The following is a 56,809-nucleotide window of genomic DNA, read 5'->3' as shown; positions in this document are numbered from 1 at the left end:
TATAACTTCAGCCTCGCCGATAACCTCCATCAAGTTGTGGTCTCCCTCGGTCACAAGCTTAAGAAGGCCCAGTGCGAGGTGGATATCCAGTGTGATCCCAAGCTGTCGATCTTCTCTTTCCCCGGCAGCCTCACACAGATCTATTCAAACCTCATTCTCAACTCCATTAACCATGGCTTTGACAATTGGGACAAACCGAAGAAGATCACCATCAAGGTAGAGCAGCAGGGAGAGGAGCTGTTCATCGACTACAGCGATAACGGCCGTGGCATCCCGCCCGACATATTGCCACGCATCTTCGATCCCTTTGTCACCTCCAAGCGCGGTCAGGGTGGTAGCGGGCTCGGAACCCACATCATCTACAATCTGGTGGTACAACTGCTGAAAGGCCGCATCAGCTGCACCAGCGAACCGGAACAGGGCGCTCAGTTCCATATTCGCCTGCCGATCCAACATAACTGAGTGCTGGCTCTTGTGAGCCAGCCGCTTTATCCCCATCATGCTGTGATTGCATTCTTAATGAGCGGAGAACCTCGCAATGGCACAGCATTTTGACTATATCGCCATCGGCGGCGGCAGCGGCGGTATCGCCTCGGCCAACCGGGCTGCCATGTATGGTAAGAAAGTTGCCCTGATTGAAGCCAAGGAGCTGGGCGGTACCTGCGTCAACGTCGGTTGCGTACCGAAAAAAGCCATGTGGTATGCAGGCCAGATCGCCGATGCCCTGAAATATGGTGCCGACTACGGCTTTGACACTACCCTCAACCACTTCAACTGGGCCAAGCTGGTCGAGTCCCGCCAGGCCTACATTGGCCGCATTCATCAGTCCTATCAAAACGTGCTGGGCAAGAACCAGATTACGGTGATCAAGGGCTTCGCCCGCTTCGTCAGCAGCAACACCATCGAGGTTAATGGCGAGCACTACACGGCCGATCATATCCTGATCGCCACCGGTGGCCGCCCGGAAATTCCGGCTATCCCGGGTGCCGAGCTGGGTATCGACTCCGACGGTTTCTTCGACCTGCAAAGCCAGCCCAAGCGGGTGGCCGTGGTCGGCGCAGGCTATATCGCGGTCGAGATCGCCGGGGTGATGCAGGCGCTGGGCTCAGAGACTCATCTGGTAGTGCGCAAGCACGCGCCGCTGCGCAACTTCGACCCCATGATCCACGAGACTCTGGTGGAGATCATGGCGCAGGAAGGACCCAAGTTGCACACCCACGCCATTCCCAAAGCCGTCATCAAAAACGCCGATGAGAGCCTGACCCTGCAACTGGAAGATGGTCGTCACCTCACCGTCGACTGCCTGATCTGGGCCATCGGCCGCGTGCCCGCCACCGACAACCTCAATCTGGCTGCCGCAGGCATCGCGCTGGACGAGAAGGGCTTTATCCCGACCGACAAGTTCCAGAACACCACCGTCGCCAACATCTATGCGGTGGGTGACAACACAGGCCGCATCCAGCTCACCCCGGTGGCCGTTGCTGCGGGCCGTCGCCTCTCCGAGCGGCTGTTCAACAATAAGCCGAACGAGCACCTCAACTATGATCTGGTGCCAACCGTGGTATTCAGCCACCCGCCCATCGGCACCATAGGCCTGACCGAACCGGAAGCTATCGCCGAATACGGCGAAGATCAGGTCAAGGTCTACCGCAGCCAGTTCACCGCCATGTACTCGGCGCTGACCCAGCATCGCCAACCCACCCGGATGAAGCTGGTTTGTGTTGGCCCGGAAGAGAAGGTGGTCGGTCTGCACGGTATCGGCTTTGCCATGGACGAGATCCTGCAAGGTTTTGGCGTCGCCATGAAGATGGGGGCCACCAAGGCTGATTTCGACAACTGCGTTGCTATCCATCCGACCAGTGCTGAAGAGTTTGTTACCCTTAGGTAGCGGTGTAGGAAAAGCAACCCACACACATAAGTAAATCTGGAAAATGCCCTGCCACTGTCTATACTGTATGTATGGTCAGTGGCATCTTCTAGGTAGATTTATGTCCTATCTCATTTCCTCAGCAGACGTATGCACAAAAACTGAGCTTAAAACCGATGCCCAAGGTGCGTTGTCTTGCGAGCCCATCAGTGGCAACATTGGCTCATTGCCCACCCTGTTTAACCAGGATGGCACCTTTAATCACGAAGCGAACAGCTACCTGCTCTATCAAAAGGCCATTAATCAAGCCAAAGACCTCTCTCCTTGTGCCAAGGCTCTGCACGCCTACTATCAGTTCCTTGAAGATAACGGCTTGACCTGGGATTACTTCCCGCCAGTAAAGCGTTTAAAGCCCACGTACCAGTTTCGTTCTCATTTACTGAAACAAGTAAAGCTTGAAGAGCTGGCACAAAGCACTGCCAGTGTGCGCATGAACCATATAGTGAACTACTACAAGTGGTTGATGCACGATGGCTACCTCAGAATCAGGAATGAGAAGGAAGCGCCCTTTAAAATTGCATTTGTCTCCGTAAAAAATACCGGAATGCTGGCACATCTCTCCCCCACCTATACCGTGCAAACAAGCGATTTGAGGATAAAAGTCGCACGTGACGCGAGTAGCAAAAACGTTCGCCCCTTATCTCCATTAAGTCGTGAATCATTGGCTATCTTGACCCAGCATTTGCCACAAACAGCAGAGGAACTGCGTTTACAAGTGCTGCTATCTATTGATACCGGGTTACGTATTAATGAAGTCGCAACATTAACCCTTGATGTTCTAGATACGGCCACACCACTGGCTGAAAGCCAACACCGTTATGAACTATTACTCTCACCACAAATAACGGGTGTTCAAACCAAATATAGCAAATCAAGACAGATTGAAGTCTCAGCACAATTGTTGACAGTTTTGAATGAATATCGCACCTCTGAGCGCCGCCTAAAACGCTTAACCAAACTCTACCAAAAAATTGAGCTCTTGACCGATCCTCAAGCATCTTTTCATCAAGCGGCTATAGATACTCTTCAATGGTGCAAAAAACACGAACCACTTTTTGTCAGCAAGCTAGGAAATCCCGTAACCGCTAAATCCATCGAGGCTCGGTGGACAGAGTTCAGGACTCAGCTCAAACAACTTCATCCCTCATTTACATATCGCTTTCATGATCTGCGTTCCACCTACGGCACCTACCGTCTCAATGACCTGTTGGAAGCCAACTTGTCAGTCGTGGAGTGCATGGAGCTGCTAATGGGCTGGATGGGACACAAAAACGAGTCAACCACTTGGAAATATCTACGTTTCTTAAAACAAAAGGAGGCGTTCAAAATAAAATTTGGGATGCTCGATAGCATCATGCATGAGGCGCTGGGCGGTAACGATGAATAATATTACCTACATCAGTGGTTGGAACCCCAAGTTGTGTATTCAGCTTGATGACTACAGGGCTGACTTCAATCGCTACCTTTTCAAGGGATTACCTTCGACCGTAGCATTGCAACAGGGTTGGCAATTTAACGAAGCCAACCGCAAACAAATTATTTACCAATTGAAAGCACAGTTCGACAAAAAAATTGAAGAGGGCGGCAGTCTAGCCTCACATAAAACTATATTTGTAAAAACCACTCAGTATCTAAAATGGTGTGACGAGAACAATGCCCCCGCATTTACCCAGCGATCTTTAGAAGGCTATATGTCTTATCTGGATACTAAAGTGATGCAAGGACAATACAAAGGCAATAGCTATAAAAGCACTCGTACAGTAATGGTAACGTTATTTACTAAGTATCTAGAGCTACCAGAAAGTTATTTCGATAGTATAGTGATCAGAGACGGCAGTGATCGTGAACCCTTTGAAGCCTATAGTCGCAGCGATCTAAATCAACTGCTGCCATTTCTAAGGTCGTTGTTTAAGCAAACCTATCAACAGTTCATCCAAAACCCAGAAAAACATATTAACAGTAGCTTCAAAACAAATACGATGACGTTCCAGTGGCAAGGGCAGCAGTACCCACTAGCCATAGGAATAACAAAAATGATGTGCGCAGCGACCTACTTACTGTCTTACTACACTTACGCCAACACCAGTGATTTATTCAAACTAAAGCAGCCAAACAACGCCTCAATAAAGGCCGGTGAAATGTGGTACACCATGCCATCGTTTAAGCGCCGTGCATTTAAAACAATCCAACTTGAGATGGGTGGGCATGAATTAGAAATCCCCAAGTATGCCTTGGATTTTTTTGATAAGTTGCTGACTGCATCAAAATGTATCCATGATGGTGAAAATGCCACTTTGCTGCAAACAGCTGTCTCAAAAAAAACACAACCTTTAACATCAAAAATGCTAGAGACCTTCCTGAGGATATGGGTCGAAAAGCACTTTGCCTTTACCGATCAAACTAACCGCCGCTTACGGCCTGTCATAAGCCGTTTTCGCGAAACTGGCGCACAGTTAACAGCTTACCATCAAGGTGACTTGGCTAACGATCTCATGCTCAACAATACCCCGAAAACGCGCAAAAAGCATTATAGCGAAGGGAGTAAAATCGCTAACAACGGCATGATGCAAGATACTATGTCCATTCGTGAAGCACAGATAAGAAATAAGATTGACGTAAAAGAGGCACAGAAAAAATTAGGGATTGAGGTACTAGTTATTGATGCGGAATACAAAGTTAACCTCCCTAATTTAAGTCGAACGCCCAACGGGGGAAGTTGTAAAGCACCCTTTGGTGAAAAGTCTGAGAAATACTTACGCAAAGCGCGACTGCATGGACTACTTAAAGAGGGGGAGCGTTTAGCCTGCGCGGATCTGCTAGCTTGTTTCGGCTGTCCTGACCAAGTAATAGTTCAGTCTGTTTCTGACATTTGGTGTTTACTGTCGTTTAAGACATGCGTTGAGGAGTCGCTGTATTTGCACTTGGATGCCAGCCACTACCGCAAAAATTTCCAGAAAATCATTAACTTTATCGATACAAATATATGTCCGAGCATCAATAAAAAGATACTAAAACAAGCCGAAGAAAAGTTAAATGACGAGGGTTTACATCCCGCTTGGGACGACAGCGCATATCTGTTAAATCTGCTGCCAAAACCACCCCAGAAGGTAAAATGATGGACACATCACACCTCTATTCCAACAACTTTCCTGAGCAGCATAAAGTTCAAGATATCGATGTGGTCAAACTCTACCATGAAGGACAATTTGACAAACTTGATATTGTCACAGTCTGCAAAGACAGAGATGGTCAGGTTACCGCCAGCTTTGGACAAAGCGTTTGGAATTGCATGTCCTTTTCTCGAAATAAAAGTGCGAACAACCTTAACTTTAAAGAGTTTGACCATACGCCAAAGTTGCAACGAGAGCTTAAACTGATCACATATGGTTGGTTGTTTAATAAAAGTCTTAAGAATAAAAAAGCAGTGAAATTTTCGAGTGTCTACACTCGGCTTTCAGCAATTAAACGCGCTTACCAATTTTTATTTAAAAGCAATCACTATTCCCTAAACGCACTATCTCAGTCAAACGTCTGGGTAGAGTTTGAGAATTATTTGATAGCCAGAAATTGCTCCCAAAGCGCTCTCGAACAAACTTTGATTTCAATTAATACTGCGACAGACCTTGCCTCGTGGCACAGGTTAGAATTGGGCTTACCTTATATTCAAAGCAATATAAAATCGAAGTCCCTAAGTTTGAAGGAAGTGCAACAAACTCTCGTGATTCCAGAGCGCTTATGTGATGCCATCTATGGTAAAGCGATTGAGTTGGTAGAGGGTGCTTACCCACACCGGAAACTCATTGCAGACACCGAAAAATCTCTACAAGACAACTATAATGCAGCTAAGCGCGAATTGGATGTGAAGATTAAACTTGGCGCAACATTTGCTTTTATGAATACTGATGGATGCATCGACGGACATAAATATGCCTCTGCAATCGTAGATAACAAACCTCAAGAGCAGAGAAAAATTCTATCCACTTTAGCCAACAAACTCCCCAACATTAAATTAACGGATGGAGACCATTTTCAACGTTACTTATCAAATCTCATCACCGCAAGTTACATTATCTGTGGCGGCTTTAGTGGAATGCGAGACTCGGAACTGAATAAACTGGCTCCTGGCTGTTACTACAAAGATACGTTCGAGGGGCGGGATTACCACATGCTGCAATCTCACAGCTTTAAGCTCGGTGAAAAGCGTGAAACATGGGTGACGGCTGCATCATCAAAAATTGCCATTGAACTGATGACCGTACTTACGGAAAACTGGCGAAAATACGTTAACTACCCGAATGAAAAATACGCTAATACACTATGGGTAAATCAATATAAACGCTCAATACCTCCTGTACTTATCAACAATTGGAGTGAGCGATTAAAGCGCTTTTGTCGGCAGTTTGATTTCTCTGTTACCGAAGCCGACTACCAAGAGTGCCTTATGTCTAATCCTCGATCATTGGTACGCGTGAAAGAGGACGTAGTACCAGGGCAACCTTGGCCTTTGACTCCACACCAATTTCGGCGCACGTTGGCATTTTATTGTATTAAAAACCGCTTTGGCACCTTGGTTGCGCTTAAGCAACAGTTTAAGCATCTATATCTGTCTATGACGGAGTGGTACACCAATGGCGGCAAACTAGCTAGTCTGCACAATTTAAAAATTGATGACAAGATGCGTAACTTGTTGGCTGACATTAATGCCGAATGCACAGCAAATAAAATTTTCAAGCAATGGCACTCGGATGAAACACTGTCAGGAACCCATGGTAAGGCCATTATGAAGATGCGCGGTGATGTGCCAACCATTTATGGCTCTTGGGAGGTGATTTACAAAGCGGTTAAAGAGGGGAAACTAACCCTTCATGGCTCTATGCACAGCTATTGTAAGTCGGGATACGACTGCGATATGGATGGTGTGGTCACACCACAATTTTGCGTAGATTGTGGTTCTGGCAGTAGCATTATTGACGAGCAACAAGCCAAATGGTGGCAGAAAAAACACAACAGTTTAATCGCTTATATGGCGTCAGGTGACGATATTTCTGTGACCGAACGCAGCCATTACATCACTCAGATACGAGCAGCAGAAAATGTAATGTCAGACTTTGGCATAATATATACCCCCTTTGAGCCTGAACTTAAGGTAACGACAGTATGAACAAAAGTGAGAACACCTTAATGGTCTTAGAGGCGGCGTTGGAACGCATCATACAAGGTCAGCCTAAACGTATCCCTAAGAGCCGCAAACTCAGCGTCAGAGCTGTAGAGGAGGAGGCTAACCTAGGCAATGGTAGCGGCTATTACTACCCTGAGTTTGTTGCCAAAGTAAAAGCCGCCAAAGCAAAAATCTCTACAGATAGAGGCAACCAGGTAGTGCCAGAGATTCAAGCCGTGCGAGCCAAGCTCAACGAGCAAAAGCGAATTAAAACGAACTACAAGGAGAAGTACGAGGCTGAAAAAAACAAGCTAGCATTGTTTGCTGCTGCTCAGCATCAATTAAATGATAAGCTCGTCAAAGCGCTAGCTAAAATCAGTGCTCTGGAGTACGAAAATGCAGAGTTGAAAGAGGAACTGATTATATTAAAACGCGGCATGATCACAGCAATAAAATAATTGATTTTGAGGTTGATCGGATGATAACTAAAAACAACCATTACATCCCACAATGGCATCAGAAAGGTTTCATGAGCGATCGTGATGACCAGCTCTGCTACTTAACTCGTCGGGAGTTCCCCTTACCTAATGGTGAGGTGAAGGTGAAAACATTTAAAAAATGGCATACTCCGGCTCAACAGTTCTATGGGGAACATCTCTACTCAACTCTCTTCGGTGAAGATGTAAGCGATGATATAGAACGGAAGTTATTTGGCCCAATAGATCATAATGGCTCCAAAGCTATTCGTGCATTTCTAACCGACGATCAGGCCCAGTGGCACAATAATTTTAACGATTTCTTTATTTACTTAGATGCACAGAAGCTTCGAACACCAAAAGGTTTGGACTGGATTAGAAGTAAATACCATGAACTTAACCAACAACAGTTAATGACTGAAATGCAGTTATTACGTTCTATACACTGTACGTTGTGGGCAGAAGGTGTGCGAGAGTTGGTGTCAGCTGAAAATTCAGATATTAAATTCGTACTATCAGATCACCCGATCACCATTTATAACTATTCCTGTCCACCCGACTCGGAGTTATGTGATTACCCGAATGACCCTGACATTGCACTAAAAGGGTCTCAAACGATATTTCCACTAGATAAAAATCGTTGCCTGATTCTAACAAATCTTGAATATGCTCGGGATCCTGAAAACGTAAACCCACTTGAACAACGCACTAACCCAGGCCGAATGCGTCATAGCATGGTCAACACGATTGAATTTATTAATACACGAAAGCTAACTGCTGATGAAGTCACAAAAATTAACTACATCATTAAAAGTAGAGCACAAGTGTCAGTTGCCGCAGGTAAAGAGGAATGGCTATACCCCGAGCACAACGTTACTTGTGACTGGGCTGATTTAAGGCACGTCTTGTTACCACCGAAAGAAGGTGTGATTTTTGGTGGAGAAATGTATGCTCAATTTGAAGATGGAACAGTTCACTATCAGGATGAATTCGGTAGAACAACACCAGAAAACAAATACCTAAAAAAAGATCTTGATGAGTCTCTCTTAGGCCGTAATGATTTTTGTGGTTGTGGAAGTGGTAAAAAATATAAAAATTGCTGTCGAGAAACCCCTCTTGAATTGCGCACAACATGGAGTGCTGTCAGCATCCGAGAGCGAAATTTGATGTTTTGTAACTGCATCCGTGATGTTCTCGGACTCGATACCGGTAAAACATGGCTTGATGTAAGAAAAGAGCTTTCAGATAATCAGATTAAAACTATTTACGAGTATTACTCTATTTTGTGGCCTCGCGAAACTGATGTTTATTCACTACTGCCAAAGTCTGATGGAAAATTTAGAGGTTTATATAGCGGCTCACTAGATACTCGGACTATTAGTATTAATGCATTGCCAATGGCATCAATGTTTGATGAATTTTTAATTGAGACACCAATAACCAACCCTAACAACGTCAATCCAGAATTTAGTCCAATAAAAAATCCATCCAGATACAAATATCAAGCCTTAAAAGACTTATTGTTCATGCTTCAACTGGAGCCCTATATTTATTTTGGATTGGTTAATTTGATTCCTGATCCAGCCGAGTTTGACATGCCTCTAATGAGAGCCGTGATGGATATAGCGAGTAAACGTGGCATGGAGCAAGACATTCTAAATGAACAGGATCATCGTCTACATCTTCAAATGTGTATTGAAGACTTATTGAACTCAACATATATGCTTCCAAGAGAAGAAAAAATACAGTTTCTGATGAGTCAATTTGGGCTTGATAACGATCATGCAACTCAAACGATAGAACTATTCGAGCAGGAGGCAGAATCATCACCACTTGTGATTCTACAACAGGCCAATATTAAGGATTGTGGACAGATCATGTTATCCAGAATGGCACCTAACTATGAAATGGCGTTACTAATTGCTCAAGTGACAGGTTCTGTAGTAGTTACTGATAGCGGATCAAGATGGAATGAGATGATGAAAGCTCAACATAGATCGCAAGGAATTGCGACTTACCCATGGGATAATGTTCATAATACTTTTAATTCATTGCCGATTGACGAAGCAATTTTAGGTACTTTTCGAAAATCTCAAGGTAATTTTTCCACTGCTAGAAAATTGCTTAAAACCATGGATCAGATGGTTGTTAACAATAACCGCGATCCTAGTAAATTAGCCAACTTAGCTGGGCAAGCTTCTGACCTTATGAGGCAACTTGGGCAGGTTACTGACCAGATTCTATTATCCCCGTTCAAAATTTCCAGTCCCGAAGGTGGTTTCTATGATGTCAACGTACAACGGTTACTAGCTCGCTCTAGTTGCTTGAGGTATGACAGATATGTCAGGTCTGTTTACGGTATTAGTATCCAAGATTGAAGCAGTACAATTCATGATTCAATCAATGTACCTGTTCGACAAGTGAAAGGGTGGTCATCTATCAGGGGGGAGTTCTGGAAAAATTGGGCTATCAAAAGTTGAAAAATAGGAAAAATAGCAAAAAATTACTATTTTTCTGGAAAAGGCCACTAAGCCTTATCATACAAGGATTTCCAGATTTATTTCATAGTCAATCTGTGTAGGTAGTCAGTCACTATGCGTTGACCTCGCAATAGCAAGCTTTCTCCCCAGCATTGTAGAAAGGTGGCACCCCTTGATATCGAAGCTGACCTCGGGTCAGCTTCTTCTTTTTTTAGGTAGGTAACCGATGGCCCTATGGATACTCGCGGTGTTTCACGTGGAACGGCGCCCGCAGCCAAGCAGTGCTAGCAGACCGCAGCCACTCAGTAACAGACCGAGATCCTGCAATCCGGCCGCTACTGCCAACCCCAGACTGAGCAGCAGGTAGTAGCCAAGCCCGAACAGGGCGCCAGCACTGCCTGCTACCTCACGATAGGCCAACAGCGCCTGACTCAGCACGTTGGGGATCGCCAGTCCGAAGGCCACCACGATTCCCATCATGGGCAACAGGAACCAGAGGCTGGCCTGAGTCACCCAGACCAGCAGCCCGGCGACCAGCGCCAGAGCGCAAGCAAGTCTTACCAGAGAGGACGGCAGCCACCCTCTTCCCAGCAGATGCTTGTTGAGCAGGCTACCAAGCAGGGTCGCCAGCGCCAACAAGACCCCCGAGTAACCAAACTCGCCGGTGCTCAATCCCAATCCGGCAAACAGGAAGGGAGCCAGACTGTAGTAGCCAAACAGCATGGTGTTGAACAGGGCGACCAGCATGGCACTGCGCCACAAGGCTGCATCACGCACCATCCGTTGTGCCAGCGGCCAGAGTGCGACTCGCTGGCTGGTGGCCGGACGGGTTTCCGGCAGTTGCCAGCAGGTCACCAGCAGCAAACCTACTGCCAGTACCAGCAGACCGCTGAACACCCCGAGATAGCCGAACCCGCTCGCCAGCTGGCCGCCACTGAGCAGCCCCAGCACCGGACTGAGTGAGAGTGCTATGCCCATTACCGAGAAGACCCGCGCCAGCTCGCTGCCCTGATAGCTATCGCGCAGCATGGTCTGGGTCACCACGGATCCCACCGCGGCACCAAAGGCCGAGATAACCCGGGCCAGCAGCAGGGTTTCAAACTGATTAGCCAGCAGCGCCAGCAGGGTGCCGACACCATAGGTAAGCAGACCCGCCAGCATGGCGGGACGGCGCCCGATGAGATCGCAGAGCCGTCCCCAGCAGACCACGCCCACCGCAAACGCCAGAAAATAGACCGACAGGGTCTGGGATGCCTGCCCCTCGCTCACCTGAAACTGGGTGGCGATGTGGGTCAGTACCGGGCTGTAGATAGTCTCCACAATCTGGGGAAACATCATCAATCCCACCACTAGCCAGAGCGGTGGCAACTTGTTGTTCATAACCAACCTCCTTCATAAGAGGTCGCCATTCTAGAGATATGCCGATTGTCTGATTACAATAAATAGGACTATAAACATCAAAAATCGGACATATGGCCTTTATTCTTCCCGATCACCCTTTTGACCCCGACCAGCTGACGGGCAGCGTGATCGGCATTGCCTCTGCCCTCGGCTGGCACGACTCGGGCCTGCATCAGCATCAGCGCCACCAGCTGCTGTTCGCCCAATCCGGCTGCATGACCATGGAGTTGGCAGGTCGGGTCTGCCTGCTGCCGCCCACCCGCGCCGCCTGGCTACCAGCGGGCACTGCCCACCGGGTACTGATGCGTGGTGTGGTGGCCTACCGCTCCCTCTACTTCCAGCCGCACCCCGAGTTGCCCGGCACGCTGGAAGTGTTGGCGGTCAATCCGCTACTGCACGAACTGATCGAACGGATGGCGCTCTGGCCGTGGGACAAACCGCAAGAGCAGCAGCAACGGACGATAGCACTGTTTATGGAAGAGTTGGGACTGGCGCCGCGGGAGTCGTGGCAGTTACCGCTACCGAGCGATCCCAGACTGGGCGACTGGCTACAGCAGTTGAAGCGGGGGGATGCCCTGCCCGATCGGCTCAATCGGCTGGCCGAACGGGTGGGTGCCAGTGACAAGACCATTGGCCGCATCTTTATGCGGGAGACCGGCATGAGCTATCAGGCCTGGCGTCAGCAATGGCGGCTGTTGCGCGCCATGGAGCTGCTGGCAGAAAGCGAGTCCATCAGCCGGATTGCCGCTGCGCTGGAGTTCTCCAGCGACAGCGCCTTCATCAGCTTCTTCAAACAACATACGGGACAGACTCCCCTGCGCTACCTCAGCTCTCGGGGTTAGTCGCATCGGCTGAACTCACCTCCACGACCTGAGTATCCAATACCAGCGGCTTGAGGTTGTGCAGCGCATCCTGTATCACGGCATGGGATGCCTGCTGCAGCTCGCTCTGCACATACTGCTCCAGCTGAACACTCTCCAGCTCGGGCCGCGGGTTCTCGTTGGCCATCACGTTCAGGCTCAGGGCACTCACAATCAGGGTAGCGATCAGGCTTTTCATCTGGCTTGCTCCGGTATGGTTGGGATGACCAGATAGCTATTCCAATAGTTGTGCCAATCCTCACGCAATTCATAACATGATGATTTTGTTTAAATTAACTATCTTTCGATAGCAAATTGAGTCGCAAAACGCATTCCGCTCGGTCATTTTTAAACCAACAGTTGGTGCTTTTAACCACCCTTGATTTTTGCACCATGTTCCACGTGGAACGTCACATCTTTTTGATCGACACCCGCTTTTAAACTGAGCTATGGTGCTACATCTTCGTAACTGACTCTGGATCTGTCACCGAATGGAATTTTCCTTGTTCGGCGAGAAGTTCACTCGCCACGCCGGTATTACCCAACTCATGGATGACCTCAATCAGGGGCTGACCAATCCGGACGCCATCATGCTGGGTGGCGGCAATCCGGCCCCGATCCCCGCCATGCTGGAGCGCTTTCAGGCCGAGGCCAAGAGCCTGCTCGACAACGGCGAGCTGGTCAAAGCGATGGCCAACTACGACGGCCCGCAAGGCAAAGACAGGTTCACCAAAGCGCTGGCCGCCCTGCTCAGCAAGGAGCTGGGATGGAATATCTCGGCTCGCAATATCGCCCTGACCAACGGCAGCCAGAATGCCTTCTTCTACCTGTTCAACCTGCTGGCGGGCGAATTTGCTGATGGCCGCAAGAAGAAGGTGCTGTTCCCGCTCGCCCCCGAATACATCGGCTATGCCGACTCGGCGCTGGCCGACGACTACTTCGTGGCCTACAAGCCCACCATCGAGAAGCTGCCCGATGGCCAGTTCAAATACCATGTGGATTTCGAGAGCCTGCAGGTGGGCGACGATATCGGGGTGATCTGCGTCTCCCGCCCGACCAACCCCACCGGCAACGTGCTGACCGACGAAGAGATCGAACACCTCGATCAGATCGCCCGCGACAAGGGGATTCCGCTGCTGATCGACAACGCCTACGGCGTCCCCTTCCCGGGTATCATCTTCAGCGAAGCCAAGCCATTCTGGAATGCCAACACCATCCTCTGCATGAGCCTCTCCAAGCTCGGCTTGCCGGGCACCCGCTGCGGCATCGTCATCGCCGACGAGAAGATCATTCAGGCCATCACCAACCTGAGCGGCATCATCAATCTGGCGCCGGGCAGCCTGGGCCCCGCTATCACCATCCCGATGATCGAGAGCGGCGACATAATCGCCCTCAGCGAACAAGTGGTGAAGCCCTTCTATCAGCAGAAGGCGGAGCTAGCGGTGCAGCTGCTGCGCGAAGCGATCCCCGACCCACGCTTCCATATCCACAAGCCGGAAGGCGCCCTCTTCCTCTGGCTCTGGTTTGAAGGCTTGCCGATCCACTGTCAGGAGCTTTACGAGCGACTGAAGGCGAATAATCTGCTGATCGTGCCGGGTCACTACTTCTTCCCCGGTATCGATGACCCCGAGTGGCGCCACAGCCAGGAGTGCATCCGCCTCAACTACTCCCAGAGCGAGGAGCTGGTGCGTCGCGGCATCGCCATTCTGGCCGACGAGATAAACGCCCTCTACGCCAGCTAATCCAATTTGACGATGCACAAACAGAGAGGCCTGCAAATGCAGGCCTCTCTTGTTTATCGCGATCCGGTTTGCTTAGCCAGGCAGCGCCAGTTGCTCGGGTTTACCGATGGGGATGGCACGGGGCTTGAGAGCCTCCGGCAGTTCGCGGGCCAGGTCGATGGTCAACAGACCATGCTCCAGCTTGGCACCCTGCACTTCCACGTGCTGGCTCAGCTTGAAGGCGAGCTCGAAGTCACGCTCGGCAATCCCCTGATGGAGGAACTGACGCTCACCGGCCGCAGCCCCTTTGCGCCCCTTCACCTTGAGGGTGCCGTTTTCGGTCTCCAGCTCCAGCTCTTCGCGCTCGAAGCCAGCCACGGCGACCGTGATGCGATAGCCATCCTGATCGCGCTTTTCAATGTTGTACGGGGGGTAAGCGGCGGTCTTCTGATCGAACAGAGCTTCCAGCTCACGGGCCATCCGCTCGAAGCCGACAGCATTGGAATAAAGATGAGAAAAATCGAGGTTACGCATAATCCTATCCTTCTAATAAGCAACAGGTTCAACTCTCCGCAGGCCCGTTATCGGCACCCGGGAAATTTTAAAATTTCAGTGAATTCAAGCTATCAGCCGTTGATCTCGATCTTGCGGGGCTTCATCGCCTCGGGCACTTCACGCACCAGCTCGATGTGCAGCAAGCCGTTTTTCAGATCGGCCCCTTTCACCCGCACATAGTCGGCCAGCTGGAAGCGGCGCTCGAAACCACGTTCGGCGATCCCCTGATAGAGATAGTTGCGCCCGGTGTCGGCCTGCTTGTTGCCCTTCACCGTCAACAGATTTTCCTGGAAGCTCAGCTCCAGCTCTTCCTGGGTAAAGCCCGCCACCGCCATGCTGATACGGTAGTCGCTGTCACCCAGTTGCTCGATGTTGTAGGGGGGATAACCGGCATTGCCATTGCTGGCCGCAGATTCGATGAGATTGGCCAGACGATCGAAACCGATGGCAGAACGATAAAGCGGAGAAAAGTCGATAGAACGCATAGTATTACCCTCTTTTGAGCGATAACGAATTGTTTGCCCTCCTGATGGACGGGCGCCTGGTCGAAACCTCTGTCGAGCGTTCCGGCCTTGTTACCTATATAGGGGCTCACTTTTTCCTTTCAAGGGGCTTGTTCGAAAAATCTTCAAGTTGACTGTTGGCCAGCTTTATCCATATTTGCCTTTCTCCCTCGGCCACAAACATGGCACCCTGACCGGACATCTGGAGGATCCACATCATGTCCCGTTCCGAACGCCTGCTGGCCCTGCTCCAGCTGCTGCGCGGCCACCGCTACGCCATCACTGGCACAGAACTGGCCAGCAAGCTTGGCATCAGCCTGCGCACCCTCTATCGGGATATCGCCACCCTGCAGGCACAAGGTGCCCATATCGAGGGCGAACCGGGGATCGGCTATGTGCTGCGTCCCGGCTTCATGCTGCCGCCACTGATGTTCAGCGAAGAGGAGCTGGATGCGCTGGTGCTGGGGTCGCGCTGGGTCGTCGCCCACGGTGACGGAGCCTTGAGTGCATCGGCCAGCAGTGCGCTGGCCAAGATAGAAGCCGTGCTGCCCGCCGACTATCGCCAGCAGCTCCAGAGCAATGCCCTGCTGATCGGCACCTCCCGCAGCGACAGCCTCACCGATGAAGCCCCGCTGCGCAGCGCCATCCGCCAGCAACGCAAGGTGACCTTGAGTTATCGTGACCTCAAGGATGAGGCCTCTGAGCGCACCGTCTGGCCCTTTGCCCTCGGCTACTTCGAACAGGTGCGGGTACTGGTGGCCTGGTGCGAACTGCGTCAGGGTTTTCGCCACTTTCGGGTCGATCGCATCACCCGGATGCAGCCGCAAGATTGCCGCTATCCAAAAAGCCGCGAGAGCCTGCTGAAGGAGTGGCGCACCACCCAGCAGATCCCGCAACCGAAATTCATTGCTGACAGGAACTGACAGCTGGTAACGCCATGCTGAGGGTGTCGGCGCCGATGCGCCATCTCACCAGCAAGGAGCATCACCATGTTGTCAGTCTCAGTCCCACCGTTCACTATTCTTTATGTCTCTAATACGGCTCGCAGTACCCTCTTCTATCAGGATCTACTTGGTCGACCGCCGGTAGAACAGTCCACCACCTTTGCCATGTTCGTGTTCGAATCGGGCGCCAAACTGGCACTCTGGTCTAGCGCCACAGTCGAGCCCGCAGTGACCCAAACAGCCGGAGCGATGGAGCTGGCCTTCTCCCTCCCTGATGATGAAGCCGTCGATCGCCTGTCTGCCGAATGGCTTGCGCGCGGGCTCACCCTGATCCAGGCGCCGACCAAGATGGAGTTTGGCTACACCTGCATGGCCCTCGATCCGGATGGCCATCGCCTGCGACTCTACTGCCTAGCACCAGAACTGGGCTGAGTTAGAACCATCAACACCAAGCGTTTCATGTTTCACGTGGAACGTGGCCAGAAAAACAAAAAGCCGCTCACAGGGAGCGGCTTTTTTACTGTCTGACTGCGTCGATTAGACGTCGAGGTTGGCTACGCGCAGGGCGTTGGTCTCGATAAAGTCGCGACGGGGCTCAACGGCATCACCCATCAGGGTGGAGAAGAGCTGGTCGGCACCGACGGCATCGTCGATGGTGACGCGCAGCATGCGGCGGGCTTCCGGATCCATGGTGGTTTCCCACAACTGGTCCGGGTTCATCTCACCCAGCCCTTTATAGCGCTGGATGTAGATGCCGCGTTTGCCTTCGCCCATCAACCACTCGACGGCTTCCACGAAGCTGGCGACCGGTTTGACCTTCTCGCCGCGCTTGATGTAACCGCCCTCCTCGATCAGGTTGGCGATCTCCTTGCCCAGCGAGACCAGCTGACGGTACTCGGAGGATTGCAGGAAGTCGTAGCTGAGCGGATATTCCCGGTCGACCCCGTGCTGACGTACCACGGCGTGCGGCACAAACAGGCTGCGCTCTTCGTCACGACGAACCTGGATCTGGTACTGGATACCCTGGTTGCTCTCGTTGAGCACGGCTTCCATACCCTGACACCAGGCCAGCAGATCGCTCTCGCTGTTCAGCAGCGCTTCGTTCAACTCCGGCTGATAGATCAGCTGGGTCAGCACGGCTTCCGGCGCACGACGAGACATGCGGGTGATCAGGTGAGTCACCGAGCGGTGCTGGTTGACCAGACGCTCCAGTGCCTCGCCACCGATGGCCGGGGCAGATTCGTTGACGTGCAGGGTCGCACCATCCAGCGCCATGGCGGTCTGGTACTGCAGCAGCGCGTCTTCGTCTTTCAGGTACTGCTCCTGCTTGCCCTTCTTCACTTTGTAGAGCGGCGGCTGGGCGATATAGACGTAGCCACGTTCGATGATTTCCGGCATCTGACGATAGAAGAAGGTCAGCAGCAGGGTTCGGATGTGCGCACCATCGACGTCCGCATCGGTCATGATGATGATGTTGTGATAACGCAGCTTGTCCGGGTTGTACTCGTCACGACCGATACCGCAGCCCAGTGCGGTGATCAGAGTGCCCACCTCTTGCGAGGAGATCATCTTGTCGAAACGGGCCTTCTCCACGTTCAGGATTTTACCCTTGAGCGGCAGGATAGCCTGGTTCTTACGGTTGCGACCCTGCTTGGCGGAACCACCCGCAGAGTCACCCTCCACTATGTAGAGTTCGGAGAGCGCCGGGTCTTTTTCCTGACAGTCAGCCAGCTTGCCGGGCAGACCGGCGATATCCAGCGCGCCTTTGCGGCGAGTCAGTTCACGGGCCTTGCGGGCCGCTTCACGGGCACGGGCCGCATCGATGATCTTGTTGACCACGATCTTGGCATCGCCCGGGTTCTCCAGCAGGAAGTCAGCCAGCTTCTCACCCATCGCCTGTTCAACTGCAGTCTTCACTTCGGAAGAGACCAGCTTGTCCTTGGTCTGGGAGGAGAATTTGGGATCCGGCACCTTGACGGAGATAACGGCAATCAGACCTTCACGTACGTCGTCGCCACTGGCGGCAGACTTGGCCTTCTTGCTGTAGTCCTCTTTGTCCATATAGGAGTTCAGAGTACGGGTCAGCGCGGTACGGAAACCAACGAGGTGAGTACCGCCATCCCGCTGCGGGATGTTGTTGGTGAAGCAGTAGACCCCTTCCTGATAGGCGTCGTTCCACTGCATGGCCACTTCAACGCCAATACCATCCTGCTCGGTGGTGAAATGGAACACCTTCGGGTGGATCGGGGTTTTGTTCTGGTTCAGGTATTCAACGAATGCCTTGATGCCACCCTCGTAGCAGAAATGCGCCTCGCGGCCATCACGCTCATCCATCAGACGGATAGAGACACCGGAGTTGAGGAAGGAGAGCTCGCGCAGACGCTTGGCCAGGATCTCGTAGTGGAACAGGGTATCGCTGAAGATGGCCGGGCTCGGCCAGAAGCGGACCTCGGTGCCGGTGGTGGTGGCATCGCCAATCTGCTTGAGCGGTGCCTGCGGCTCACCCAGATGATAGGTCTGCTCGTAGACGTGGCCGTTACGACGAATGGTCAGCAACAACTTGTCAGAGAGGGCGTTAACAACAGAGACACCCACGCCATGCAGGCCACCGGATACCTTGTAGGAGTTGTCATCAAACTTACCGCCAGCGTGCAGCACGGTCATGATGACCTCTGCGGCGGAGCGGCCCTCCTCCTCGTGCATGTCTACCGGGATACCCCGGCCATTGTCACGCACAGAGACAGAACCGTCGGAATGGATCTTGACCAGAATATCGGAGCAGTAGCCAGCGAGCGCCTCGTCAATGGAGTTATCGACGACCTCGAACACCATGTGGTGCAGACCCGAGCCATCATCCGTATCGCCGATATACATCCCCGGGCGCTTGCGGACCGCATCCAGGCCCTTCAGCACCTTGATATTCGAGGAGTCGTAAGTATTTTCACTCATAGCTTACTCTCTGCCTTCTCTAACGTTTCGGAGATTTTACCCTGTTCCACGTGGAACAACTTGCAGTCATTCGCATCCATCATGTCTGCGAGCTGACCGGTGTCGATGGCAGTGATAAACACCTGGGACGCACACTGCTTCAGCCTTGCGGCCAGCAAGCGGCGCTTCTCGACATCCAGTTCAGAGGCAAAATCGTCAATTAAAAAAATACAGCCACGGCTGCTATGTTGATTCAAATAGAGCCCTTGGGCCAGTCGCATGGCGCAGACCAGCAACTTCAGCTGACCCCGGGACAAAATATCCTGAGCGGGTACCCCGTTCGCCTTGAGGCGCACATCGGCTTTCTGTGGACCGACACCGGTATAGCCCAGCGCCCGATCCCGCTCAAACCCCGCCTCCAGCAGATCGCCGAGGGGAGTGTCTTTCTCCCAGCCCCGGTAAAAGCCGAGACTGATATCGAATTCCGGCAGAAAATCCGCCGTCATCTCCTTGATCAGGGGCGTAATGGCCTGACAATAACTGGCGCGAAACTCGGCCAACTCACCACCCAGCCGCACCAGCTCCTGATCCCAGAACGCCAGCTGGCGGTACTGGGTGCTCTGGCGCAACAGCGCATTGCGCTGTTTCAGCAGCCGCCGCACTCGCCCCCAGAGGGCAAAGAAGGTCGGCTCCTGATGGAAAACGCCCCAATCGAGCCAGGCGCGGCGAGCCTGAGGCCCGCCCGTCAGCAGGTTGAAGCCATCTGGATGGATCAGCTGCACCGGCAACAGCTCCGCCAAATCGGCCAGCCGCTGGGCCTGCGCCCCGGCAATCTTGAGCTGGGTCTCGCCACTCTTCTCTTTGGCAAGACCGATCGGTACCTGACGCCCCTCCAGTTCGCACTGGGCAAACAGGGTAAAAGCCCTCTCCCCCTGGCGGATGACCCGCCCGGTCAAATGAGTGCGAAAGGAGCGCCCCAGACCAAGGTAGTGAATGGCTTCCAGCACGCTGGTCTTGCCGCTGCCATTGCACCCGACCAGAATGTTGAGGCCGGGCGACAGCTTGAGACTGGCTTGCTGGATATTGCGAAAGTCGCTGAGCTGGAGTTTGACCAGGGACACGACTAGATCCGCATCGGCATCACCACGTACTGAGCATCCTGATGTTCAAAATCCTCAATAATGGCACTGCTGATGGAATCGCTCAGGCTAATCCGAATTTGGTCACATTTTAACGTATTCAGCACGTCGAGCACATAAGAGACGTTAAAGCCGATCTCCATCTCGCCAGCGGCATATTGTACGTCAAGCAGCTCTTCGGCTTCTTCCTGTTCCGGGTTGTTGGCGGTGATGCGCAGCAGGTTTTCCTGCAGATTGAGACGCACCCCACGGAATTTCTCGTTGGAGAGGATGGCGGCGCGGGCAAACGCCTGACGCAGATCCTCACGGCCGGCGATGAGCGCCTTGTCGCTGTTGCGCGGAATGACGCGGCGCCAGTCCGGGAAGCGGCCATCCACCAGCTTGGAGGTGAAGATGAAGCCGTCCAGCGCAGCACGCAGGTTGCTGCGACCGATCTGCAGCCGTACCGGCTTGTCTTCCGCTTCCAGCAGACGCACCAGCTCCAGTACCCCTTTGCGCGGCAGGATAACCTGATGATCGGGCAGCGATTCCCCTACTACCTCGCGGCGGCAGGTAGCCAGACGGTGACCGTCGGTCGCCACGGTGCGCAGACCGTGACCTTCGCTCTCGAACAGCATGCCGTTCAGGTAGTAACGCACGTCCTGGCTGGCCATAGAGAACTGGGTCGCATCGATCAGCTTCTTCAGCTCCAGCTGGCTGATATCGAACTCGAGCACGGATTCCCAATCCTCGATGTTCGGATACTCGGTTGCCGGCAGGGTCGAGAGGTTGAAGCGGGAACGACCGGAGCGGATGATCAGGCGCTCACCTTCGGTATTGAGACGGATCTCGGCGCCTTCCGGCAGACCACGGCAGATATCCAGCAGCTTGCGCGCCGGTACTGTGGTGCGGCCATCTTCGCTGGCCCCGTTCAGATAGACCTGACCGATCATCTCTACTTCGAGATCGGTACCGGTCAGTGACAGCAGACCGTTGCTGACATCAAGCAGCACGTTGCCGAGGATCGGCAGGGTCGGTCGGCCGCCGAGGGCGCCGGACACCAGTTGCAGAGGACGTAACAGGGCCTCACGGCTAATTTCGAGCTGCATCTGTGCTCTCCGTTGTGATTAGGAGGAAAAGATTCGGATCAGGTTGGAATATTCGCGCTGCATCTGTCCACTCGATTCCGTTATCAGGAAGAAAGGGTACGGATCAGGTTGGAATAGTCCTCCTTGATGTCGTGACTCTCCTCCTTCAGCTGCTCAATCTTGCGGCAGGCATGAAGAACGGTAGTGTGGTCACGGCCACCAAAGGCATCACCTATCTCCGGCAAACTGTGGTTGGTCAGCTCCTTGGCCAGTGCCATCGCCAGCTGGCGAGGACGGGCAACGGAGCGGGAACGACGCTTGGAGAGCAGATCCGCCAGCTTGATCTTGTAGTACTCCGCCACCGTCTTCTGGATATTGTCGATGGTGACCAGCTTCTCCTGCAGTGCCAACAGGTCGCGCAGCGCTTCGCGCACGAAATCGATGTTGATGGCACGACCGGTGAAGTTGGCGTTGGCGATAACCCGGTTGAGGGCGCCTTCCAGTTCACGGACGTTGGATCGCAGACGTTTGGCGATGAAGAAGGCCACTTCGTCCGGCAGATGGATCTGGTTCTCGTCTGCCTTGCGCATCAGGATCGCGACGCGGGTCTCCAGCTCCGGCGGTTCGATCGCCACGGTCAGGCCCCAGCCGAAGCGGGACTTGAGGCGATCCTCGACACCGTTGATCTCCTTCGGATAGCGATCCGAGGTGAGGATGATCTGCTGGTTACCTTCCAGCAAGGCATTGAAGGTATGGAAGAACTCCTCCTGGGAGCGCTCCTTGTTGGCGAAGAACTGGATGTCATCGATGAGCAGGGCATCGACGCTGCGGTAGTAACGCTTGAACTCTTCAATGGCGTTGTTTTGCAGCGCTTTCACCATGTCCTGAACAAACCGCTCGGAGTGCATATAGATGACTTTGGCATCTTTTTTACTCTCCTTGATGGCATTGCCAACGGCGTGCAGCAGGTGGGTTTTACCCAGGCCGGTGCCGCCATAGAGGAACAGCGGGTTGTAAGCACCACCCGGATTGTCCGCTACCTGACGGGCAGCCGCACGCGCCAACTGGTTGGACTTACCCTCGACGAAATTCTCGAAGGTATAGTTCACGTTGGTGTTGCTCTTGTGGTTCGGCTCGGGCTTGGTTTCAGCCTTGCTTTCCCAGCTCTTCTGCAAGTTATTCACAGGCGCGGCACCCTGTGCTGGCGCTCTGCTTGCAGCAACGGTAACCGGGTGGGGACGATTGCCGATATCAAAACGCAGGGCGGGGCCGTCAACCCCGCAGAGTTCGTTGATGATGCCGTTCACCCGAATGAGGTACTTGTCCCGTACCCAATCCAGAACGAAGCGATTCGGGGCATACAGGGTCAGAGTATTGTCACTCAACTCCGCTTGAAGCGGCCGGATCCACATGCTGAATTCTGCCGAGGGCAATTCATCTTGCAGCCGGTTAAGGCACTGCTGCCATAGCGAAGCAGTCACTCTAAACTCCTGTCGATTGATTAACTAAAGACCGGCTATTCTACGTTTTTAGCCGCCGGATCTCCAGCCATCGCCTGGTGGATCCAGCAAATAAGATCCTTGACTTTCAAGGATCCAGCGCCTTTGGATCGGATTTCATCCCCAAAGTTACCCACAGCTTGATCCACCGTCCGGATGGGGCGATCCCGTGCTTCTCTCCTGTTATTTCATATAACCAAATGTCATTTATTTTTTAAATTTTATTCCCATAACATCCGGGCCAAAGCAGTTATTACAACTACAAATACAAGACATTGAGAGAGAGAAACACCATGAAAACATCCATCAAACTGATTTCCGGCGCAGCCATCCTGCTCGCCACCCTGTCCGGTCAGGCTATCGCCCAGGAGACCATCAAGGTCGGCATGTCTGGCAAATATTTCCCGTTCACCTTCGTCAAGCAGGACAAGCTGCAAGGCTTTGAAGTAGATATGTGGAACCAGATCGGCGAGCGTACCGGCTACAAGGTCGAATTCGTGACCGCCAGCTTCTCCGGCCTGTTTGGCATGCTGGAAACCGGCCGCATCGACACCATCTCCAACCAGATCACCATCACCGACGAGCGCAAGGCGAAGTACGACTTCTCCCAGCCTTACGTCTATGACGGCGCACAGATCGTAGTGCGCAAGGGCAACAGCACCATCCACGGCATCAAGGATCTGGAAGGCAAGAAGGTTGCCGTGAACCTGGGTTCCAACTTCGAAGAGCTGCTGCGCAAGAATGACCCGAACAAGAAGATCGATATCCGCACCTATGACTCCGCCTTCGAGCAGGATGTCGCCCTGGGTCGCATCGACGCCTTCGTGATGGATCGTGTCTCTACCGCCCAGCTGATCAAAGAGTCCAAGCTGCCGCTGCAACAGGCTGGTGCACCGTTCGAGACCATCGAGAACGCCCTGCCCTTCCTGAAGACCCCGGAGAAACAGGCGGTGCTGCAGAAGGTCGACGAGGCCCTGACCGCCATGCGCAAGGATGGCTCCCTGCGTCAGATCTCCGAGAAATGGTTCGCTTCCGACATCACCGACAAATAAATTATGGAATTTGACCTCGAATACACGCTTGGGCTGTTTCCCATCCTGCTCAAATATCTGGGCACCACGATGGAGATGGCCCTGTGGGGATTCGTGCTGGCACTCGTACTCTCGCTGGCCCTGGCGATAGTACGGGTGTTTCGCGTCCCCGCGATTCACTGGCTGGCCATGCTCTATATCTCGTTCTTTCGGGGTACACCGCTACTCGTTCAGCTGTTCCTGCTCTACTACGGACTGCCGCAGCTGTTCCCAATCTTCGTGGGGATGGATGCCTTTACTGCCGCCATCGTCGGTCTGACCCTGCACTTCGCCGCCTATATGGCCGAGTCGATCCGCGCAGCCATCCTCGGCATTCACAAAAGCCAGATGGAAGCGGCGCTCAGTATCGGCATGAGCCGTTATCAGGCGATGCAGCGGATCATCCTGCCGCAGGCGGCCCGTATCGCCACTCCGTCGCTGATGAACTACTTCATCGACATGATCAAGAGCACCTCGCTGGCCTTCACCCTGGGAGTGGCCGAGATCATGGGCAAAGCGCAGATGGAAGCCTCCTCCTCCTTCAAGTTCTTCGAGAGCTTTATGGCGGTGGCGCTGATCTATTGGGTAGTGGTGATCTTCTTTACCCGCTTGCAGCATCTGCTGGAAATTCGTCTCAACCGTGCCTATTAGGGGTTTGCCATGACAAAGCAACTGACCCGCTTGCAATGCACGCCAGAAGTCCGTTTTAACACTACGCCTATTAAAGGAGGGCGTTCATGATCAAGCTAACCGGCCTCTCCAAGGCATATCACGGCAATCAGGTACTCAACGGCATCGATCTGGAGGTCAAAAAGGGGGAAATTGTCGTCATCATCGGCCCCTCCGGCACCGGAAAATCGACCCTGTTGCGCTGCCTGAACCTGCTGGAGACACCGGATGCGGGCACTCTGGCCATCGACGATCTCGAGCTGAATCTGGCCAAGGCCAGCGAACAGCAGGCGATCGAGCTGCGCAAGCGGGCCTCCTTCGTGTTCCAGAACTACGCCCTGTTTGCCAACAAGACGGCGCTCGACAACATCGCCGAAGGGCTGATCACCGTCTGGAAGCAACCAAAAGCCGAGGCCCGCGCCACAGCGCTCGGCATCCTCAAGGACATTGGTCTTGCCGACAAGCGGGATGCCTATCCGGCGTCGCTCTCCGGCGGCCAGCAGCAGCGGATCGGCATTGGCCGCGCCATGGCCGCCCACTCCAAGGTGATCCTGTTCGACGAACCCACCTCGGCCCTCGATCCCGAGTGGGTCGATGAAGTACTCGGGTTGATGAAAAAGCTGGCTCGCCAACACCAGACCATGGTGGTGGTGACCCATGAGATTGAATTTGCCCGTGATGTTGCCGATCGGGTGATCTTCATGGAAGGGGGCCGGATCGTCGAGCAGGGCCCACCAGATCAGATATTGGTCGATCCCAAGGATCCCCGTACCCGGGAGTTCTTGCGTAAAGTCCTTAAATAGCTCTCTCTTTGGCGGCCTGGCCGCCTTTTTTATTGAGGGATCCCTTGTTTAACCCCGGGTTGCCAGTATAATCCGGAGCCCTTGATCCTCTGGATCCTCACACTCGGCAGTGGCCTGTTCAAGACCATGGCAGGATGAGAGGGAACGGCGGATTGACTAAAAGCCGAACTCTGTTTAGAATTCGGCCTCTTTTGCTAGTCGTCACACGCTATAGCTGGCGCGTCGGCTAAGTGTGACAATCAAAACTGTACAGAAATACGGAATCGAATCATGAAACGTACTTTTCAACCGTCCAACCTGAAGCGCAAGCGCTCTCACGGTTTCCGCGCCCGCATGGCAACTGCCAACGGTCGTAAAGTTCTGGCCGCTCGTCGTGCCAAGGGTCGTGCCCGCCTGGTAGTCTAATGCCTACCCAGCACACCTTCTCTCGGGAGTTACGTCTGTTAACTCCCGAACACTTCAAACGCGTTTTCGCCGAGCCTGTCCGGGCCGCCTCTCCGCAGATCACTCTTCTCGCCTCTCCCAATTCGCTCGAACATCCTCGTCTTGGTCTCGCTGTGCCCAAAAAAGCACTCAAGCGTGCCGTTTGGCGTAACCGTGTCAAGCGGGTGGTTCGGGAAAGTTTCCGCCTCAAACAACATCAGCTGCCCGCTATCGACATCGTGGTGATCGCCAAGGCCGGTGTGAAAGAGATGGATAACGAGGAACTGTTCAAGTTACTGGAAAAGCTATGGCGCACCCTGTCACGCCGTTGCAATGGGTAGCTATCAAACTGATACGCCTGTATCAGCTAATCATTAGCCCCCTGCTGGGGCCGCGCTGCCGTTTTACTCCAACTTGTTCCCAATTTGCGATAGAAGCCATCCGACTTCACGGTTTCATAAAAGGCGTTTGGTTAGCCAGCAAACGTCTATTAAAATGCCATCCCTTATCCGAGGGTGGTTATGACCCGGTTCCGCAACCAAAGCGAAGAAACTGAAAACTATGGAATCACAACGCAATCTACTCCTGATCGGTTTGCTGTTCGTGAGCTTTTTGCTCTGGCAACAGTGGGAGTCCGACAAGGCTCCGAAGCCGGCCCCGACGACCGTGGCCCAAGCCGAACATTTCGTACCTGAAGCCGGTCAATCCGGTGATATTCCTCAGGTTTCCGAGCAAGCCAATGCGACTGCCGCACGCAAGCTGATTACCGTCTCCTCCGACGTGCTGAAGCTGACCCTGGATACCCAGGGTGGTGACATCGTCTCTGCCGAACTGCTGTCTCACAAACTGGAAGAGGGCAAGGACCAACCGTTCGTGCTGCTGACCAGCAAGCCTGAGCACCTCTATATCGCCCAGAGCGGTCTGGTGGGTCGCAACGGTCCGGACAGTCAGGCCGAAGGTCGTCCTACCTATGAAGCCGCCCAGACCAGCTATCAGCTGGCCGATGGTCAGGATCAAGTCGTCGTTCCGATGACCTGGACCGACAGCAAGGGCGTTGTCTTCACCAAGGAGTTCATCCTCAAGCGTGGTGACTATGCTGTTGGCGTCGACTACAAGATCGACAACAAATCTGCCGAGCCGGTTCAGGTGCAGTTCTATGGTCAGCTGAAGCAGACCGTAGCCACACCGAAGGATCAGGAAGGTCATGCCATGGTAGCCAGCGCTTACCGTGGTGGTGCCTTCTCCACTGAAGATACCCGCTACAAGAAGTACACCTTCGATGATATGAAGGATGCCGACCTGAACAAGACCACCCAGGGTGGTTGGGTCGCTATGCTGCAGCACTACTTCGTCTCTGCGTGGGCTCCGAATGAAGGCGACACCAACAGTTTCTACAGCCGCGTGCTCCCGGGTAAAGGCCAGGCCATCATCGGTTACAAAGCGCCCTTGGTTGATGTCGCTGCCGGCCAACAGGCCGAAGTAACCAGCAAGCTGTGGGTCGGTCCCAAACTGCAAGACCAGATGGCCAAGGTGGCAAACCACCTCGATCTGACCGTCGACTACGGCTGGCTGTGGTTCATCGCCCAACCGCTGCACTGGCTGCTGACCGTGTTCCACGGTTTCGTCCAGAACTGGGGTCTGGCCATCATCATGCTGACCCTGCTGGTGCGCGGCATCATGTTCCCGCTGACCAAGGCCCAGTACACCTCCATGGCCAAGATGCGCATGCTGCAACCCAAGATTGCAGCCCTGCGCGAGCGCTTCGGCGATGACCGCCAGAAGATGTCTCAGGGCATGATGGAGCTGTACAAGAAAGAGAAGGTCAACCCGCTGGGTGGCTGCCTGCCGATCCTGGTTCAGATGCCGATCTTCATCGCTCTCTACTGGGCACTGATGGAATCCGTTGAGCTGCGTCACGCACCGTTCACCCTGTGGATCACCGACTTGTCAGTGAAGGACCCCTTCTTCGTACTGCCAATCCTGATGGGTGCCTCCATGTGGTACCTGCAGAAGATGAGCCCGAACACCATTACCGATCCGATGCAGCAGAAAGTGATGCAGTTCATGCCTATCATCTTCACTTTCATGTTCCTCTGGTTCCCGGCTGGTCTGACTCTCTACTGGCTGGTGAGTAACGTTATCTCCATCATCCAGCAGACCATTATCTATCGTCAGCTGGAGAAGAAAGGGCTGCATTCACGCACCTGATCTTCCCCCTGATAACAAAAGAGGCGGCCTTCGGGCCGCCTTTTTTATTACAATGTCCCCACTACGTTTTCCTATCAGCGAACAAACGAGCCAAGCAAGATGACAACAGATACGATCGTGGCCCAGGCCACCGCCCCAGGCCGTGGTGGCGTCGGCATAGTCCGGGTCTCCGGCCCCGCCGCCGAACAGGTCGCCGGGATAGTGCTCGGCAAGCTCCCGCGGGTGCGCTACGCCGAATATCTGCCGTTCAAGGATGAGCAAGGCCAGGTACTGGATCAGGGCATCGCCCTGCTGTTCAAAGCCCCCAACAGCTTCACCGGCGAGGATGTGCTGGAGCTGCAGGGCCACGGCGGTCCCGTCATCATGGACATGCTGATCCGCCGCATTCTGAAAATCGATGGCATTCGCCCTGCCCGCCCCGGCGAGTTCAGCGAGCGCGCCTTCATCAACGACAAGCTGGATCTGGCCCAGGCCGAAGCCATCGCGGACCTTATCGAAGCCTCCAGCGAGCAGGCCGCCCGCAGCGCCATGCACTCCCTGCAGGGGCAGTTCTCCAGCAAAATCCAGCAACTGGTGGAGAGCCTGATCCGGCTGCGCATCTATGTGGAAGCGGCCATCGACTTCCCGGACGAGGAGATCGACTTCCTCTCCGACGGCAAGGTGGCGGGGGATCTCTACGCCATCATGTCCGAGCTGGACGACGTGCGCGGGGAAGCCAAACAGGGCGCCCTGCTGCGGGAAGGGATGAAGGTGGTGATCGCCGGTCGCCCCAACGCCGGCAAATCGAGCCTGCTCAATGCCCTGGCGGGCCGCGAGTCGGCCATCGTCACCGAGATTGCTGGCACCACCCGCGACGTATTGCGCGAGCATATCCATCTCGATGGCATGCCGCTGCACATCATCGACACCGCCGGTCTGCGCGACACCCAGGACAAGGTGGAACAGATCGGTATCGAACGCGCCTGGGCCGAGATAGAACAGGCCGATCGGGTGCTGTTTATGGTGGATGGCACCACCACAGACGCGGTTGACCCGCGGGAGATCTGGCCAGAATTTGTTGATCGGTTGCCAAAAAACATCGGCCTCACCGTCATTCGCAACAAAGCCGACCTGACCGGCGAGGATCTGGCTCCGAGCCAGGAGCAGGGCCATGCCGTCTACCGCATCTCCGCCAAGACCGAGCTGGGGCTGCCCGCCCTGCGCGAGCACCTGAAAGCCTGCATGGGCTTCCAGGGCAACACCGAAGGGGGCTTTATGGCCCGCCGCCGTCATCTGGATGCGCTGGAGCGCGCCGCCGAGCGGCTGCTGGTGGCCAAGGAGCAGCTGGAAGTGTTCGTGGCTGGCGAACTGGTAGCCGAAGAGCTGCGCCTGGCGCAGGAGTCCCTCTCCGAGATCACCGGTGAATTCAGCTCAGACGATCTGCTGGGCCGCATCTTCTCCAGCTTCTGCATCGGCAAGTAACTCTCCGCACAGCAGACAACAAAAAGCCCGGGTTCATCCCGGGCTTTTTTGTCCATTCTTCATCCACAAACCTATAAGCAGCGAAGACACCACATGAAGTAAGCGCCTCCTAACAAGGTGGATAGCAACCCAACCGGCACTTCTTCGAAGTGAAATCCACAGCATAGGATTAACCAGGCAATCCCACTTTGCTCGGCCAATCCGGGTTTTCGATAGCAACCGGGCAACTTATATCACCACAGAGAAAAGCCAAAACGTGGCTATAACAACTTCATAGTTACTCATATGAGCACCAAAACACGACCTGACCAGCCCATGATCTCACACAAGGGATATCATTCGATACGGAGATATCAGCAAAGGAGAGCCCCGAAGCAGAGAGGAGATCAACGGGATGGATCCGGCGGCATTATCTGACTGGATCCATTATCCCCAAGCTTTATCCATATTTATCCACACCCTTTGGCGGTAGAATCCTGCTTTCCATTTCTTTGTCTGAAATCAGGATCCATTCAATGGCCAAACTCAATCTCGTCGTCGGTTCCATGCTGGGCGCCGCCGAATATGTCGCAGACCACGTTGCCACCCTGCTGGAACAGGCTGGCCACCAGACCCGGATCCACAACCCGGCCAAGCTGGCAGAGGTGCTGGATGATGCGGGATCCATCCTGCTGGTGGTCACCTCGACCCACGGCGCCGGTGATGTGCCCGACAACCTGCAGCCCTTCGCCAAGGATCTTGCCGAGCAGCATCCGGATCTTAATTCATTGAAATATGGCGTGATCGCCCTTGGCGACAGCAGTTATGACACCTTTTGCCAGGGTGGCAAGACGCTGGATCGGCTGCTGGCCGAGTGTGGTGCCAGCCGGATCGGCGAGCGACTCGATATAGATGTGACCCAACACGAGATCCCCGAAGATGCCGCCGAAGTGTGGATCCGCGACTGGATGACAATGATCGCCTGATCAGCGTGCGGGAGATCCTGAAAAAAAGCTTGATCTCCCCACTTATCCCCAGATCAACTATCCACCATGTTATTAACAGATTGATCCGGGGGGAGTTGTTCTACAAGGTTACCCACAACGCCCAGGTAGATTGTGCATAACTACGGTGTAAAGCTCTGTAAAACCTATAGTTATCCATGTATTAGATCCAGACTGACAGACCTCTGTGTATAAATCACCTGGTTATCCCCTCGTTCACCAGGCCAGGATCCAAGCTTTTCCACAAGCTAGGATCGTCCTTAAATTAATGATCTTTATGATCAAAAAGTGCTTATCAACAGAAAGGGCGGATCCTAATAAGAGATCCAATAAAAGATCGATCTAAAGATCCTTAAGATCTAATTAGTGGATCCTCCCTTCATACTGAACGTTAAGTAGACGTTCCCCTCAGGACGTGAAACAGATAGAATGTTCCGCCCTTTAGCCCAGGCAAATAAAGATCTTCAGGCGTGCAGATCAAGGTGATCCCAATGCAATACCATGAACAATTTGATGTGATCGTCGTCGGTGGCGGTCATGCCGGAACCGAAGCAGCAACAGCGGCAGCCCGTATGGGCATGAATACCCTGTTGCTGACCCACAATATCGATACGCTGGGACACATGTCCTGTAATCCGGCGATCGGCGGGATCGGCAAGGGACACCTGGTCAAGGAAGTTGACGCTCTTGGCGGGATCATGGCGCGTGCCATTGATCTTGGCGGGATCCAGTTCCGCACCCTCAACTCCTCCAAGGGCCCGGCGGTGCGAGCCACCCGTGCCCAGGCAGATCGCCTGCTCTACAAGGCTGTCGTTCGTCAGATGCTGGAGAACTACCCGAACCTGAAGATCTTCCAGCAAGCCTGTGACGATCTGATCATGGACGGGGATCGTGTTGCCGGCGTGGTCACCCAGAGCGGGATCCGCATCAGCGGCAAGACAGTGGTGCTGACGGTCGGTACCTTCCTGAACGGTTTGATCCATATCGGGATGGAAAATTACAAGGGCGGCCGTGCCGGGGATCCTCCCTCGATCGCCCTGGCTCAGCGCCTGCGTGAACTGCCGCTGCGCATCGATCGTCTCAAGACCGGTACGCCGCCGCGCATCGATGCCCGCAGCGTTGATTTCTCCGTGATGCAGGCCCAGCATGGTGACGATCCGCGTCCGGTCTTCTCGTTTATCGGCGATGCCAGCCAGCATCCTCGTCAGGTGCCCTGCTACGTCACCCACACCAACGAGCGTACCCATGATGTGATCCGCAATAACCTGGATCGCAGCCCCATGTACGCCGGGGTGATTGAGGGGATCGGCCCGCGCTACTGCCCGTCGATCGAAGACAAGATCACTCGTTTCGCCGACAAGACGGCGCACCAGATCTTCGTCGAGCCGGAAGGCCTGACCACCCACGAACTCTATCCGAACGGGATCTCCACCAGCCTGCCGTTTGATGTGCAGGTGCAGATCGTCCGTTCTGTACGCGGCTTCGAAAATGCCCACATCACCCGCCCCGGCTATGCCATCGAATATGATTTCTTCGATCCGCGGGATCTCAAGGCCAACATGGAGAGCAAGTGCATTCCAAACCTGTTCTTCGCTGGCCAGATCAACGGGACGACCGGTTACGAAGAAGCGGCGGCACAAGGACTGATGGCCGGCCTGAACGCGGCCCTGCGTGCCCAGGACAAGGATCCCTGGAACCCGCGCCGGGATCAGGCCTACATGGGCGTGATGATGGACGATCTCTCCACCCTGGGGACCCGCGAGCCTTACCGCATGTTCACCAGCCGCGCCGAATACCGCTTGCTGCTGCGGGAAGACAACGCCGATATCCGCCTGACTGCCATCGGCCGTGAGCTGGGTCTGGTGGATGACGAGCGCTGGAGCAAATTCAACGCCAAGATGGAACAGGTCGAGCTGGAGCGTCAGCGCATGCGTTCAACCTGGATCCACCCGCAACATCCGTCACTGGAGGCAGTCAACGCCCTAGTCAACACCCCGCTGACCCGCGAACAGAGTCTGGAAGAGCTGCTGCGTCGCCCCGAGGTGACCTATGATGCGCTGATGGCCATCGAAGGTGTCGGCCCTTCCGTGACTGATCCTGCCGCGGCGGAACAGGTTGAGATCCAGATCAAGTACGCCGGTTACATCGAGCGTCAGCACGATGAAGTGGAGAAGCAGCTGCGCAACGAGAACACCCTGCTGCCGCTGGATCTGGACTATCGCGAGGTGAACGGCCTCTCCAACGAGGTGAAAGCCAAGCTGAACGATGCCAAGCCGCAGACCATTGGTCAGGCTTCTCGCATCTCCGGCATCACCCCGGCGGCCATCTCCATCCTGCTGGTTCACCTGAAAAAACACGGCCTGCTGCGTAAAACCGCCTGAGGAATCCCATGTTGCAAAGATTGAACGGCCTGCTCAAGCAGGCCGAAATTGTTATCACCGATACCCAAAAGAGCCAACTGGTGCAGTTGGTCGAGTTGCTGCACAAGTGGAACAAGGCTTACAATCTCACCTCGGTGCGAGATCCGGACGCCATGCTGGTCAAGCATATCCTCGATAGCCTGGTGGTAAGCCCCCACTTGCATGGTGAGCGCTTCATCGATGTGGGGACAGGTCCCGGCCTGCCGGGATTGCCACTGGCGATCATCAATCCGGACAAGCAGTTTGTGCTGCTCGACAGTCTGGGCAAGCGGATTAACTTCATTCGTCAGGTGATCCAGGAGCTGGGCCTGACCAATGTGACGCCGGTCAAATCCCGGGTTGAAGAGTATCAACCTGAGGTGGGGTTTGATGGTGTACTGAGTCGGGCATTTGCCTCGCTGGAGGACATGCTGAGCTGGTGTCACCACCTGCCGTCAGAACAGGGTTGCTTCCTGGCACTCAAGGGACAATATCCCGAGCAGGAGCTGGCCCAGTTGCCTGCCAATATCCGTCTGGTAGCCTGTCATGAGTTGCGGGTGCCGGAGCTGGAAGGCGAACGTCATCTGCTGGAATTCAAACATATCCAGCCCGAATAGGGGCGCAGTTTCATTTAGGGGATCGTGTGGGAAAAGTCATCGCCATAGCCAACCAGAAGGGTGGGGTGGGTAAAACCACCACTTGTGTGAACCTGGCCGCCTCCATGGCTGCCACCCGGCGCAAGGTGCTGGTGATCGATCTGGATCCGCAGGGCAATGCCACCATGGGTAGTGGTGTCGACAAGTATGACGTCGAGCGCACTGCCTATGAGCTGCTGATCGAGGATGCCCCCATCAGTGAAGTGATCATCCCCGAAACCTCAGGGGGCTATCACCTGATCGCCGCCAACGCCGACGTGACCGCGGCCGAAATCCGTCTGATGGAATTTTTCGCCCGCGAAATTCGCCTGCGCAATGCGCTGGCCTCGGTGCGGGACAAATACGACTACGTCTTCATCGACTGCCCGCCCTCTCTCAACATGCTGACTGTAAACGCCATGGCCGCCGCCGACTCTGTGCTGGTGCCCATGCAGTGCGAATACTACGCGCTGGAGGGGCTCACCGCCCTGGTTGACACCATCAGCAAGCTGGCCGCCGTGGTCAATCCGGAGCTCAAGATCGAAGGGGTGCTGCGCACCATGTTCGATCATCGCAACCGGCTGGCCAATGATGTGTCCGATCAGCTAAAACAGCACTTTGGCGACAAAGTCTACCGCACCATCATTCCCCGCAACGTTAGACTGGCTGAGGCCCCGAGTTTCGGTGCCCCGGCCATGCACTATGACAAATCATCGGTGGGCGCCAAGGCCTACCTGGCTCTGGCTGGCGAGATCCTGCGCCGCCAGGAGCAGGAGCGTCAGGCGACCATCGCAGACCGAGAGAGCATATGACTCCGAAAAAACGTGGACTGGGCAAGGGGCTGGATGCCCTGCTCAGTACCAGCACGGCTGCCCGCCAGAAACAGGTGATGAGCGATCAACGTACTGAAGAGGCCATGCTTCCAGCCCATCAGACCGAGCTGCGCAAGCTGCCGGTGGAGTGGTTGCAGTCCGGCAAGTACCAGCCCCGCAAGGATATGTCCCAGGATGCACTGGAAGAGCTTGCCAATTCCATCCGCGCCCAGGGGGTGATCCAGCCCATCGTGGTACGCCCTCTCGGCGAACAATCCTTCGAAATCATTGCTGGTGAGCGGCGCTGGCGCGCATCCCAGCTGGCGCGTCTCGAAGTGGTGCCCTGCATCGTCAAGGATGTGCCCGACGAGGCAGCCGTCGCCATCGCGCTGATTGAGAATATTCAGCGGGAAGACCTCAATGTCATCGAAGAGGCGGTCGCTTTACAAAGACTGCTGACCGAATTCGAACTCACCCACCAGCAGGTGGCCGAGGCGGTGGGCAAGTCCCGCACCACGGTGACTAACCTGCTGCGTCTCAATCAGCTCAACGACGACGTGAAGCGTTTCGTCGAGCATGGCGACCTCGACATGGGCCATGCCCGTGCCCTGCTGGCCCTGAGCGGCCAGGCCCAGTCCGAACTGGCCAAGCTGGTTGCCCAGAAAGGGTTGACTGTGCGCGATACCGAGAAGCTGGTGCAAAAAGCGCTCGAACCGGCAAGAGAGAGGGTCGAACAGGTCCGCGATCCGCAGTTCGGCTACCTGGAGCGCCAACTGGCAGAAAAAATTGGCAATCAGGTGCAACTTCAGCCTGGCAAGCGGGATAGCGGGAAGTTAGTAATAAGTTACGAGAATTTGTCAGATTTGGACCGTATATTGGGCTATTTTGGCGTGTCAGAATCGTGATTTTTACGCTTTTTGTAGTAATAAAACATCCATTACTTTTGATATGTACAGAACCTGAATTTAGCGCCGAAGGCCGCAAAAATTAAGGATTTTTGTCATATTGCAATAGCCGCCTTCAAGGGTATAATTTGACCGGCTTTAAGAGCTGTTGAATCGTTGATATCAATGTTCGATTTTTACAGTTCTGTAATGTTCAGGGGGAGTATGGTGTATCGAAGAGAAGCCTGGAAAGGATTGACTCTTGCCTTGGCTATCTTGGGTTGCCAGCTGCTTCTGATCCTGGCTGTGAGCTCAGCATGGGTTTACCTGAAAGGAGTTCCGGCCGGATATTCTTCCCTCTATGGGGGAGGGATATATCTGATTCCACAACTGCTGTTCAGTCTTTTTGCTCTGAATAGACAACTTGGCCCCGGGAGTGCGGGTTGGGTGTTGTGGGATTTTTATGTTGGCGCAGGGATTAAGCTGGTAAGTACAGTCGCACTTTTTGTGGTTGTTCTCACGAACGTGGAGTTGGAGCATCTTCCGCTCTATGTCACTTATGCACTTTCCTTGTGTTTCCAATGGGTCATTACGATCGTTCTCAATAACCGCTACTAGGAAAACTCATGGCTGCAACCGGAGAAGCCCTGACTACTCAGGGATACATCTCCCACCACCTGCACCATCTGCAAGTGGGTTCGGGGTTCTGGGCGGTAAATATCGACTCCATGATATTTTCCGTTGTCCTCGGCGCTCTGTTTATCTGGATATTCCGTAAAGTTGCCGCTACGGCGACCAGCGGTGTGCCAGGCAAACTGCAGTGTTTTGTAGAAATGGTTGTCGAGTTTGTGGATGACACCGTCAAGGGTATCTTCCACGGTAAGGACCGGCTGATTGCTCCGCTGGCTCTGACCGTGTTCATCTGGGTTTTCCTGATGAACCTGATGGATCTTATCCCGGTTGACTACCTGCCCTACACAGCACAAGTGCTGGGCATCCCCTACTTGCGAGTAGTTCCTTCCGCCGATGTTAACATCACCATGTCCATGGCCTTGGGTGTCTTCGCCTTGATCATTATTTACAGTATCAAGATGAAAGGTGTCTCGGGTTTTGCGAAAGAGTTGACTCTCAATCCTTTCAATCACTGGGCACTGATACCTGTTAACCTCGCGCTGGAGTTGGTTACCCTGCTCTCCAAGCCCATCTCTTTGGGTTTGCGACTGTTTGGTAACATGTATGCCGGTGAACTGGTGTTTATCCTGATCGCTGGTCTGCTACCGTGGTGGTCCCAATGGCTGCTTAGCGTGCCTTGGGCGCTGTTCCACGTTCTGGTAATTACTCTGCAAGCCTTTATCTTCATGGTGTTGACCATCGTCTATTTGTCGATGGCCAGTGAAGACCATTAATCCTGTTACGTTTACTCGCTCTAGTTTGGAGATTATAAAGATGGAAATGATTTACTTCGCCGCTGCAATCATGCTGGGTATGGCCGCTGTCGGTGCCGCTATCGGTATCTCTCTGCTGGGTGGCAAGTTCCTGGAAGGTGCTGCTCGCCAGCCTGACCTGATGCCTATCCTGCGTACCAACTTCTTCATCGTAATGGGTCTGGTTGATGCTATCCCGATGATCGTGGTTGGTATGGCTCTGTACCTGATCTTCGGTGTTGCAGCCTGATAAGTGATGCGGTTGTTGTCACTTTCTTTTTAAATTTCACATAGAGAGGTCTTGGTTGTGAGTATCAACGCCACCCTCCTTGGCCAGACAATTGCTTTCATTATTTTTGTCTGGTGCTGCATGAAGTTTGTATGGCCGCCGCTGATGGCAGCCATCGAAGCTCGTCAGAAAACTATTGCTGACGGCCTCTCTTCTGCCGAACGTGCCAAGAAAGATCTGGATTTGGCCAAGGCCAACGCCACCGATCAGCTGAAAGAAGCCAAGCAGCAGGCTGCTGAAATCATTGAACAGGCTAACAAACGTAAAGCTCAGATCATTGATGAAGCTGCCGCTGGTGCCCAGTCTGAGCGGGAAAAAATCCTGGCTCAGGGACGTGCCGAGATCGAAGCTGAACGTCATCGCGCCAAAGAAGAACTGCGTAAGCAGGTTGCTGCTCTTGCCATCGCGGGTGCAGAGAAGATCCTGGCGCGTCAAATCGACCAGGCTGCCAACAGCGACATCGTCGACAAACTGGTAGCAGAACTGTAACGGGAACGGGGCTATGTCTGAACTGACTACAATCGCTCGCCCCTACGCCAAGGCTGCTTTCGAGTTTGCCGTTGAGCACAAGGCGGTTGACCAGTGGCTGGGGATGCTCGATTTTGCTGCCCAAGTGGCAGAGAACGAGACGATTCGTGAACTGGTAAACGGCTCCATGGCTGCTGAAGAGCTTGCAAAATTGTTTGTGAGTGTCTGCGGCGAGCAGCTCGACGAGCATGGCCAGAACCTGATCCGGGTGATGGCCGAGAATGGTCGCTTGGGTGTGCTGCCGGCGGTCGTTGCTGAATTTGTCGCGTTCAAGGCTGAACTGGATAAAGAAGTTCAGGCTGACGTGATTTCGGCGATCGAACTGACCGACCAGCAGAAAGCCAATATTCAGGCTTCTCTGGAACAACGTCTCGCGCGCAAAGTGAAGCTGAATTGCAGCATCGATGCGTCCTTGATGGCCGGGGTGCTCATCAAGGCCGGTGATCTGGTAATCGACGGCACAGTCCGCGGTAAGCTGGATCGCATGGCTGACGCGCTGCAATCTTGATTGGGGTATTAGAGCATGCAACTGAATTCCACTGAAATCGCCGAGCTGATCAAGCAGCGCATTGCGCAGTTTGATGTAAAGAGCGAAGCGCGTAACGAAGGTACTATCGTCTCTGTGAGCGACGGTATCATTCGTATTCACGGCCTGGCTGATGCCATGCAGGGTGAGATGATCGAGCTGCCGGGCAACCGCTACGCTCTGGCATTGAACCTGGAGCGTGACTCCGTCGGTGCGGTGATTATGGGTTCCTATGACGGTCTGTCAGAAGGAATGAAAGTAAAAGGCACTGGCCGTATTCTGGAAGTGCCGGTAGGTCGTGGTCTGTTGGGCCGGGTGTTGAACACCCTGGGTCAGCCGATCGACGGTAAAGGTCCGATCGACAACGACGGCTTCTCGCCGATCGAAGTGATTGCCCCGGGCGTTATCGAGCGTAAGTCTGTTGACCAGCCGGTCCAGACCGGTCTGAAAGCCATCGATGCCATGATCCCTATCGGTCGTGGCCAGCGTGAGCTGATCATCGGTGACCGTCAGGTGGGCAAGACCGCTATCGCGATCGACACCATCATCAACCAGAAAGACTCCGGCATTAAGTGTGTTTACGTTGCGATTGGCCAGAAGGCCTCCACTATCGCCAACGTGGTGCGCAAGCTGGAAGAGCATGGCGCCCTGGCCAACACCATCGTCGTTGTTGCTTCTGCCTCCGAAGCCGCTGCCCTGCAGTATCTGGCTCCCTATGCCGGTTGCTCCATGGGTGAGTACTTCCGTGACCGCGGTGAAGACGCGCTGATCATCTATGATGACCTGTCCAAGCAGGCCGTAGCTTATCGCCAGATCTCCCTGCTGCTGCGCCGTCCGCCAGGACGTGAAGCCTACCCGGGTGACGTTTTCTATCTGCACTCCCGTCTGCTGGAGCGTGCTGCTCGCGTTAACGCCGAGTACGTAGAGAAGTTCACCAATGGTGCCGTGAAAGGCCAGACCGGTTCTTTGACCGCGCTGCCGATCATCGAAACCCAGGCGGGTGACGTATCTGCGTTCGTTCCGACCAACGTGATCTCCATCACCGATGGTCAGATCTTCCTGACGTCACAGCTGTTCAACTCCGGTATTCGTCCGGCGGTTGACCCGGGTATCTCTGTATCCCGTGTAGGTGGTGCTGCTCAGACCAAGATCGTCAAGAAGCTGTCCGGTGGTATCCGTACCGCGCTGGCCCAGTATCGCGAACTGGCGGCATTCGCACAGTTCTCTTCCGATCTGGACGAAGCGACTCGCAAGCAGCTGGATCACGGTGTGAAAGTGACCGAGCTGATGAAGCAGAAGCAGTACTCTCCGCTGAGCGTGGCTCACCAGTCTCTGGTGCTGTTCGCCGCCGAGAAAGGCTATCTCTCCGATGTCGAGCTGAACAAGATCGTCGACTTCGAAGCCGCTCTGCTCTCTTACGCCAATACCCAGCATGGTTCGCTGATGGCTGAAATCAATGCCAAGGCAGACTACAACGACGAGATCGTTGGCAAGCTGACTGCGTTGCTGGATAGCTTCAAAGCAACCCAGACCTGGTAAGCGTGTGTGGCAGCGTGAGCTGCCACTTGATGGAGAGTAAGAGATGGCCGGCGCAAAAGAGATACGTAACAAGATCGGGAGTGTGAAAAACACTCAGAAGATCACCGGCGCTATGGAAATGGTGGCAGCAAGCAAGATGCGCCGTGCGCAGGAACGCATGTCTGCCAGCCGTCCGTACGCTGAAACCATGCGCAAGGTGATCGGCCATATCGCTCAGGGGAACTTGGAATACAAGCACCCCTACCTCATCGAACGTGAGGTCAAGCGAGTGGGTTACATCGTCGTCTCCACCGACCGTGGCCTGTGTGGTGGTCTGAACATCAACCTGTTCAAGGCTGCCCTCAATGATATGAAGCAATGGAGCGAGAAAGGAGCCAAGGTTGACTTGGCACTGATCGGTAACAAGGCCTCCAACTTCTTTGAGCGGCACGGCGCCAAGGTGAAAGCTCATGTCGCAGGACTGGGCGATAGCCCGAGCGTCAATGACCTGATTGGTTCAGTCAAGGTCATGCTGAAGGCTTACGACAACGGTGAGATTGACAAGCTGTATCTGGTGTACAACAAGTTCGTCAACACCATGGTGCAGCAACCACGGGTCGATCAACTGCTGCCTTTGCCCGTAACTGAAGACAGCAAACTCGCCAAGAAACACCACTGGGATTACCTCTATGAGCCGGATCCCAAGAAGCTGCTGGATACCCTGCTGATTCGTTATGTCGAGTCTCAGGTCTACCAGGGTGTAGTGGAAAACTTGGCAAGTGAACAGGCAGCCCGAATGGTTGCCATGCAAGCCGCGACTGACAACGCCGGTAACCTGATTAACGATCTGCAACTGGTATACAACAAGGCCCGTCAGGCCAGTATCACCCAGGAGCTGACAGAGATCGTATCCGGTGCTGCTGCGGTGTAAGGCAAGGGTTATCAAAGGTTTAGAGGATTTGACATGAGTAACGGTTTCATCGTCCAAATCATCGGCGCTGTGGTGGACATCGAGTTCCCGCAGGATGCCGTGCCCCAGGTGTACGATGCACTGAAGGTCGTTAGCGAAGGTCAAGGCCAGGGTCTGGTGCTGGAAGTGCAGCAACAGATCGGTGGCGGCGTCGTTCGTTGCATCACCATGGGCTCCTCCGACGGTCTGCGTCGTGGGTTGGAAGTAGTGAATAGCGGTAAATCCATCCAGGTTCCGGTCGGTACTGCGACTCTGGGTCGGATCATGAACGTACTGGGCGAGCCAATCGACGAAAAAGGTCCGATCGGTGAAGAAGAGTGCTGGTCTATCCACCGCGCTGCCCCCAGCTACGAAGATCAGTCCAACAGCAACGATCTGCTGGAGACCGGCATCAAGGTTATCGACCTGGTATGCCCGTTCGCCAAGGGTGGTAAGGTTGGTCTGTTCGGTGGTGCCGGTGTAGGCAAAACCGTAAACATGATGGAGCTGATCCGTAACATCGCGATCGAGCACAGTGGTTACTCTGTGTTCGCCGGTGTAGGTGAGCGTACCCGTGAGGGTAACGACTTCTACCACGAGATGATGGAGTCCAACGTACTGGACAAAGTATCTCTGGTTTACGGTCAGATGAACGAGCCGCCCGGAAACCGTCTGCGCGTTGCGCTGACCGGCCTGACCATGGCCGAGAAGTTCCGTGACGAAGGTCGTGACGTGCTGTTCTTCGTGGACAACATCTACCGTTACACCCTGGCCGGTACTGAGGTATCTGCACTGCTGGGCCGTATGCCCTCTGCAGTAGGTTACCAGCCGACCCTGGCCGAGGAGATGGGTGTTCTGCAAGAACGTATCACCTCCACCAAGACCGGTTCCATCACCTCCGTACAGGCCGTTTACGTGCCTGCGGATGACTTGACTGACCCGTCTCCGGCGACCACCTTCGCCCACCTGGATGCGACCGTGGTACTGTCCCGTCAGATCGCGGCACTGGGTATCTACCCGGCCGTTGACCCGCTGGACTCTACCTCTCGTCAGCTGGATCCGCTGGTGGTTGGCAAAGAGCACTACGAGACCGCTCGTGGCGTTCAGACCGTACTGCAGCGCTACAAAGAGCTGAAGGACATCATCGCCATCCTGGGTATGGATGAACTGTCAGAAGAAGACAAACTGACCGTAGCCCGTGCCCGTAAGATCGAGCGTTTCCTGTCCCAGCCGTTCTTCGTAGCAGAAGTGTTTACCGGTTCTCCGGGTAAATACGTGCCGCTGAAAGAGACCATCCGTGGTTTCCAGGGCATCCTGAAAGGCGAGTATGACGATCTGCCCGAGCAGGCGTTCTACATGGTTGGCGGTATCGACGAAGTCGTCGAGAAATCCAAGAAACTGTAAGCCTCGACAGGAGGGCCCATGGCAGAGATGATCTCCTTTCACCTGGATGTGGTGAGCGCCGAAGGAAAACTGTTTTCCGGTCGCGTGCAATCCGCTCAGGTATCAGGCTCCGAAGGTGAGTTGGGTCTCCGCCACGGTCATGCTCCGTTGCTGACTGCCATCAAGCCGGGCCTGGTCCGCTTGGTGAAGCAGAACGGAACTGAAGAGGTGCTGTACATCTCCGGCGGTATGCTGGAAGTACAACCTGAATCCGTGACCGTGCTGGCGGACACTGCGATTCGTGCTGACGACTTGGATGAGGCGAAAGCCCAGGAAGCCAAGCGCGCAGCCGAAGAGCGGATCCACAGCTCCCATGGTGATATCGACTACGCCCAGGCCGCCACCGAGCTGGCCAAGGCGATGGCTCAACTGCGAGTCATCGATATCGTCAAAAAGAATTACCGCTAATAACGGTGATGTAAAAAGCGACCTTCGGGTCGCTTTTTTTTTACCCGTTGGATAGACTCCGCCGAGTATTTCTCATGTTCCAAAGGCCAATTTATGTCCCTCAACGTCGTGATCCTGGCTGCGGGTAAAGGTACCCGCATGCGCTCTTCCCTGCCCAAGGTACTGCACCCGGTAGCCAACAAACCCATGGTTTCCCATGTGATCGATACTGCCCGTCAGGTCGGTGCCGAGCAGCTTCATCTGGTCTATGGCCACGGTGCCGAGCTGCTGCAAGAGCGGATCGTGGCGGCTGATGTTAACTGGGTACTGCAGGCGCAGCAGTTGGGGACCGGTCACGCCGTCGCCCAGGCCATCCCGTTCTGGCAGGATGAAGACGACGTGCTGGTGCTCTACGGCGATACCCCGCTGATCCAGCCCGAGACCCTGCAACGACTGCTGGCTGCCAAGGCAAGCGATGGCATGGCTCTGCTGACCGTGGTGCTGGACAACCCCACCGGCTATGGCCGCATCGTCCGTGAAAACGGTCAGGTGGTCGGTATCGTCGAGCAGAAGGATGCCAATACCGAACAGCTGGCGATCCGTGAGGTGAATACCGGCGTGCTGGTGGCCAACGGCGGTCAGTTGCGCAGCTGGCTGTCCCGCTTGGACAACAAGAATGCCCAGGGCGAGTTCTACCTGACCGACGTGATCGCCATGGCGCACGGCGATGGCTGCCCCATCGCTGCCGTCCATCCGGAGCGTGCCGCCGAGGTGGAAGGGGCCAACAACCGGGTCCAGCTGGCTGCCCTTGAGCGCAGCTACCAACAGATGCAGGCCGAGAAGCTGATGATCGCCGGTGCTACCTTGATCGACCCGGCCCGCTTCGATCTGCGCGGAACCCTCGAGATCGGTGAAGAGGTGGTGATCGACGTCAACGTCATCATCGAAGGCAAGGTAACCCTCGGCAACCATGTTCGTATCGGTGCCGGTGCCGTGCTGAAGGATTGCGTGATCGGCGATCACACTGAAGTGAAGCCCTACTCCATCGTTGAAGGGGCTCAAGTGGCGGATCAGTGCTCGGTCGGCCCGTTTGCCCGTCTGCGCCCGGGTGCCGTGCTGGAACAGGATGCCCACGTTGGCAACTTCGTCGAGATGAAGAAGGCCCGGCTGGGGGTTGGTTCCAAGTGTGGTCACCTCACCTATCTGGGGGATGCCGAGGTGGGTGCCAAGGTGAATATCGGTGCCGGTACCATCACCTGCAACTATGACGGCGTGAACAAGTTCCAGACCATCATCGAAGATGATGTATTTGTCGGTTCCGACACCCAGCTGGTGGCGCCGGTGCGTATTGGCAAGGGTGCGACCTTGGGGGCGGGTTCCACCATCACCAAGGATGTGGCCGAGAACGAGCTGGTGATCACCCGGGTACCCCAGCGCCATATCAAGAACTGGGCTCGCCCGGTCAAGAAGAAGTGATGCCCGATCAATAAAATAGAACCGGCGCCTGATGGCGCCGGTTTTTTTGGCTTATGACTTATGGCTGGGGTCACTGGTCGATGGTTGGGGAGCTGTAGTCCATCACCTGATACCAGTCGAGCTTGCGGGTCAGCATCATGATCAGCGCCAGGGTGGCGAACAACAGCAGGGCACCGAGCAGCAAGGCGATCTCTTCGGCCTGCAGCAGGCTGTAGAGGATGGCATAGACCAGCCCGAGCAGCGCAGCGAAGCCGATCCCCTGCTTCGGGCCACCCAGCACATGACTGAGGTAGAAGCCGTTGAGCAGCACGCTGGCCAGCGCGGCTACCAGATAGGCCCAGCCAAAGCCGAGGTGCTCGGTCAGGGCCAGCAGCACCAGATAGAAGATAGCCAGCCCCATGCCCACCAGCGCGTACTGGATCGGGTGAACCCGCAGCCCCTTGAGCAGCTCGAACATAAAGAAGCTGATAAAGGTGAGGCCGATGAAGAGCAGAGCATACTTGGCCGCCCGTTCGTTGAGCTGATAGTTATCCACCGGCTGCACCAGACTGACGCTGAAGGTGGAGAGATTGCTATCGCCCCCGTTCATCATCCGGTTGAAGCGGGTCTCCATGTCGCTGGCGAACCAGCTGGTTTGCCAGTTGGCCTCAAACCCTTGTGGGCTCAGGGTGCGACTGCCCGGCAGAAAGTCACCGATAAAGTTGGGGTGGGGCCAGTTGCCCGCCAGCAGCAAGGTGCTCTCCTTGCCCAGCGGTACTATGTCGAGGGCGTTCATCCCCTGCAGATTGAGCTCCAGATGGAAGGTGCCATCCTGTTGCGGCAGGTTGTCGAGCGGGGCATGGATACCCGCCAGCGCATCACCGAGGCGGGCGCCGGGGGCAAACGGGATCCGCTGGGTGCCGAGTAGCAATTCGGGGACGCTGTTGATACCGCGAGCATCGGAGAGCACCAGGCTCAGGTAGGGTTTGCCCGCCACCAGCTTGTCATCCCCTGCGAGCGGCGTGCTCTCTTGTAGTTGAGCAGTTGTCGGCAGACGACCGGAGAGGGTGAGGCGGGTCTGATAGACCTGCGCCTGATAGATGCCGAGTTTGCGCGGGGTGACCTCCATATTGGCCTTGATATCCAGTTGCTCCGGCAGCAGGTAGCGGTAGATCTGCTCCTGACGGACGAAGCGTTTGCCCTCCTGTTCGACCGTCACCGAGCGGGTATAGGGCTGTACCAGGATGGGCCCCAGCAGTCGCTGCGGGCCGCTGCTGCTGGCCATGATGCTGTGAATGGCCTGACTGCGGTAGGCCTGACGCTCCCGGTTGAGCTCCATGATGGATTGCACCGGCACCATCAACAGCAGGCTGAGCAACAGCAGTAGAAAGATCTTGTGGGTAAATATCTGTTTGACCATGACACGTCTCCTTGTTGGATGGAGTGAGTCTGTCAGCCCGGCGTGAAGTGGTGATGGGCTTATGTGAAGTGGCGGTGAAGGGGGATAAAAAACCGGCATTGCGCCGATTTCAGGAGAAATTACAGGCCCTTCAGCTTCTCGGGCAGGGCGGCCAACACCTCTTCTTTCGCCTTGATGGAGGCGTACTGCTTGCCAGGCTTCTGCACCACGGTATGAACGAAGATCAGCTGCTTGCCCGGTTTGCTGGCCCAGCCGACGAACCAGCCGATCTGCTGATCGCGATTGAGGCTGCCATCCAGCTTCTTCGGGTAGCCCATGCCGGTCTTGCCGTGGATCTGCCAGCCGTCGATCTCGCTCACCTTGAGGATATTGGCGGTGTATTGCAGGGTTTGCGCCGAGACCGGCAGCTTGCCGCTGAGCATCTTGCCGAGGAAGCGAGCCTGCTCCTGTGGACTGATGGCGAGGCTGGAGCTGAGCCAGGCCTGGGTCAGACCGTCATGTTTGCCCGGGTTGCCGGAAAGATCCCGGTTGCCGTAGTCGAAGCGGTCGACGTATTGCTGGAAGCGCGCCATCCCCAGCCATTCGGTGAGCTGCTGGGAGAACCAGACCACAGAGTAGGTTTGCCAGCGGCGCGGGGTAGTGGTTTCGCGCCAGGCGGGCAGCCAGCCATCGTAGTTCGGCTTGTAGGGCAGGGCCGGATGCGCTTCATCCACCAGATAGCCGCTGTCGTAACCCATCAGCGCGAGCGGGATCTTGAAGGTGGACGCGGGTGGCAGCTGGCTGGAGCAATCCCCTTCGCTGGAGAGGGTCTGGCCGTTGCCGTCGGCATAGAGAAAGCAGCCGCTGGCGGCGGAGGCCGGCACTGCACAGAGCAGACCGGTAGCCAGCAGGCTGGAGAGAAGCAGGCGAGACATGGGGCGATTCCTTGGGTTGGTAAGTGAAAGAGCGACAGGATAGCGCCGCTCTGTGTGGTGAATGTGAAGTGACCGTTGCTAGATGAGCGGCAGCCAGAGTTCCGCCAGCGCGCCTCCTTCCGGCCGATTGGCGAGGGTCAGACGGCCACCATGCTGGTGGGCCACCTCATGGGCGAAACTGAGCCCCAGACCGCTGCTCTTGCCCTTGTCCGAGCGCGGCAGGGAGTAGAAGCGTTCGAAGATCCGTGGCAGGGCGTAGTCTGGAATGCCGGGGCCGCAGTCGGTGACCCGAAAACAGTAACCCTCCTCCAGCTGGCTGCCGCTCAGGGTGACCTGCCCGTTGGCGGGAGAGAAGTCGATGGCGTTATCCAGCAGGTTGCCGATGGCCTGTTCCACCAGCAGCGGGTCCCACTTCTGTTTCGGTGCGCTGGCTAACTCGGCTACCAGCGCCACCTGACGGCGCTGGGCGACAATCTGGCGAGCATCAAGTGCTCGTCTGCCGAGCTTCGCCGGTTCTACCGATTGGCGATCCAGCCCCTGCCCAGACTCCAGTCGCGCCAGTTGCAGCATTCGCTCGATCAGCTGCTGCATGCGGGCGGTTTCCAGATTGATGTTGCCGATAAAGCGTTTGGCGACTTCGGGGGGCGGCGTTTCGGCCAGGATCTCCCCTGCCCCGCGAATGGCGGCCAGCGGGCTCTTGAGCTCGTGGGTCAGGCTGTGGACGTAGTCCTCGATGTAACTCTTGCCATCGAGCTGGTGGCGCATGGTCTCCAGCGAGCGGCCGAGCCGATCCAGCTCGACGGTGTGCAGCCGTGGTAATTGTGCCGCCTCCCCCTTGCTGACCGAGTCGGCGTAGTGCACCAGCTTGCCGATGGCGCGGTTGAGCCACCACACCAGCAGGCTGCCGACCAGCAGCGAGATGAGCAGCATCTGGCCGCCGGCCCGCAGTAGTTCCTGTTCCCCCCGCTCGATGGCGGGCATCAGGGTGCGATTGGGTTTGGCGACGGTGAGGGAGCCGATGATCTCGGCCCCTTCCCGCAGCGGCGCCGCCACATACATGGTCGAGCTGGCGGCATCCTCGGGATCGGTGCGGGTGCTGCGGGCGCCATACTGGCCGCGCAGGGTGCGGTAGACATCGTTCCAGCGGGAATAGTCTTTGCCCAGATCCGTGCCGTCGGAGTCGTAAATCACCATGCCCTTCTGGTCAGTGACATAGATGCGGTACTCCGCCTGCTGCTTGAGGTGGCCATCGATCATCGCATTGATGGGATTCTGGTTGAGGCGGGCGAAGGCGCTGGCCAGCCGCCCGTTCATCATATTGCCCTCTTGCAGATCATCGAGGGCGAGCGGCGCCAGCAGCTGGGTCATGTCTACCAGAGTATCCTCGGTGGCGCTGCGCACCCCGGGTTTGATCTCCTCGACGAAGATCTCCAGCACGAACCAGGCGGCCAGCGCGAAGATCAGCAGCAGGCCGCACAGCAGTTGCAGTCCGAGTCTCATGCCAGCTCCAGGCTGTAGCCCAGCCCGCGATGGGTAAGGATCAGGTTGGCCTCGGGATCCCGCTCTCGCAGCTTGGCGCGGATGGTCTTGACGTGGGTGTCGACGGTGCGATCCAGGCTCTCTTCGGCATCCTGCCACACCAGATCCATCAGCTGTTGGCGGGAGTAGACCCGCCCCGGCGCCTGCATCAGGGTCTTGAGCAGCAGATATTCGTAGCGGGTGAGGGCCAGCGGTTGGCCGCGAAAATGGATGCGGGCCCGCTCCTCATCCAGTACCAGCAGGGCGCTGGGTTGGGGGGCTGTGGGTTGGCTGCGGCGCAGGATGACCCGCACCCGGGCACATACCTCCCGTGGCGAGAAGGGTTTGGCCACATAGTCGTCGGCACCGATCTCCAGCCCGATCAGCCGGTCTATCTCCTCGCTGCGGGCGGTGAGAAACATCAGGGGAATATCGGTCTGCGCCCTCACCTGCTTGCAGAGTTCGAAGCCGCTGATGTCGGGCAGCCCTACATCGAGGATCAGAAAGTCGGGCTGGCTTTGGGCTAACCGGCTCAACAGTTGCTGGCCAAGGGTGAACCACTCCACCTCGAACCCGTCGGTCTGCAGGGCGTAAATCAGGGTGTCGGCGATGCTGGCTTCATCTTCCACCAGCCAGATGGCTCTCTTTTGCATGGCATCCTCGTCGCAAATAGGCACTCCATTCTGGCATCGAACCAAATCGGATCCTATTTGCTGTTTTATTTTTCCGAAAAAGGGACTAATATTTCGATGTTCTTTCGAATCGAAACTTAAAGATGACCAAACGTAATACTCAACAACGCCGCCACACCATAGTCACCCTGGTACAAGAGCAGGGTGAAGTAAGTGTCGACGCCCTCGCCAAACACTTTTCTACCTCCGAAGTGACCATCCGTAAAGATCTTGCCGTACTGGAGACCGGTGGTCTGCTGCTGCGCCGTTACGGTGGCGCCGTCCCTTTGCCGAGCGAGATGGTGGTCGAGGCCAATCCTGAACAAGTTTCGAACCGAAAGCTAGCCATTGCCCGTGCGGCGGCCGAGCGGCTGCGTGATCACAACCGCGTCATCATCGACAGCGGCAGTACCACCAGGGCCATGATCCCTATGCTGGGCAACAAGCGCGGCCTCATCGTGATGACCAACTCCCTCAATGTGGCCGGCGCCCTGCGCGAGCTGGAAAATGAGCCTACCCTGTTAATGACTGGCGGCACTTGGGACCCTCACTCCGAATCCTTCCAGGGCCAGGTGGCAGAACAGGTGCTGCGCTCCTACGACTTCGACCAGCTCTTTATCGGTGCCGACGGCATCGACCCGGAGCGTGGCACCACCACCTTCAACGAGCTGGTGGGCTTGTCGCGGGTCATGGCCGAGGTATCGCGGGAGGTCATTGTGATGGTCGAATCGGAGAAGATCGGCCGCAAGATCCCCAATCTCGAACTTCCCTGGTCGAGCATCCATACCCTGGTGACCGACGAGGGGCTGGCCAGCGAGGCCAGAGAACAGATTCAAGCCCAGGGGGTGACGCTTATCTGCGCCCCGGTCACTTGCTGACATCGAGCTCTGAACCATCCAACTGACTTTACGATTTGCATCTCAAGGAGAAGTGTATGTGTGGCATCGTCGGGGCTGTTGCCCAACGTGATGTGGCTGAAATTCTGGTAGAAGGCCTGCGCCGTCTGGAGTACCGCGGTTATGACTCTGCTGGTGTGGCCGTGTTCAGCGCCAGCCAGCCGCTGCAGCGGGTTCGCCGTCTGGGCAAGGTGGCCGAGCTGGCCAAGGCGCTCGACGAGCAGTCTGTCCACGGCGGTACCGGTATTGCCCATACCCGCTGGGCCACTCACGGTGAACCCTCCGAGCGCAACGCCCACCCCCACGTCTCCGAGCATATCGTGGTGGTGCACAACGGCATCATCGAGAACCACGAAGTGCTGCGGGAAGAGCTCAAGGCGCTGGGCTATGTGTTCAGCTCCGACACCGATACCGAGGTGATCGCCCATCTGGTCCATCACGAGCTGAAATCCGCCCCCAGCTTGCTGGCGGCCATGCAGACGGCGGTGAAGCAGCTGCGCGGTGCCTACGGTACCGTGGTAATGGACAGCCGCGACGACAGCCGCGTGGTGGTGGCCCGCTCCGGTTCACCGCTGGTGATCGGCCGCGGTATCGGCGAGAACTTTATCGCCTCCGACCAGATGGCGCTGCTGCCGGTGACCCGCCGTTTCATCTTCCTGGAAGAGGGGGATGTGGCTGAAGTGACCCGCCGCGACGTGCACATCTTCGATACCAACGGCAATGCCGTGGTGCGTGAAGAGCAGGAGTCCGAACTCTCCCACGATGCTGGTGACAAGGGTGAATACCGTCACTACATGCTCAAAGAGATCCACGAGCAACCCAAAGCGATCACCAATACCCTGGAAGGGCGTCTGGGCAGCGATCACGTGGTGGTCGAATCGTTCGGCAACGGTGCCCGCGCCATCTTTGACAAGGTCGAGCACGTGCAGATCGTCGCCTGCGGCACCTCCTATCACTCCGGCATGGTGGCTCGCTACTGGTTCGAAGAGATCGCTGGCGTCTCCTGCGATGTGGAGATCGCCTCCGAGTTCCGCTATCGCAAATCGGTAGTGCGTCCCAACAGCCTGCTGGTGACCCTCTCCCAGAGCGGCGAGACCGCCGATACCCTGGCCGCCCTGCGTCTGGCCAAGGAATCCGGCTACATGAGCTCGCTGGCTATCTGCAACGTGCCGGGCTCTTCGCTGGTGCGTGAATCGGATCTGGCCTTTATGACCCGCGCGGGGGCAGAAATCGGGGTGGCCTCCACCAAGGCGTTCACCACCCAGCTGGCTGGCCTGCTGATGCTGGTGGCCTCGGTCGGTCACTGCCGTGGCAACCTGAGCGCCGTCGCTGAGGCTGAATTGGTCAAGGCGCTGCAAGCCCTGCCGCTGCGTATTAAAGAGAGTCTGGCGCTGGCCAAGGATATCGAAACCCTGGCCGAAGAGTTTGCCGACAAGCAGCACAGCCTGTTCCTCGGCCGTGGCAGCCAGTACCCCATCGCTATGGAGGGGGCGCTCAAGCTGAAAGAGATCTCCTACATCCACGCCGAAGCCTATGCCGCTGGCGAGCTGAAGCACGGCCCGCTGGCGCTGATCGATGCCGAAATGCCCATCATTGTGGTGGCGCCGAACAACGATCTGCTGGAGAAGCTCAAGTCCAACGTGGAAGAGGTGCGGGCCCGTGGCGGTATCCTCTACGTGTTCGCCGATGCCGATACCGGCTTCAAGAGCGACGAGACCATGCGGGTCATGAACCTCAACCATGTTGAAGAGCTGATCGCCCCCATCGTCTATACCGTGCCGCTGCAGCTGCTCTCTTACCATGTGGCTCTGATCAAGGGCACCGATGTGGATCAGCCGCGCAATCTGGCAAAATCGGTGACCGTTGAGTAAGTCACTATCTGTTAAGTTACTTTCTAAAATGAAAAAGAGCCGCAATTGCGGCTCTTTTCGTTTCGGCTGAGGGGTTACGACAGCCGCAGGTTGGTGATGGTGACCTCGTCGAGGGAGGGCACTATGATGCCGCTGGTGATCCCTTTGGCAATGGCCTGACTGCGGTTCTTCGAGTCGGTCTTGTTGGTCACCTGGGTCAGGTGAAAGTTAACCGTCCGTTCAGTAATACCAAGGATGGTAGCGATCTCCCATGAGGTCTTGCCCTCGCTTGCCCAGAACAGGCACTCCTTCTCCCGATCCGACAATTCGGTCAGGTATTTCATCATATCCGGTCTGCTTTTGATAAGTTGCAGCGCGGAGTTGAAGATATAGCTGGCGCAGAACGACAGCAGCGGGACATTTTCAAACATCAGATCGGAGTTGGATGTCTCCTTGGTGATGAAGGAGAGGATGCCGTGCTCCCCCTGCGGGGTGTGCAGTGGGAATGAGACGCCATTGCGCACCCCGAAATCGGCCGCCAGGTTCATCACATCACGGCTGGCGCTGGGCAGCCAGGGCGAGTCGCAGTCGAGCTTGTTCCAGAAGATCGGCTGGGTCTGTTTCAGTCCCAGATAGACCACAGGATCCTGGGTCAGATACTGGTTTTCGCTATAGGCGTCAAACCAGGTGGTCGGACAGTTGTTGAACAGTGCCACGTGGGATTTTTGCATGCTGATGGGGAAAATAATCAGCAGCCGAAAGTAATCAAAGCCCATTTGATGACTGAAGCGCTCCAGCTGTTGCTGGATATCGCTGGTTTTTGTTGCCTTGGTGAACTTGTCTATATGTTCCCAGATCGCATCGTTGAGCATTACTTTCTCCTTTATCGATCTCTATCACACTGATCGAAAAGATTTTTCTCGTTATTTATCTTTTTGTGGTGGCGATTGGCACCATTCATTCCGTGCGTGATTAAAAATTATCCTGTTTTTGTGCATAAAGGCCAAGAGAATCCTCTCGTTGCCAGTCTGCGTTGCATTTGAGATAATGATAATAGTTATCATTAGTAAGATGTATTTCAATGAACAAATTATGGGGTGTGGCCCTGCTGCCACTGTCAGTCCACTTTGCTGCCATCGGGGATGAGCTTGTTGCTCCCGCCCTCAAGAACAGCATAGCTGCCGGGAAAGCCTCCCAGCAGCGGGTGGAAAAAGCCGCCGATGCCGCCGTTGCCGCACGACTGGAGCTGCAAAACGCCCAGCTGCAATTGCGTGACCTCGAAGCCTACAACCGCTACATGCAATCTCTGGTGGCCGATCAGCAAAATGAGCTGGGTAAATTGAGCCAGCAGCTGGAAGCGGTGCAAGAGACCCGTCAGGGCTTGATCCCGCTGATGTTGCAGATGCAGGCAGATCTGGAACAGCTGGTGCAAAACGACATCCCGCTGCGCAAGGAAGATCGGCTGGCGCGGGTTGAACAGTTGAAAGCGACCCTGGCCCGCGCAGACGTTAGCGAGGCGGAGAAATTCCGTCAGTTGCTGCAGGCCTATCAGATCGAAGCCGAATATGGCAGCCGGATGGACAGCTATTCCGCCGAGCTGGAGCTGGATGGTGCCCCGCGTCGGGTCGATGTGCTGGCGCTGGGTCGGGTCTCCCTGCTGGCAATGACGGCCGATCGCAGCCAGGCATGGCGCTGGTCTGCCGAGGCGAAGCAGTGGCAAGCCCTCGACAGCCAGTGGCTCTCCCCTATCGCCGAGGCGATGGATGTGGCCGCCGACAAGAAAGTTCCCCAGTTGCTCAATGTCCCCCTCTCTGTCAGCCGCAGTCAGGAGGCCCAATCATGAGAGTCACCATGAAGTGGTTCCCCCTCCTTATTGCCCTCTCCTGCGCTACCAACGCCGCTGTCGCCGATGAGTGGCAGCAGCAGGAACAGGCTCGTGAACAGCAGGCTCAGCAAGATCTGGCGACCGTTGCCAAGGAGCTCGGCACTGCCCGCGCCAGACTGGCCGAGGCCCAGCGCTTGAGCAAGGAGCTGGCCGGCAAGTTCGCCAGCAACGAGAAGCAGCTGGTGGAGCTCAACGCCCAGTGGGAGCAAGCCTCCGGCGACATGAACGAGATCTTCGCGGTCACCCGTCAGGGCGCCAGCGATGCGGTCAAGCTGCTGAGCGAATCCGCCGTCGAGGGCCAGTACCCGGAGCGTCTCGCCCCGCTGAAAGCCATGGCGCAGGATAAACAGGTGCCGGATCGCGCCGCCCTCGCCCTGCTGCCCGCCACTTTGCTGCAGGAGATCCGCGAATCTGGCCGGATTACCCAGTTCAACAGCAAGGTACTCGATGCCCAGGGGGCTGCCAGCGAGCAGCCGCTGACCCGGGTTGGCAGTTTTGTCCTGCTGGGGAGTGAAGGCTTCCTGCAGCCGACCGCCGAAGGCTTGAGCCCGGTACTGGGTCTGCCCAATAGCGTGCTCTCTGCCGTTGCGGCTTATCAGGGTCAGGAAGGGGAAGCGCTGCCGCTGGATCCTTCTCATGGCACGCTGCTGGCGATGCTGGCGCAGGCGCCCACTTTCTGGCAGCAAGTCCAGCAGGGTGGCAAGGTCGGCGCCATTATCGTGTTGCTGGCTGCCATCGGTTTGGGAATTGCGGCGGTGCGGCTGTGGAGCCTCTCCCGCGAACTGACTCTGGTGCGCAGTCAGCTCAAGAGCGGCGAGTATCACGCCGACAACGCCCTCGGCCGGGTACTGACGGTGGCTGACAAACACCCCGAGCTGAGCATGGAGACCCTCGAGCTGCGTCTTGATGAGGCGATCCTGCAGGAGACTCCTCGCATGGAGCGCGGCATCGGCATGGTCAAGGTGATCGCGGCCATCGCCCCCATGCTGGGTCTGCTCGGTACAGTGACCGGGATGATCGGCACCTTCCAGGCGATCACCCAGTTTGGTACCGGCGATCCCAAGATCATGGCGGGTGGCATCTCCATGGCACTGGTCACCACGGTACAAGGTCTGATTGCTGCCATTCCGTTGATCCTGGCCCATAGCCTGCTGCAATCGCGCTTCACCGAGCTCTCCAATGTGCTGGAGCAGCAAGTAGCCGGCATTCTGGCCGAGCGCGCCGAGAGCAATAACAACGGGATGGAGCGAGCAGCATGATGCTCGACATCTGGCAACAGTTGCAGAGCTTTATGGGCCGTGGCGGCCCGGTGCTCTGGGTCATCCTGGCCCTGCTGGTGCTGATGTGGATTTTGATGATCGAGCGGCTGCTCTACCTCAATCTGGGTTTCGGCCCGTTGCAGCAACAGTTGCTTGGCCGCTGGCAGGCTCGCAGCGAGCGCCACAGCTGGCACGCCCGGGCAATCCGCAGCCGCTGGCTGGCGCAGGTGGAGCTGGAACTCAACCGTCATCTGATCTTCATCCGCACCCTGGTGGTGCTCTGCCCCATGCTGGGGTTGCTGGGCACAGTGACTGGCATGATCGGCGTATTCGATGCGTTGGCTGTGGCCAACCGCTTTAACCCTGAGAGCATGGCGGGCGGGATCTCCCGTGCCACTATCCCCACCATGGCAGGCATGGTGGTGGCGCTCTCCGGCGTGTTGTTACTCAGTCGGCTCGAGAGTCAGGCCAAGCGTGCGCTGGCCAAGACCCGGGACGGCCTGCGAGAAGAGAAGGTAATGCAATGAGACGGCAATCCAAACGCCAGCGTGACGAAGTGCAGATCGACATGACCCCCATGCTGGATATCGTGTTCATCATGCTGATCTTCTTTATTGTCACCACCTCTTTCGTGCGCGAAGCCGGGCTCGAGGTACACAGACCCCAGGCCAGTCAGGCGAAGGCGCAGAAATCCTCCAGCATCATGCTGGCGATCGGGGCTCAGGGTCAGGTCTTCCTCGACCGCAAGCAGATCGATGTGGAGCGGGTTCAGGCCACCATCGCCCGTCTGCTGGCGGAGCAACCCGATGCCAGTCTGGTGATCCAGGCCGACGAGCGGGTGCCCCACGGCAAGGTAGTGCGGGTGATGGATGAGGCCAAGGCGGCGGGTATTGCCAATATCGCCGTGGCGGTGGCGCCGAAATGAAATACAAGCTGATGAGCCTGGGGCTGGGGATTGCCCTCAGTCTGGGCATCCTGCTGTTTATGGCCACGTTGGTGGAGCCACCCAAAGGTGAGAAGGTGGCGAGCGAGCAAAAATCCATCGTCATCAATATGCAAAATGAGGTGACCGAGGTGCAGGTGCGCGAGCGTCCGGTACCGCAGGAGCCGGAACCCTTGCCAGAGCCTCCCGCGGCATTAGCCTCGACACCGCTGCCGATGCCTGCCGCGGCCCCCTTGGCGGCCGTTGAGCCGAGTCTGGATCTGGTTTCCAGCCTCAGCGCTGTACAGGTCTACGCCCCCGGCGTGGCAACCAGCACGACACCGGTGTTGAGCGGCAACTATCACGGCCAGCAACAGGGTTCAGGTATCGGTGTCGGCGACATGTTGATGCCACTGCAACGGATCGAGCCGGTCTACCCCTATCGTGCCCAGCAGGCAGGTATCGAGGGGTTTGTCACCCTGCGCTTTAGTGTCAATGCCGAAGGGCGTGTGCAGGATGTGGAAGTGGTGGAGGCCAAACCAAAGCGCCAATTCGAGCGGGCGGCCATGCAGGCAATCAACAAGTGGCGCTATCAGCCAAGACCGGGTGCTACAGATGCGTTGCCACAGGTCATCACCCTCAAATTCAAACTGGAGTCATAACTATGTTGCGGATCTGGATCTGTCTGCTGGCCCTGGTCAGCCAAGCCTGTCTGGCGATGGAGGTCAGCCCCCACTTCTCCCGTCAGCTTGAACCCGTGATGAAGCTCTATCAGTCCGGTCAGTGGCAACAAGCCCAGAGCAAGGCATCCGGCCTCAAGCCAAATAGCGATGCCGAGCGTGCCTGGCTGGCGCAGCTGCAAGCCTCGCTGGCGGCCAATCTGCAACAGACCGACCAGGCGAGCCGTTATGTCGAACAGGCCCTTGCCTATAAAGAGTGGCCCGAGCAACAACAGCTCCAGCTGCTGCGACTGCGCGGCGATATTCAGGCCCAGCAATCCAACTGGTCTGGTGCCATTGCCAGCTACAAGGCAGCACTGGCACTCAAGCAAGACGATGCACTGCGCCTGCGTCTGGCTGGACTCTATTACCACAACAAACAGTACGGTGATGCCGCCAGCCAGAGCGAACAGTTGTTGAAGAAGGGTTGGCAGAAGCAGGCCGCCATCATTCGTCTCTCTGCCCTCACCGCTCAGCAACGTTATGCCGTGGCTGCCGATCAGGCGGCCGAGTTGATCAGCCACGAACCCAAAGAGAGCAAATGGTGGCAGCAGGCGGTCTCGCTCAACCTCTCCGCCAAACGTGGTGATCAGGCGTTGGCATTGCTGCAGACCGCCATCGACAGAAAACTGATGGATGACGCGTCAGCCCGTAATCAGCTGATCCGCCTCTATGCCTGGCAAGGGCTGCCTTATCGTGGTGCCCGTCTGCTGGAAGCGGCCATGGCCAAGGGACAGATGAAGCAAAGTGCTGAAAACCGTCAACTACTGGCCCAATTGTGGGAAGGTGCCAGGGAGTGGCCACAAGCGGTCGATAGCTGGCAGCAGCTCGCCAACCAGCACGGTCAGCCCAAAGCCGCCATGCGCGCCGCCGAACTGCTGCTGCAACAGGGCAAGACAGACGCAGCCATGACTCAGCTCGCCGCCATCAAGTCGGTAAAAGGCGAGCAAGGCAATCGTGCCAAAGCGTTGCTGGTGCAGGTACACCTTAATAAGGAGCAGTATGCCCAGGCGCTGGAACTGGCCCGTGAGCTGCAGCAACAGGATAACTGGCAACAGAAGGCAACCAGTTGGGTCAACTATATCCGGGCACAAAGCGAAGAGTTGAGCAAAAAAGCGGCGTAAAGAGGTGCTAAGGGGCTGTTTCGGGGCGTTTAGTTCGCTTTTTCAGCAAACGAACGCATTTTTGCAAAAAGCCCTTGTCATCCCGGTGCGGCTCCCTATAATGCGCC

At 55.7% G+C, this 56,809-nt stretch carries 55 protein-coding genes (1 of these 55 cut by a window edge); 42 read left to right on the top strand and 13 right to left on the bottom strand.

The features are described 5' to 3' along the window. The 7 genes from BN1117_RS13750 to BN1117_RS19125 form a co-directional block, all read left to right on the top strand. Positions 1–462: the end of an ATP-binding protein gene (locus BN1117_RS13750; protein WP_040098245.1), read on the top strand. Its footprint begins 1,506 nt before the window's first position; 462 of the gene's 1,968 nt are visible here — the last part of the coding sequence; its start codon lies beyond the left edge, outside the window; it ends in the stop codon at positions 460–462. A 76-nt stretch (positions 463–538) separates the two neighbouring features. Further along, positions 539–1,888: a glutathione-disulfide reductase gene (gorA, locus tag BN1117_RS13745; RefSeq protein WP_040098243.1), complete on the top strand. Its 1,350-nt coding sequence runs from the start codon at positions 539–541 to the stop codon at positions 1,886–1,888. Between the two features lie 100 nt (positions 1,889–1,988). Then, the gene (locus BN1117_RS13740) at positions 1,989–3,314 is read left to right on the top strand and encodes a tyrosine-type recombinase/integrase (RefSeq protein ID WP_040098309.1); all 1,326 of its coding nucleotides are present in this window, start codon (positions 1,989–1,991) and stop codon (positions 3,312–3,314) included. Then, positions 3,307–5,043, top strand: coding sequence for a hypothetical protein (locus tag BN1117_RS13735; RefSeq protein ID WP_040098241.1), 1,737 nt, complete (start codon positions 3,307–3,309; stop codon positions 5,041–5,043). Before BN1117_RS13740 ends, BN1117_RS13735 begins: the two co-directional genes overlap by 8 nt. Beyond that, entirely contained in the window at positions 5,040–7,088 is a 2,049-nt protein-coding gene (locus tag BN1117_RS13730; protein WP_209435245.1) for a hypothetical protein, read from the top strand. Before BN1117_RS13735 ends, BN1117_RS13730 begins: the two co-directional genes overlap by 4 nt. After that, positions 7,085–7,543, top strand: coding sequence for a hypothetical protein (locus BN1117_RS13725; protein WP_040098237.1), 459 nt, complete (start codon positions 7,085–7,087; stop codon positions 7,541–7,543). Before BN1117_RS13730 ends, BN1117_RS13725 begins: the two co-directional genes overlap by 4 nt. 20 nt (positions 7,544–7,563) lie before the next feature. After that, the gene (locus tag BN1117_RS19125) at positions 7,564–9,939 is read left to right on the top strand and encodes a DUF4238 domain-containing protein (RefSeq protein ID WP_082032605.1); all 2,376 of its coding nucleotides are present in this window, start codon (positions 7,564–7,566) and stop codon (positions 9,937–9,939) included. A 354-nt stretch (positions 9,940–10,293) separates the two neighbouring features. Here BN1117_RS19125 and BN1117_RS13715 read toward each other — a convergent pair whose 3' ends face one another. Continuing rightward, positions 10,294–11,421, bottom strand: a complete 1,128-nt coding sequence (locus tag BN1117_RS13715) for a multidrug effflux MFS transporter (protein ID WP_040098234.1) — start codon at positions 11,419–11,421, stop codon at positions 10,294–10,296. A 92-nt stretch (positions 11,422–11,513) separates the two neighbouring features. On the opposite strand from BN1117_RS13715, the gene BN1117_RS13710 reads away from it, so the two are divergent. Further along, on the top strand, positions 11,514–12,284 hold the full coding sequence (locus tag BN1117_RS13710; protein WP_040098233.1) for an AraC family transcriptional regulator: 771 nt from the start codon (positions 11,514–11,516) through the stop codon (positions 12,282–12,284). On the opposite strand, the gene BN1117_RS13705 is transcribed toward BN1117_RS13710, so the two are convergent. Beyond that, positions 12,268–12,501 carry a hypothetical protein gene (locus tag BN1117_RS13705; protein ID WP_040098231.1) on the bottom strand — a complete coding sequence of 78 codons (234 nt, stop codon included), beginning with the start codon at positions 12,499–12,501 and terminating at the stop codon, positions 12,268–12,270. The two genes, BN1117_RS13710 and BN1117_RS13705, sit on opposite strands and share 17 nt — an antisense overlap. Positions 12,502–12,793: 292 nt before the next feature. Between BN1117_RS13705 and BN1117_RS13700 the strand changes: the two genes are divergently transcribed. Continuing rightward, the gene (locus tag BN1117_RS13700) at positions 12,794–14,044 is read left to right on the top strand and encodes a valine--pyruvate transaminase (RefSeq protein WP_040098229.1); all 1,251 of its coding nucleotides are present in this window, start codon (positions 12,794–12,796) and stop codon (positions 14,042–14,044) included. 72 nt (positions 14,045–14,116) lie between these two features. Here BN1117_RS13700 and BN1117_RS13695 read toward each other — a convergent pair whose 3' ends face one another. Continuing rightward, positions 14,117–14,557 carry an Hsp20 family protein gene (locus tag BN1117_RS13695; protein WP_040098227.1) on the bottom strand — a complete coding sequence of 147 codons (441 nt, stop codon included), beginning with the start codon at positions 14,555–14,557 and terminating at the stop codon, positions 14,117–14,119. 92 nt (positions 14,558–14,649) lie between these two features. After that, complete coding sequence (locus tag BN1117_RS13690) at positions 14,650–15,063, bottom strand: Hsp20 family protein (RefSeq protein ID WP_040098225.1); 414 nt, start codon at positions 15,061–15,063, stop codon at positions 14,650–14,652. Positions 15,064–15,299: 236 nt separating this feature from the next. Here BN1117_RS13690 and BN1117_RS13685 point away from each other — a divergent pair, with 236 nt between their 5' ends. Together BN1117_RS13685 and BN1117_RS13680 are read left to right on the top strand one after the other, a co-directional pair. After that, the gene (locus BN1117_RS13685) at positions 15,300–16,004 is read left to right on the top strand and encodes a helix-turn-helix transcriptional regulator (RefSeq protein ID WP_040098223.1); all 705 of its coding nucleotides are present in this window, start codon (positions 15,300–15,302) and stop codon (positions 16,002–16,004) included. Positions 16,005–16,070: 66 nt separating this feature from the next. Then, entirely contained in the window at positions 16,071–16,457 is a 387-nt protein-coding gene (locus tag BN1117_RS13680) for a VOC family protein (protein ID WP_040098221.1), read from the top strand. A 105-nt stretch (positions 16,458–16,562) separates the two neighbouring features. On the opposite strand, the gene gyrB is transcribed toward BN1117_RS13680, so the two are convergent. From gyrB to dnaA, 4 genes are all read right to left on the bottom strand, one after another. After that, complete coding sequence (gene gyrB, locus BN1117_RS13675) at positions 16,563–18,974, bottom strand: DNA topoisomerase (ATP-hydrolyzing) subunit B (RefSeq protein WP_040098220.1); 2,412 nt, start codon at positions 18,972–18,974, stop codon at positions 16,563–16,565. Next, on the bottom strand, positions 18,971–20,074 hold the full coding sequence (recF, locus tag BN1117_RS13670) for a DNA replication/repair protein RecF (protein WP_040098218.1): 1,104 nt from the start codon (positions 20,072–20,074) through the stop codon (positions 18,971–18,973). The genes gyrB and recF overlap by 4 nt, the downstream gene beginning before the upstream one ends. Positions 20,075–20,076: 2 nt before the next feature. Continuing rightward, positions 20,077–21,180 carry a DNA polymerase III subunit beta gene (gene dnaN, locus BN1117_RS13665; protein WP_005339306.1) on the bottom strand — a complete coding sequence of 368 codons (1,104 nt, stop codon included), beginning with the start codon at positions 21,178–21,180 and terminating at the stop codon, positions 20,077–20,079. An 83-nt stretch (positions 21,181–21,263) separates the two neighbouring features. Next, entirely contained in the window at positions 21,264–22,640 is a 1,377-nt protein-coding gene (gene dnaA, locus BN1117_RS13660; protein ID WP_040098215.1) for a chromosomal replication initiator protein DnaA, read from the bottom strand. Positions 22,641–22,951: 311 nt separating this feature from the next. On the opposite strand from dnaA, the gene BN1117_RS13655 reads away from it, so the two are divergent. From BN1117_RS13655 to glmU, 23 genes are all read left to right on the top strand, one after another. Further along, positions 22,952–23,710: an amino acid ABC transporter substrate-binding protein gene (locus BN1117_RS13655; protein ID WP_040098213.1), complete on the top strand. Its 759-nt coding sequence runs from the start codon at positions 22,952–22,954 to the stop codon at positions 23,708–23,710. A 3-nt stretch (positions 23,711–23,713) separates the two neighbouring features. Continuing rightward, entirely contained in the window at positions 23,714–24,379 is a 666-nt protein-coding gene (locus BN1117_RS13650; RefSeq protein WP_005342317.1) for an amino acid ABC transporter permease, read from the top strand. A gap of 86 nt (positions 24,380–24,465) precedes the next feature. Next, positions 24,466–25,200 (top strand): amino acid ABC transporter ATP-binding protein, encoded by a 735-nt coding sequence (locus BN1117_RS13645; RefSeq protein WP_040098211.1) that lies wholly within the window; start codon positions 24,466–24,468, stop codon positions 25,198–25,200. 270 nt (positions 25,201–25,470) lie between these two features. Beyond that, entirely contained in the window at positions 25,471–25,605 is a 135-nt protein-coding gene (gene rpmH, locus BN1117_RS13640) for a 50S ribosomal protein L34 (RefSeq protein ID WP_005307156.1), read from the top strand. Next, positions 25,605–25,964 carry a ribonuclease P protein component gene (gene rnpA / locus BN1117_RS13635; RefSeq protein ID WP_005342318.1) on the top strand — a complete coding sequence of 120 codons (360 nt, stop codon included), beginning with the start codon at positions 25,605–25,607 and terminating at the stop codon, positions 25,962–25,964. Before rpmH ends, rnpA begins: the two co-directional genes overlap by 1 nt. Continuing rightward, positions 25,931–26,179 carry a membrane protein insertion efficiency factor YidD gene (gene yidD / locus BN1117_RS19120; RefSeq protein ID WP_075116235.1) on the top strand — a complete coding sequence of 83 codons (249 nt, stop codon included), beginning with the start codon at positions 25,931–25,933 and terminating at the stop codon, positions 26,177–26,179. The genes rnpA and yidD overlap by 34 nt, the downstream gene beginning before the upstream one ends. A 5-nt stretch (positions 26,180–26,184) precedes the next feature. Then, positions 26,185–27,831, top strand: coding sequence for a membrane protein insertase YidC (gene yidC, locus BN1117_RS13630; protein WP_040098209.1), 1,647 nt, complete (start codon positions 26,185–26,187; stop codon positions 27,829–27,831). 99 nt (positions 27,832–27,930) lie between these two features. After that, positions 27,931–29,292 carry a tRNA uridine-5-carboxymethylaminomethyl(34) synthesis GTPase MnmE gene (gene mnmE / locus BN1117_RS13625; protein WP_019445516.1) on the top strand — a complete coding sequence of 454 codons (1,362 nt, stop codon included), beginning with the start codon at positions 27,931–27,933 and terminating at the stop codon, positions 29,290–29,292. A gap of 515 nt (positions 29,293–29,807) precedes the next feature. Next, positions 29,808–30,257, top strand: coding sequence for an FMN-binding protein MioC (mioC, locus tag BN1117_RS13620; RefSeq protein WP_040098207.1), 450 nt, complete (start codon positions 29,808–29,810; stop codon positions 30,255–30,257). Between the two features lie 509 nt (positions 30,258–30,766). Further along, entirely contained in the window at positions 30,767–32,656 is a 1,890-nt protein-coding gene (gene mnmG, locus BN1117_RS13615; RefSeq protein WP_040098306.1) for a tRNA uridine-5-carboxymethylaminomethyl(34) synthesis enzyme MnmG, read from the top strand. An 8-nt stretch (positions 32,657–32,664) separates the two neighbouring features. Beyond that, positions 32,665–33,291: a 16S rRNA (guanine(527)-N(7))-methyltransferase RsmG gene (gene rsmG / locus BN1117_RS13610; RefSeq protein ID WP_040098205.1), complete on the top strand. Its 627-nt coding sequence runs from the start codon at positions 32,665–32,667 to the stop codon at positions 33,289–33,291. Between the two features lie 26 nt (positions 33,292–33,317). Further along, positions 33,318–34,121 (top strand): ParA family protein, encoded by an 804-nt coding sequence (locus tag BN1117_RS13605; RefSeq protein ID WP_040098203.1) that lies wholly within the window; start codon positions 33,318–33,320, stop codon positions 34,119–34,121. Further along, positions 34,118–35,026: a ParB/RepB/Spo0J family partition protein gene (locus BN1117_RS13600; protein ID WP_040098201.1), complete on the top strand. Its 909-nt coding sequence runs from the start codon at positions 34,118–34,120 to the stop codon at positions 35,024–35,026. Before BN1117_RS13605 ends, BN1117_RS13600 begins: the two co-directional genes overlap by 4 nt. A gap of 165 nt (positions 35,027–35,191) precedes the next feature. Beyond that, on the top strand, positions 35,192–35,623 hold the full coding sequence (locus BN1117_RS13595) for an ATP synthase subunit I (RefSeq protein ID WP_223920157.1): 432 nt from the start codon (positions 35,192–35,194) through the stop codon (positions 35,621–35,623). Positions 35,624–35,631: 8 nt separating this feature from the next. Beyond that, positions 35,632–36,411: a F0F1 ATP synthase subunit A gene (gene atpB / locus BN1117_RS13590; RefSeq protein ID WP_040098199.1), complete on the top strand. Its 780-nt coding sequence runs from the start codon at positions 35,632–35,634 to the stop codon at positions 36,409–36,411. 40 nt (positions 36,412–36,451) lie between these two features. Beyond that, entirely contained in the window at positions 36,452–36,679 is a 228-nt protein-coding gene (gene atpE / locus BN1117_RS13585) for a F0F1 ATP synthase subunit C (protein WP_370881544.1), read from the top strand. A gap of 57 nt (positions 36,680–36,736) precedes the next feature. After that, positions 36,737–37,207: a F0F1 ATP synthase subunit B gene (atpF, locus tag BN1117_RS13580; protein ID WP_040098302.1), complete on the top strand. Its 471-nt coding sequence runs from the start codon at positions 36,737–36,739 to the stop codon at positions 37,205–37,207. Positions 37,208–37,220: 13 nt separating this feature from the next. Then, positions 37,221–37,754: a F0F1 ATP synthase subunit delta gene (atpH, locus tag BN1117_RS13575; protein ID WP_040098195.1), complete on the top strand. Its 534-nt coding sequence runs from the start codon at positions 37,221–37,223 to the stop codon at positions 37,752–37,754. 15 nt (positions 37,755–37,769) lie between these two features. After that, the gene (gene atpA / locus BN1117_RS13570; RefSeq protein WP_040098193.1) at positions 37,770–39,311 is read left to right on the top strand and encodes a F0F1 ATP synthase subunit alpha; all 1,542 of its coding nucleotides are present in this window, start codon (positions 37,770–37,772) and stop codon (positions 39,309–39,311) included. 43 nt (positions 39,312–39,354) lie between these two features. After that, positions 39,355–40,221: a F0F1 ATP synthase subunit gamma gene (atpG, locus tag BN1117_RS13565; protein ID WP_040098191.1), complete on the top strand. Its 867-nt coding sequence runs from the start codon at positions 39,355–39,357 to the stop codon at positions 40,219–40,221. 33 nt (positions 40,222–40,254) lie between these two features. Next, positions 40,255–41,643, top strand: coding sequence for a F0F1 ATP synthase subunit beta (gene atpD / locus BN1117_RS13560; protein WP_005342353.1), 1,389 nt, complete (start codon positions 40,255–40,257; stop codon positions 41,641–41,643). An 18-nt stretch (positions 41,644–41,661) separates the two neighbouring features. Next, positions 41,662–42,090 carry a F0F1 ATP synthase subunit epsilon gene (locus tag BN1117_RS13555; protein WP_005339345.1) on the top strand — a complete coding sequence of 143 codons (429 nt, stop codon included), beginning with the start codon at positions 41,662–41,664 and terminating at the stop codon, positions 42,088–42,090. Between the two features lie 93 nt (positions 42,091–42,183). Beyond that, positions 42,184–43,545 carry a bifunctional UDP-N-acetylglucosamine diphosphorylase/glucosamine-1-phosphate N-acetyltransferase GlmU gene (gene glmU, locus BN1117_RS13550; RefSeq protein ID WP_040098189.1) on the top strand — a complete coding sequence of 454 codons (1,362 nt, stop codon included), beginning with the start codon at positions 42,184–42,186 and terminating at the stop codon, positions 43,543–43,545. 70 nt (positions 43,546–43,615) lie between these two features. Here the strand turns inward: glmU and creD are convergent, their stop codons facing one another. From creD to blrA, 4 genes are all read right to left on the bottom strand, one after another. Then, positions 43,616–44,944 carry a cell envelope integrity protein CreD gene (gene creD, locus BN1117_RS13545; protein WP_040098187.1) on the bottom strand — a complete coding sequence of 443 codons (1,329 nt, stop codon included), beginning with the start codon at positions 44,942–44,944 and terminating at the stop codon, positions 43,616–43,618. 119 nt (positions 44,945–45,063) lie between these two features. Beyond that, the gene (gene blaOXA, locus BN1117_RS13540; protein WP_040098185.1) at positions 45,064–45,858 is read right to left on the bottom strand and encodes an OXA-12 family class D beta-lactamase; all 795 of its coding nucleotides are present in this window, start codon (positions 45,856–45,858) and stop codon (positions 45,064–45,066) included. Positions 45,859–45,936: 78 nt separating this feature from the next. After that, positions 45,937–47,358 carry a beta-lactam sensor histidine kinase BlrB gene (blrB, locus tag BN1117_RS13535; protein WP_040098182.1) on the bottom strand — a complete coding sequence of 474 codons (1,422 nt, stop codon included), beginning with the start codon at positions 47,356–47,358 and terminating at the stop codon, positions 45,937–45,939. Next, a complete protein-coding gene (gene blrA / locus BN1117_RS13530; protein WP_040098181.1) occupies positions 47,355–48,029 on the bottom strand; it encodes a beta-lactam response regulator transcription factor BlrA in 675 nt (224 codons plus the stop codon). The genes blrB and blrA overlap by 4 nt, the downstream gene beginning before the upstream one ends. Positions 48,030–48,151: 122 nt before the next feature. On the opposite strand from blrA, the gene BN1117_RS13525 reads away from it, so the two are divergent. Together BN1117_RS13525 and glmS are read left to right on the top strand one after the other, a co-directional pair. Then, positions 48,152–48,925 carry a DeoR/GlpR family DNA-binding transcription regulator gene (locus BN1117_RS13525; RefSeq protein ID WP_040098179.1) on the top strand — a complete coding sequence of 258 codons (774 nt, stop codon included), beginning with the start codon at positions 48,152–48,154 and terminating at the stop codon, positions 48,923–48,925. 56 nt (positions 48,926–48,981) lie between these two features. Then, complete coding sequence (gene glmS, locus BN1117_RS13520; protein ID WP_040098177.1) at positions 48,982–50,814, top strand: glutamine--fructose-6-phosphate transaminase (isomerizing); 1,833 nt, start codon at positions 48,982–48,984, stop codon at positions 50,812–50,814. 74 nt (positions 50,815–50,888) lie between these two features. On the opposite strand, the gene BN1117_RS13515 is transcribed toward glmS, so the two are convergent. Further along, positions 50,889–51,665: a helix-turn-helix transcriptional regulator gene (locus tag BN1117_RS13515; protein WP_040098175.1), complete on the bottom strand. Its 777-nt coding sequence runs from the start codon at positions 51,663–51,665 to the stop codon at positions 50,889–50,891. Positions 51,666–51,874: 209 nt separating this feature from the next. Between BN1117_RS13515 and BN1117_RS13510 the strand changes: the two genes are divergently transcribed. From BN1117_RS13510 to BN1117_RS13485, 6 genes are read left to right on the top strand one after another with little or no spacing between them, the layout of a single operon-like run. After that, a complete protein-coding gene (locus tag BN1117_RS13510; protein ID WP_005357258.1) occupies positions 51,875–52,636 on the top strand; it encodes a DUF3450 domain-containing protein in 762 nt (253 codons plus the stop codon). Next, positions 52,633–53,937: a MotA/TolQ/ExbB proton channel family protein gene (locus BN1117_RS13505; protein ID WP_040098173.1), complete on the top strand. Its 1,305-nt coding sequence runs from the start codon at positions 52,633–52,635 to the stop codon at positions 53,935–53,937. The genes BN1117_RS13510 and BN1117_RS13505 overlap by 4 nt, the downstream gene beginning before the upstream one ends. Next, on the top strand, positions 53,934–54,464 hold the full coding sequence (locus BN1117_RS13500) for a MotA/TolQ/ExbB proton channel family protein (protein WP_040098172.1): 531 nt from the start codon (positions 53,934–53,936) through the stop codon (positions 54,462–54,464). The genes BN1117_RS13505 and BN1117_RS13500 overlap by 4 nt, the downstream gene beginning before the upstream one ends. Beyond that, a complete protein-coding gene (locus BN1117_RS13495; protein WP_040098170.1) occupies positions 54,461–54,862 on the top strand; it encodes an ExbD/TolR family protein in 402 nt (133 codons plus the stop codon). Before BN1117_RS13500 ends, BN1117_RS13495 begins: the two co-directional genes overlap by 4 nt. Beyond that, a complete protein-coding gene (locus BN1117_RS13490; protein ID WP_040098168.1) occupies positions 54,859–55,521 on the top strand; it encodes an energy transducer TonB in 663 nt (220 codons plus the stop codon). The genes BN1117_RS13495 and BN1117_RS13490 overlap by 4 nt, the downstream gene beginning before the upstream one ends. Positions 55,522–55,523: 2 nt before the next feature. Continuing rightward, the gene (locus BN1117_RS13485; RefSeq protein WP_040098166.1) at positions 55,524–56,702 is read left to right on the top strand and encodes a tetratricopeptide repeat protein; all 1,179 of its coding nucleotides are present in this window, start codon (positions 55,524–55,526) and stop codon (positions 56,700–56,702) included. Positions 56,703–56,809: the final 107 nt, after the last annotated feature.

The sequence above is a fragment of the Aeromonas australiensis genome (assembly GCF_000819725.1).
GTDB classification, from domain to species: domain Bacteria; phylum Pseudomonadota; class Gammaproteobacteria; order Enterobacterales; family Aeromonadaceae; genus Aeromonas; species Aeromonas australiensis.
Note: the sequence above shows the minus strand (reverse complement) of the source record. Positions and strands in the feature narration are given on the sequence as shown.

What these genes read in the sequence shown, in the direction of transcription:
- gorA (WP_040098243.1), top strand. Translation starts at nt 539, where the DNA reads ATGGCACAGCATTTTGACTATATCGCCATCGGCGGCGGCAGCGGCGGT.
- BN1117_RS13740 (WP_040098309.1), top strand. Translation starts at nt 1,989, where the DNA reads ATGTCCTATCTCATTTCCTCAGCAGACGTATGCACAAAAACTGAGCTT.
- BN1117_RS13735 (WP_040098241.1), top strand. Translation starts at nt 3,307, where the DNA reads ATGAATAATATTACCTACATCAGTGGTTGGAACCCCAAGTTGTGTATT.
- BN1117_RS13730 (WP_209435245.1), top strand. Translation starts at nt 5,040, where the DNA reads ATGATGGACACATCACACCTCTATTCCAACAACTTTCCTGAGCAGCAT.
- BN1117_RS13725 (WP_040098237.1), top strand. Translation starts at nt 7,085, where the DNA reads ATGAACAAAAGTGAGAACACCTTAATGGTCTTAGAGGCGGCGTTGGAA.
- BN1117_RS19125 (WP_082032605.1), top strand. Translation starts at nt 7,564, where the DNA reads ATGATAACTAAAAACAACCATTACATCCCACAATGGCATCAGAAAGGT.
- BN1117_RS13715 (WP_040098234.1), bottom strand. Translation starts at nt 11,421, where the DNA reads ATGAACAACAAGTTGCCACCGCTCTGGCTAGTGGTGGGATTGATGATG.
- BN1117_RS13710 (WP_040098233.1), top strand. Translation starts at nt 11,514, where the DNA reads ATGGCCTTTATTCTTCCCGATCACCCTTTTGACCCCGACCAGCTGACG.
- BN1117_RS13705 (WP_040098231.1), bottom strand. Translation starts at nt 12,501, where the DNA reads ATGAAAAGCCTGATCGCTACCCTGATTGTGAGTGCCCTGAGCCTGAAC.
- BN1117_RS13700 (WP_040098229.1), top strand. Translation starts at nt 12,794, where the DNA reads ATGGAATTTTCCTTGTTCGGCGAGAAGTTCACTCGCCACGCCGGTATT.
- BN1117_RS13695 (WP_040098227.1), bottom strand. Translation starts at nt 14,557, where the DNA reads ATGCGTAACCTCGATTTTTCTCATCTTTATTCCAATGCTGTCGGCTTC.
- BN1117_RS13690 (WP_040098225.1), bottom strand. Translation starts at nt 15,063, where the DNA reads ATGCGTTCTATCGACTTTTCTCCGCTTTATCGTTCTGCCATCGGTTTC.
- BN1117_RS13685 (WP_040098223.1), top strand. Translation starts at nt 15,300, where the DNA reads ATGTCCCGTTCCGAACGCCTGCTGGCCCTGCTCCAGCTGCTGCGCGGC.
- BN1117_RS13680 (WP_040098221.1), top strand. Translation starts at nt 16,071, where the DNA reads ATGTTGTCAGTCTCAGTCCCACCGTTCACTATTCTTTATGTCTCTAAT.
- gyrB (WP_040098220.1), bottom strand. Translation starts at nt 18,974, where the DNA reads ATGAGTGAAAATACTTACGACTCCTCGAATATCAAGGTGCTGAAGGGC.
- dnaN (WP_005339306.1), bottom strand. Translation starts at nt 21,180, where the DNA reads ATGCAGCTCGAAATTAGCCGTGAGGCCCTGTTACGTCCTCTGCAACTG.
- BN1117_RS13655 (WP_040098213.1), top strand. Translation starts at nt 22,952, where the DNA reads ATGAAAACATCCATCAAACTGATTTCCGGCGCAGCCATCCTGCTCGCC.
- BN1117_RS13650 (WP_005342317.1), top strand. Translation starts at nt 23,714, where the DNA reads ATGGAATTTGACCTCGAATACACGCTTGGGCTGTTTCCCATCCTGCTC.
- BN1117_RS13645 (WP_040098211.1), top strand. Translation starts at nt 24,466, where the DNA reads ATGATCAAGCTAACCGGCCTCTCCAAGGCATATCACGGCAATCAGGTA.
- rpmH (WP_005307156.1), top strand. Translation starts at nt 25,471, where the DNA reads ATGAAACGTACTTTTCAACCGTCCAACCTGAAGCGCAAGCGCTCTCAC.
- rnpA (WP_005342318.1), top strand. Translation starts at nt 25,605, where the DNA reads ATGCCTACCCAGCACACCTTCTCTCGGGAGTTACGTCTGTTAACTCCC.
- yidD (WP_075116235.1), top strand. Translation starts at nt 25,931, where the DNA reads ATGGCGCACCCTGTCACGCCGTTGCAATGGGTAGCTATCAAACTGATA.
- yidC (WP_040098209.1), top strand. Translation starts at nt 26,185, where the DNA reads ATGGAATCACAACGCAATCTACTCCTGATCGGTTTGCTGTTCGTGAGC.
- mnmE (WP_019445516.1), top strand. Translation starts at nt 27,931, where the DNA reads ATGACAACAGATACGATCGTGGCCCAGGCCACCGCCCCAGGCCGTGGT.
- mioC (WP_040098207.1), top strand. Translation starts at nt 29,808, where the DNA reads ATGGCCAAACTCAATCTCGTCGTCGGTTCCATGCTGGGCGCCGCCGAA.
- mnmG (WP_040098306.1), top strand. Translation starts at nt 30,767, where the DNA reads ATGCAATACCATGAACAATTTGATGTGATCGTCGTCGGTGGCGGTCAT.
- rsmG (WP_040098205.1), top strand. Translation starts at nt 32,665, where the DNA reads ATGTTGCAAAGATTGAACGGCCTGCTCAAGCAGGCCGAAATTGTTATC.
- BN1117_RS13600 (WP_040098201.1), top strand. Translation starts at nt 34,118, where the DNA reads ATGACTCCGAAAAAACGTGGACTGGGCAAGGGGCTGGATGCCCTGCTC.
- BN1117_RS13595 (WP_223920157.1), top strand. Translation starts at nt 35,192, where the DNA reads ATGTTCGATTTTTACAGTTCTGTAATGTTCAGGGGGAGTATGGTGTAT.
- atpB (WP_040098199.1), top strand. Translation starts at nt 35,632, where the DNA reads ATGGCTGCAACCGGAGAAGCCCTGACTACTCAGGGATACATCTCCCAC.
- atpE (WP_370881544.1), top strand. Translation starts at nt 36,452, where the DNA reads ATGGAAATGATTTACTTCGCCGCTGCAATCATGCTGGGTATGGCCGCT.
- atpH (WP_040098195.1), top strand. Translation starts at nt 37,221, where the DNA reads ATGTCTGAACTGACTACAATCGCTCGCCCCTACGCCAAGGCTGCTTTC.
- atpA (WP_040098193.1), top strand. Translation starts at nt 37,770, where the DNA reads ATGCAACTGAATTCCACTGAAATCGCCGAGCTGATCAAGCAGCGCATT.
- atpG (WP_040098191.1), top strand. Translation starts at nt 39,355, where the DNA reads ATGGCCGGCGCAAAAGAGATACGTAACAAGATCGGGAGTGTGAAAAAC.
- atpD (WP_005342353.1), top strand. Translation starts at nt 40,255, where the DNA reads ATGAGTAACGGTTTCATCGTCCAAATCATCGGCGCTGTGGTGGACATC.
- BN1117_RS13555 (WP_005339345.1), top strand. Translation starts at nt 41,662, where the DNA reads ATGGCAGAGATGATCTCCTTTCACCTGGATGTGGTGAGCGCCGAAGGA.
- glmU (WP_040098189.1), top strand. Translation starts at nt 42,184, where the DNA reads ATGTCCCTCAACGTCGTGATCCTGGCTGCGGGTAAAGGTACCCGCATG.
- creD (WP_040098187.1), bottom strand. Translation starts at nt 44,944, where the DNA reads ATGGTCAAACAGATATTTACCCACAAGATCTTTCTACTGCTGTTGCTC.
- blaOXA (WP_040098185.1), bottom strand. Translation starts at nt 45,858, where the DNA reads ATGTCTCGCCTGCTTCTCTCCAGCCTGCTGGCTACCGGTCTGCTCTGT.
- blrB (WP_040098182.1), bottom strand. Translation starts at nt 47,358, where the DNA reads ATGAGACTCGGACTGCAACTGCTGTGCGGCCTGCTGCTGATCTTCGCG.
- blrA (WP_040098181.1), bottom strand. Translation starts at nt 48,029, where the DNA reads ATGCAAAAGAGAGCCATCTGGCTGGTGGAAGATGAAGCCAGCATCGCC.
- BN1117_RS13525 (WP_040098179.1), top strand. Translation starts at nt 48,152, where the DNA reads ATGACCAAACGTAATACTCAACAACGCCGCCACACCATAGTCACCCTG.
- glmS (WP_040098177.1), top strand. Translation starts at nt 48,982, where the DNA reads ATGTGTGGCATCGTCGGGGCTGTTGCCCAACGTGATGTGGCTGAAATT.
- BN1117_RS13515 (WP_040098175.1), bottom strand. Translation starts at nt 51,665, where the DNA reads ATGCTCAACGATGCGATCTGGGAACATATAGACAAGTTCACCAAGGCA.
- BN1117_RS13510 (WP_005357258.1), top strand. Translation starts at nt 51,875, where the DNA reads ATGAACAAATTATGGGGTGTGGCCCTGCTGCCACTGTCAGTCCACTTT.
- BN1117_RS13505 (WP_040098173.1), top strand. Translation starts at nt 52,633, where the DNA reads ATGAGAGTCACCATGAAGTGGTTCCCCCTCCTTATTGCCCTCTCCTGC.
- BN1117_RS13500 (WP_040098172.1), top strand. Translation starts at nt 53,934, where the DNA reads ATGATGCTCGACATCTGGCAACAGTTGCAGAGCTTTATGGGCCGTGGC.
- BN1117_RS13495 (WP_040098170.1), top strand. Translation starts at nt 54,461, where the DNA reads ATGAGACGGCAATCCAAACGCCAGCGTGACGAAGTGCAGATCGACATG.
- BN1117_RS13490 (WP_040098168.1), top strand. Translation starts at nt 54,859, where the DNA reads ATGAAATACAAGCTGATGAGCCTGGGGCTGGGGATTGCCCTCAGTCTG.
- BN1117_RS13485 (WP_040098166.1), top strand. Translation starts at nt 55,524, where the DNA reads ATGTTGCGGATCTGGATCTGTCTGCTGGCCCTGGTCAGCCAAGCCTGT.